This is a genomic window from Mesorhizobium delmotii (assembly GCF_900149755.1).
GTDB lineage: Bacteria > Pseudomonadota > Alphaproteobacteria > Rhizobiales > Rhizobiaceae > Mesorhizobium > Mesorhizobium delmotii.
In genome coordinates, this window is sequence record NZ_FUIG01000013.1 from 605,185 (window position 1) to 661,856 (window position 56,672).

General features: G+C 63.7%; 48 protein-coding genes and 1 pseudogene (2 of these 49 only partly in view). 24 read left to right on the top strand and 25 right to left on the bottom strand.

What is annotated here, in order from left to right; all coding sequences use genetic code 11:
- Positions 1 to 2,323, bottom strand: the 5' portion of a protein-coding gene (locus tag BQ8482_RS04410; RefSeq protein ID WP_123146416.1) for a [protein-PII] uridylyltransferase. The gene continues 479 nt to the left of window position 1, outside the view; the window shows 2,323 of its 2,802 coding nt (coding positions 1-2,323); its start codon is at positions 2,321 to 2,323; the stop codon falls past the left edge of the window.
- A gap of 447 nt (positions 2,324 to 2,770) precedes the next feature.
- Between BQ8482_RS04410 and BQ8482_RS04420 the strand changes: the two genes are divergently transcribed.
- From BQ8482_RS04420 to BQ8482_RS04430, 3 genes are all read left to right on the top strand, one after another.
- Complete coding sequence (locus BQ8482_RS04420) at positions 2,771 to 5,275, top strand: heavy metal translocating P-type ATPase (RefSeq protein ID WP_123146417.1); 2,505 nt, start codon at positions 2,771 to 2,773, stop codon at positions 5,273 to 5,275.
- Positions 5,276 to 5,318: 43 nt separating this feature from the next.
- On the top strand, positions 5,319 to 5,720 hold the full coding sequence (copM, locus tag BQ8482_RS04425) for a CopM family metallochaperone (RefSeq protein WP_123146418.1): 402 nt from the start codon (positions 5,319 to 5,321) through the stop codon (positions 5,718 to 5,720).
- Positions 5,721 to 5,814: 94 nt separating this feature from the next.
- Positions 5,815 to 6,660, top strand: coding sequence for an aldo/keto reductase (locus tag BQ8482_RS04430; protein ID WP_123146419.1), 846 nt, complete (start codon positions 5,815 to 5,817; stop codon positions 6,658 to 6,660).
- A gap of 227 nt (positions 6,661 to 6,887) precedes the next feature.
- On the opposite strand, the gene mutS is transcribed toward BQ8482_RS04430, so the two are convergent.
- A complete protein-coding gene (gene mutS, locus BQ8482_RS04440; protein WP_244602696.1) occupies positions 6,888 to 9,575 on the bottom strand; it encodes a DNA mismatch repair protein MutS in 2,688 nt (895 codons plus the stop codon).
- Between the two features lie 204 nt (positions 9,576 to 9,779).
- On the opposite strand from mutS, the gene BQ8482_RS04445 reads away from it, so the two are divergent.
- Positions 9,780 to 12,059, top strand: coding sequence for an NADP-dependent malic enzyme (locus tag BQ8482_RS04445; RefSeq protein ID WP_123146421.1), 2,280 nt, complete (start codon positions 9,780 to 9,782; stop codon positions 12,057 to 12,059).
- 9 nt (positions 12,060 to 12,068) lie between these two features.
- Here the strand turns inward: BQ8482_RS04445 and BQ8482_RS04450 are convergent, their stop codons facing one another.
- A complete protein-coding gene (locus BQ8482_RS04450) occupies positions 12,069 to 13,061 on the bottom strand; it encodes an adenosine kinase (protein WP_123147375.1) in 993 nt (330 codons plus the stop codon).
- A 194-nt stretch (positions 13,062 to 13,255) separates the two neighbouring features.
- Between BQ8482_RS04450 and BQ8482_RS04455 the strand changes: the two genes are divergently transcribed.
- Positions 13,256 to 13,951 (top strand): sulfate transporter family protein, encoded by a 696-nt coding sequence (locus BQ8482_RS04455; protein WP_123146422.1) that lies wholly within the window; start codon positions 13,256 to 13,258, stop codon positions 13,949 to 13,951.
- Between the two features lie 100 nt (positions 13,952 to 14,051).
- On the opposite strand, the gene BQ8482_RS04460 is transcribed toward BQ8482_RS04455, so the two are convergent.
- The 6 genes from BQ8482_RS04460 to BQ8482_RS04485 form a co-directional block, all read right to left on the bottom strand.
- Positions 14,052 to 15,047 carry a proline racemase family protein gene (locus tag BQ8482_RS04460; RefSeq protein ID WP_123146423.1) on the bottom strand — a complete coding sequence of 332 codons (996 nt, stop codon included), beginning with the start codon at positions 15,045 to 15,047 and terminating at the stop codon, positions 14,052 to 14,054.
- A complete protein-coding gene (locus tag BQ8482_RS04465; RefSeq protein WP_123146424.1) occupies positions 15,044 to 15,847 on the bottom strand; it encodes an isocitrate lyase/PEP mutase family protein in 804 nt (267 codons plus the stop codon). Before BQ8482_RS04465 ends, BQ8482_RS04460 begins: the two co-directional genes overlap by 4 nt.
- Before the next feature lie 69 nt (positions 15,848 to 15,916).
- Positions 15,917 to 16,765 (bottom strand): hypothetical protein, encoded by an 849-nt coding sequence (locus tag BQ8482_RS04470; RefSeq protein WP_123146425.1) that lies wholly within the window; start codon positions 16,763 to 16,765, stop codon positions 15,917 to 15,919.
- Positions 16,766 to 16,850: 85 nt separating this feature from the next.
- Positions 16,851 to 17,507, bottom strand: coding sequence for an HAD family hydrolase (locus BQ8482_RS04475; protein ID WP_165848416.1), 657 nt, complete (start codon positions 17,505 to 17,507; stop codon positions 16,851 to 16,853).
- Positions 17,507 to 17,992, bottom strand: a complete 486-nt coding sequence (gene dut, locus BQ8482_RS04480; protein ID WP_123146427.1) for a dUTP diphosphatase — start codon at positions 17,990 to 17,992, stop codon at positions 17,507 to 17,509. Before dut ends, BQ8482_RS04475 begins: the two co-directional genes overlap by 1 nt.
- A gap of 84 nt (positions 17,993 to 18,076) precedes the next feature.
- On the bottom strand, positions 18,077 to 18,547 hold the full coding sequence (locus tag BQ8482_RS04485; RefSeq protein ID WP_095493818.1) for an Lrp/AsnC family transcriptional regulator: 471 nt from the start codon (positions 18,545 to 18,547) through the stop codon (positions 18,077 to 18,079).
- Positions 18,548 to 18,662: 115 nt separating this feature from the next.
- Between BQ8482_RS04485 and BQ8482_RS04490 the strand changes: the two genes are divergently transcribed.
- The 3 genes from BQ8482_RS04490 to BQ8482_RS04500 all read left to right on the top strand — a co-directional run bounded on the left by BQ8482_RS04490 (position 18,663) and on the right by BQ8482_RS04500 (position 21,272).
- Entirely contained in the window at positions 18,663 to 18,917 is a 255-nt protein-coding gene (locus BQ8482_RS04490; protein ID WP_123146428.1) for a DUF6356 family protein, read from the top strand.
- 14 nt (positions 18,918 to 18,931) lie between these two features.
- Positions 18,932 to 19,732: a class II glutamine amidotransferase gene (locus BQ8482_RS04495; RefSeq protein ID WP_123146429.1), complete on the top strand. Its 801-nt coding sequence runs from the start codon at positions 18,932 to 18,934 to the stop codon at positions 19,730 to 19,732.
- A 169-nt stretch (positions 19,733 to 19,901) separates the two neighbouring features.
- The gene (locus BQ8482_RS04500; protein ID WP_123146430.1) at positions 19,902 to 21,272 is read left to right on the top strand and encodes an amidase; all 1,371 of its coding nucleotides are present in this window, start codon (positions 19,902 to 19,904) and stop codon (positions 21,270 to 21,272) included.
- Here the strand turns inward: BQ8482_RS04500 and BQ8482_RS04505 are convergent.
- Entirely contained in the window at positions 21,266 to 22,342 is a 1,077-nt protein-coding gene (locus BQ8482_RS04505) for an NAD(P)/FAD-dependent oxidoreductase (protein WP_123146431.1), read from the bottom strand. The two genes, BQ8482_RS04500 and BQ8482_RS04505, sit on opposite strands and share 7 nt — an antisense overlap.
- A 121-nt stretch (positions 22,343 to 22,463) precedes the next feature.
- Between BQ8482_RS04505 and BQ8482_RS04510 the strand changes: the two genes are divergently transcribed.
- Complete coding sequence (locus BQ8482_RS04510; RefSeq protein WP_123146432.1) at positions 22,464 to 24,071, top strand: peptide chain release factor 3; 1,608 nt, start codon at positions 22,464 to 22,466, stop codon at positions 24,069 to 24,071.
- 64 nt (positions 24,072 to 24,135) lie between these two features.
- On the opposite strand, the gene BQ8482_RS04515 is transcribed toward BQ8482_RS04510, so the two are convergent.
- Positions 24,136 to 24,609, bottom strand: a complete 474-nt coding sequence (locus BQ8482_RS04515) for a VOC family protein (protein ID WP_123147376.1) — start codon at positions 24,607 to 24,609, stop codon at positions 24,136 to 24,138.
- Positions 24,610 to 24,862: 253 nt separating this feature from the next.
- Here BQ8482_RS04515 and ilvD point away from each other — a divergent pair, with 253 nt between their 5' ends.
- The 4 genes from ilvD (at position 24,863) to BQ8482_RS04535 (ending at position 29,456) form a co-directional block, all read left to right on the top strand.
- Positions 24,863 to 26,707: a dihydroxy-acid dehydratase gene (ilvD, locus tag BQ8482_RS04520; RefSeq protein ID WP_123146433.1), complete on the top strand. Its 1,845-nt coding sequence runs from the start codon at positions 24,863 to 24,865 to the stop codon at positions 26,705 to 26,707.
- Positions 26,708 to 26,735: 28 nt separating this feature from the next.
- Positions 26,736 to 28,028, top strand: coding sequence for an amidohydrolase family protein (locus tag BQ8482_RS04525; protein ID WP_123146434.1), 1,293 nt, complete (start codon positions 26,736 to 26,738; stop codon positions 28,026 to 28,028).
- Positions 28,029 to 28,140: 112 nt separating this feature from the next.
- Positions 28,141 to 28,395, top strand: a complete 255-nt coding sequence (locus BQ8482_RS04530; protein ID WP_123146435.1) for a hypothetical protein — start codon at positions 28,141 to 28,143, stop codon at positions 28,393 to 28,395.
- A 140-nt stretch (positions 28,396 to 28,535) separates the two neighbouring features.
- Positions 28,536 to 29,456, top strand: coding sequence for a DMT family transporter (locus BQ8482_RS04535; protein WP_123146436.1), 921 nt, complete (start codon positions 28,536 to 28,538; stop codon positions 29,454 to 29,456).
- Positions 29,457 to 29,496: 40 nt separating this feature from the next.
- Here the strand turns inward: BQ8482_RS04535 and BQ8482_RS04540 are convergent, their stop codons facing one another.
- Positions 29,497 to 30,399, bottom strand: a complete 903-nt coding sequence (locus BQ8482_RS04540; protein WP_123147378.1) for a phosphotransferase family protein — start codon at positions 30,397 to 30,399, stop codon at positions 29,497 to 29,499.
- A 158-nt stretch (positions 30,400 to 30,557) separates the two neighbouring features.
- On the opposite strand from BQ8482_RS04540, the gene BQ8482_RS04545 reads away from it, so the two are divergent.
- Positions 30,558 to 31,190 carry a class I SAM-dependent DNA methyltransferase gene (locus tag BQ8482_RS04545; protein WP_123147377.1) on the top strand — a complete coding sequence of 211 codons (633 nt, stop codon included), beginning with the start codon at positions 30,558 to 30,560 and terminating at the stop codon, positions 31,188 to 31,190.
- A 262-nt stretch (positions 31,191 to 31,452) separates the two neighbouring features.
- On the opposite strand, the gene BQ8482_RS04550 is transcribed toward BQ8482_RS04545, so the two are convergent.
- A complete protein-coding gene (locus BQ8482_RS04550) occupies positions 31,453 to 32,448 on the bottom strand; it encodes a class I SAM-dependent methyltransferase (RefSeq protein ID WP_123146437.1) in 996 nt (331 codons plus the stop codon).
- 156 nt (positions 32,449 to 32,604) lie between these two features.
- Between BQ8482_RS04550 and BQ8482_RS40260 the strand changes: the two are divergent.
- Positions 32,605 to 32,738: pseudogene (locus BQ8482_RS40260) on the top strand (class I SAM-dependent DNA methyltransferase); the annotation flags it as partial.
- Position 32,739: 1 nt separating this feature from the next.
- Here BQ8482_RS40260 and BQ8482_RS04560 read toward each other — a convergent pair.
- Both BQ8482_RS04560 and BQ8482_RS04565 read right to left on the bottom strand, forming a co-directional pair.
- Entirely contained in the window at positions 32,740 to 35,193 is a 2,454-nt protein-coding gene (locus BQ8482_RS04560) for a GcvT family protein (protein ID WP_123146438.1), read from the bottom strand.
- Complete coding sequence (locus BQ8482_RS04565) at positions 35,190 to 36,074, bottom strand: phosphotransferase family protein (protein ID WP_123146439.1); 885 nt, start codon at positions 36,072 to 36,074, stop codon at positions 35,190 to 35,192. Before BQ8482_RS04565 ends, BQ8482_RS04560 begins: the two co-directional genes overlap by 4 nt.
- A 427-nt stretch (positions 36,075 to 36,501) precedes the next feature.
- On the opposite strand from BQ8482_RS04565, the gene BQ8482_RS04570 reads away from it, so the two are divergent.
- The 7 genes from BQ8482_RS04570 (at position 36,502) to BQ8482_RS04605 (ending at position 44,281) form a co-directional block, all read left to right on the top strand.
- Positions 36,502 to 37,278, top strand: coding sequence for a DeoR/GlpR family DNA-binding transcription regulator (locus tag BQ8482_RS04570; RefSeq protein ID WP_123146440.1), 777 nt, complete (start codon positions 36,502 to 36,504; stop codon positions 37,276 to 37,278).
- Between the two features lie 65 nt (positions 37,279 to 37,343).
- Positions 37,344 to 38,270, top strand: a complete 927-nt coding sequence (locus tag BQ8482_RS04575; RefSeq protein ID WP_123146441.1) for a LysR family transcriptional regulator — start codon at positions 37,344 to 37,346, stop codon at positions 38,268 to 38,270.
- 180 nt (positions 38,271 to 38,450) lie between these two features.
- Positions 38,451 to 39,605, top strand: coding sequence for an ABC transporter substrate-binding protein (locus BQ8482_RS04580; protein WP_123146442.1), 1,155 nt, complete (start codon positions 38,451 to 38,453; stop codon positions 39,603 to 39,605).
- Positions 39,606 to 39,819: 214 nt separating this feature from the next.
- Positions 39,820 to 40,818 (top strand): ABC transporter ATP-binding protein, encoded by a 999-nt coding sequence (locus BQ8482_RS04585; protein WP_123146443.1) that lies wholly within the window; start codon positions 39,820 to 39,822, stop codon positions 40,816 to 40,818.
- 235 nt (positions 40,819 to 41,053) lie between these two features.
- The gene (locus BQ8482_RS04595; protein ID WP_123146444.1) at positions 41,054 to 42,019 is read left to right on the top strand and encodes an ABC transporter permease; all 966 of its coding nucleotides are present in this window, start codon (positions 41,054 to 41,056) and stop codon (positions 42,017 to 42,019) included.
- On the top strand, positions 42,009 to 42,824 hold the full coding sequence (locus BQ8482_RS04600) for an ABC transporter permease (protein WP_123146445.1): 816 nt from the start codon (positions 42,009 to 42,011) through the stop codon (positions 42,822 to 42,824). Before BQ8482_RS04595 ends, BQ8482_RS04600 begins: the two co-directional genes overlap by 11 nt.
- Positions 42,825 to 42,853: 29 nt before the next feature.
- Positions 42,854 to 44,281 (top strand): gamma-aminobutyraldehyde dehydrogenase, encoded by a 1,428-nt coding sequence (locus BQ8482_RS04605; protein ID WP_123146446.1) that lies wholly within the window; start codon positions 42,854 to 42,856, stop codon positions 44,279 to 44,281.
- A 153-nt stretch (positions 44,282 to 44,434) separates the two neighbouring features.
- Here BQ8482_RS04605 and BQ8482_RS04610 read toward each other — a convergent pair whose 3' ends face one another.
- The 9 genes from BQ8482_RS04610 to BQ8482_RS04650 all read right to left on the bottom strand — a co-directional run bounded on the left by BQ8482_RS04610 (position 44,435) and on the right by BQ8482_RS04650 (position 52,800).
- Positions 44,435 to 44,797 carry a nuclear transport factor 2 family protein gene (locus tag BQ8482_RS04610; protein ID WP_123146447.1) on the bottom strand — a complete coding sequence of 121 codons (363 nt, stop codon included), beginning with the start codon at positions 44,795 to 44,797 and terminating at the stop codon, positions 44,435 to 44,437.
- Positions 44,798 to 44,840: 43 nt separating this feature from the next.
- Positions 44,841 to 45,077: an alpha/beta fold hydrolase gene (locus BQ8482_RS04615; RefSeq protein ID WP_244602614.1), complete on the bottom strand. Its 237-nt coding sequence runs from the start codon at positions 45,075 to 45,077 to the stop codon at positions 44,841 to 44,843.
- A 126-nt stretch (positions 45,078 to 45,203) separates the two neighbouring features.
- Positions 45,204 to 45,551, bottom strand: coding sequence for a formate dehydrogenase subunit delta (locus tag BQ8482_RS04620; protein ID WP_123146448.1), 348 nt, complete (start codon positions 45,549 to 45,551; stop codon positions 45,204 to 45,206).
- On the bottom strand, positions 45,541 to 46,371 hold the full coding sequence (gene fdhD / locus BQ8482_RS04625) for a formate dehydrogenase accessory sulfurtransferase FdhD (protein ID WP_123146449.1): 831 nt from the start codon (positions 46,369 to 46,371) through the stop codon (positions 45,541 to 45,543). Before fdhD ends, BQ8482_RS04620 begins: the two co-directional genes overlap by 11 nt.
- A 3-nt stretch (positions 46,372 to 46,374) precedes the next feature.
- A complete protein-coding gene (gene fdhF, locus BQ8482_RS04630; protein ID WP_123146450.1) occupies positions 46,375 to 49,251 on the bottom strand; it encodes a formate dehydrogenase subunit alpha in 2,877 nt (958 codons plus the stop codon).
- A 10-nt stretch (positions 49,252 to 49,261) separates the two neighbouring features.
- A complete protein-coding gene (locus tag BQ8482_RS04635; protein WP_123146451.1) occupies positions 49,262 to 50,818 on the bottom strand; it encodes a formate dehydrogenase beta subunit in 1,557 nt (518 codons plus the stop codon).
- Positions 50,815 to 51,294, bottom strand: coding sequence for a formate dehydrogenase subunit gamma (locus BQ8482_RS04640; protein WP_123146452.1), 480 nt, complete (start codon positions 51,292 to 51,294; stop codon positions 50,815 to 50,817). The genes BQ8482_RS04635 and BQ8482_RS04640 overlap by 4 nt, the downstream gene beginning before the upstream one ends.
- A 134-nt stretch (positions 51,295 to 51,428) precedes the next feature.
- The gene (locus BQ8482_RS04645) at positions 51,429 to 52,328 is read right to left on the bottom strand and encodes a LysR family transcriptional regulator (protein ID WP_123146453.1); all 900 of its coding nucleotides are present in this window, start codon (positions 52,326 to 52,328) and stop codon (positions 51,429 to 51,431) included.
- Between the two features lie 94 nt (positions 52,329 to 52,422).
- The gene (locus BQ8482_RS04650; RefSeq protein WP_123147380.1) at positions 52,423 to 52,800 is read right to left on the bottom strand and encodes a VOC family protein; all 378 of its coding nucleotides are present in this window, start codon (positions 52,798 to 52,800) and stop codon (positions 52,423 to 52,425) included.
- Positions 52,801 to 53,045: 245 nt separating this feature from the next.
- On the opposite strand from BQ8482_RS04650, the gene BQ8482_RS04655 reads away from it, so the two are divergent.
- Positions 53,046 to 54,221 carry an Mrp/NBP35 family ATP-binding protein gene (locus tag BQ8482_RS04655; protein WP_123146454.1) on the top strand — a complete coding sequence of 392 codons (1,176 nt, stop codon included), beginning with the start codon at positions 53,046 to 53,048 and terminating at the stop codon, positions 54,219 to 54,221.
- A 134-nt stretch (positions 54,222 to 54,355) separates the two neighbouring features.
- On the opposite strand, the gene BQ8482_RS04660 is transcribed toward BQ8482_RS04655, so the two are convergent.
- Positions 54,356 to 54,817, bottom strand: coding sequence for an SRPBCC family protein (locus tag BQ8482_RS04660; RefSeq protein WP_123146455.1), 462 nt, complete (start codon positions 54,815 to 54,817; stop codon positions 54,356 to 54,358).
- 158 nt (positions 54,818 to 54,975) lie between these two features.
- On the opposite strand from BQ8482_RS04660, the gene BQ8482_RS04665 reads away from it, so the two are divergent.
- Positions 54,976 to 56,672, top strand: partial view of an IlvD/Edd family dehydratase gene (locus BQ8482_RS04665; protein WP_123147381.1) — the 5' portion only. The gene runs 109 nt beyond the window's last position; the window shows 1,697 of its 1,806 coding nt (coding positions 1-1,697); it begins with the start codon at positions 54,976 to 54,978; the stop codon falls past the right edge of the window.

Here is a 56,672-nt window from a genome sequence, read left to right on the forward strand (position 1 = left end):
GGCCGTCGGAGGTGGTGAAGATCTGCGCGTCGACGATGTTGCCGCCGGCCGCCACACAGGCGCCGGCAATGACCGATAGCAGGCGCGGATGGTCCTGCGCCAGCACGGTAATCTCGGTCACCGCCTCGAACTGGTGGGTCTTGATCATGGTGGCGAGCTTCTTGCCCGCCCCATCCGCCTCGCGGATGAATTCGGCGTGGCGAAGCTGGTCGGCGAGATCGACCGTCAGCAGATAATTCTCGTAGTGCTTGGCGACATAGCGCTTGCGCGCCTTTTCCGGCCAATCGGCGAGCGCCTCGGCCAGCTTTTCGCGGGCAGCCGCGGTGCGCATCGCACGCGACACTTCCGAAAACCCACCGGTCAATAGCAATTCGGTCTCGTAGTAGAGCGTGCGCAGCAACTGACCCTTCCAGCCGTTCCAGACGCCGGGCCCGACGCCTCTGATATCGCAGACGGTTAGGACGAGCAGCAGCTTCAACCGTTCGACCGACTGCACGGTCGCGGCAAAATCCTCGATCGTCTTGCGGTCGTTGAGATCGCGAGTTTGCGCCGTCATCGACATGATCAGATGGTTCTCGACCAGCCAGGCGACTGTTTCGGTATCGGCCGCCGACAGCCCCATATGCGGGCAGGTGCGCCGCGCGATCCGGGCGCCCGCTTCGGAATGGTCCTCGGGCCGGCCCTTGGCGATATCGTGCAACAGCACCGCGACATAGAGCGCCTCGCGGCTTTTCTTCAGCCCCGGCATCAGCGAGTGGGCAAGCGGGTGGATCTTTTCACCGTCGCCGCGCTCGATCTCGGCCAGCACGCCGATGCAGCGGATCAGGTGCTCGTCCACCGTATAGTGGTGGTACATCGAGAACTGCATCATGGCGACGATCTTGCCGAAATCCGGGATCAGCTTTGCCAGCAGTCCCGCCTCGTTCATACGCCTGAGATTGAGTTCGGCATTGCGGTCCGACGTCAATATGTCGAGGAACAGCCGGTTGGCTTCCTCGTCGCGCCTGAGCGCCTTGCCGACGAGGCCGAGCGAACGGGTCAGCAGCTTCAGCGCATCGGGGTGAAATTCCAACCCGTGCTTGTCGGCAAACCAGAACAGCCTCAAGAGATTGACCGGATCGCGCTCGAACACCAGGTCGTCGGCGATGTTGATGCGATGGTTGTCGATAATGAAATCAGACGTGCCGGCAAGCTTGCGCTTGCGTCGCGAGAAGGTAAGAAAGATGCGGTTGAAGCCCGGCACTTGCTTGGCCTGCTCTTCCTCGAGCGCAGCGCAGAAGATGCGGGTGAGATCCCCGACATCCTTGGCGACGAGGAAATAGTGCTTCATGAAGCGTTCGACCGCCGACAGGCCCGGATGTGTGGTGTAGCCCAGCCGTTCGGCGATCTCGCGCTGGATGTCGAAATGCAGCCGTTCCTCGGCCTTGCCGGTGAGGAAATGCATGTGGCAGCGCACCGCCCACAGGAAGTCCTCGGCCTTCTGGAATTCCCGGTATTCGGTGCCGGTGAAGACGCCCTTGTCGACCAGTTCCTCGCCGGTGCGCACCCGGTAGAAATACTTGCCGATCCAGAACAGCGTCTGCAGGTCGCGCAGGCCGCCCTTGCCGTCCTTGACGTTGGGTTCGACCAGATAGCGGCTTTCGCCGGCTTTGGCGTGGCGTTCGTCGCGTTCGGCAAGCTTGGCCTGCACATATTCGGGACCGGTCGTGCGCACCACCTCGCGGTCGAAACGCTGCAGGAGTTCGTCGTAAAGCTTCTGCTCGCCCCACAGGAAACGCGCTTCCAGGATCGAGGTGCGGATGGTGATGTCGGTGCGCGACAGCCGCAGGCATTCGTCGATGTTGCGGGTGGCGTGACCGACCTTCAGCCCCAGATCCCACAGTATGTAGAGCATGTATTCGACGATCTGCTCGCCCCATGGCGTCTGCTTGTAGGGCAGCAGGAATAGGAGATCGATATCGGATCCCGGCGCCAGCGTGCCGCGGCCATAGCCGCCGACCGAGACGATGGCCATACGTTCGGCCGATGACGGGTTTTTGACGCGATAGACATGGGTGGCGGCGAAATCGTAGAGCGCGCGGATGATTTCGTCCATGAGATGCGACAGCCGGGCGGCGCAGGCGGTGCCGCTGCCATCGTCCATCAGCATGCGTTCGGCGACGGTGCGGCCGGCGGCCAGCCTGCCCTTGAGAAGCTGGAGAACACCGGCGCGCTCAGCCTTGCCGGAGCCGTCGCCTGCCGTGGCCGCGGTCAGCGCGGTCATCTCGCGGCGCAAGGCTTCGGCGTCGATCAGTTCGTCGAGCTTTAGAGAGATTCTTGCCATAAGTGCCGTTCGGCCTCGCCGTTTCGGCGGCGTCTATAGCGCGTTTTCGCGGCGCTGGGTATGGGGCGGACGGACACGCTCTCCACGGTAGTATAAGGCGATGATCGCCTCCTGCCGCCGCCGGCATCTTGTGTGTTTTGACCCATGCCGATTGCAACCCACCGGTCGCTCCGCTCCGAGTTGAGCAGGCTTGGCAATCCGATCGCCTTGTCGCCCAGGAACTGGTCCTGGACGCACAGCGCCGGAACAGGCTGATAGATGGTCTTGCTCGATGATGTTGCCAAGCCCAAAAGTGGCGGGCGTCGATGGCAGCAGTTGCGTGCGTTTTTTTCTCCCAGGCCGTCCGGCATGCATCGCGGCACCAAAGGGTCGAAATTGGCCCTTGACCTTCCAGTCACTGGAAGCACTACCTCCGTTTTCACGATCGAGACAGAGAGGCCTTTCCGCATGACGCATTCCGACCATAACCATCACGCCCATAGCGGCTGCTGCGCGGCAAAAGCTGTTCCGTCCGTCGCCGAAGCCGTCATTCGCGACCCGGTCTGCGGCATGACCGTCGATCCGGCCGCCGGCAAGCCGACAGCCGAGCATGGAGGCCATCGCTATCATTTCTGCAGCGAGCGCTGCCGTTCGAAATTCACGGCCGAGCCGGAAAACTACCTGACCGCCACCGACCCGGTCTGCGGCATGCGTGTCGACCGTGCCACCGCGAACCACTTTTCCCGGCATGAAGGCCAGGGCTTCTATTTCTGCTCGGCCGGTTGCAAGGTGAAATTCGAGGCGGAGCCGGCAAAGTATCTTGGCGACAAGCCAGAGCCGCAGCCGATGCCGAAAGGCACGCGATACACCTGCCCGATGCATCCGGAAATCGTCCGCGACAAGCCAGGCGCCTGCCCAATCTGCGGCATGGCCCTGGAACCGATGGGCGTGCCGACCGGCGAAGAGGGACCGAACCCGGAACTGGTCGACTTCACCAGGCGCTTCTGGGTGAGTGCCGTATTGTCCGTGCCATTGCTGATCTTCGCCATGGCGCCGATGCTCGGTGTGACGTTTAGCGCCTTCATCGAGGATTCGACGAAGATCTGGGTGGAATTGGCGCTGGCCAGCCCGGTTGTGCTGTGGGCGGCATTCCCCTTCTTCCATCGCGGCTGGGAGTCGGTTCTCAACCGCAGCCCCAACATGTGGACGCTGATTTCGCTCGGCGTTGGTGCGGCCTATCTCTACAGCGTCGTCGCCACGCTGTTCCCGGATATATTCCCGCACCAGTTCCGCGGTCATGAGGGCTCGGTGCCGGTCTATTTCGAGGCGGCCGCCGTCATCGTGGCGCTGGTTTTCCTCGGCCAGGTGCTGGAATTGCGCGCCCGTGAAAAAACCGGCTCGGCGATCCGCGCGCTGCTCGACCTTGCGCCGAAGACCGCGCGGCTGATCGGCGAGGACGGTTCCGAAAACGACGTGCCGCTCGACACGGTCAAGGCCGGCGATCGCCTGCGCATCCGCCCCGGCGACGCCGTGCCGGTCGACGGCATCGTGCTGGAAGGCCGCTCTTCCATCGACGAATCGATGCTGTCAGGCGAGCCTCTGCCGGTCGAAAAGACTGAAGGCGACCCGCTCACTGGCGGCACGCTCAACAAGAACGGTTCGCTGATCATGCGCGCCGAGAGGATCGGCGCCGAAACCACGCTGGCGCGGATCGTCGAGCTCGTCGCCAAGGCGCAGCGTTCGCGCGCACCGATCCAGGGCCTGGCCGACCGCGTTTCCTTCTATTTCGTTCCGGCCGTCGTCGTGGTTGCGATCGTTGCGTTCATCGCCTGGGCGATCTTCGGGCCGCAACCCAGCCTGATCTTTGCCATCGTCTCGGCGGTCTCGGTGCTGATCATCGCCTGTCCCTGCGCGCTGGGCCTTGCCACGCCGATGTCGATCATGACCGCCACAGGGCGCGGCGCGCATGCCGGCGTGCTGATCAAGGACGCCGAGGCGCTCGAACGCTTTGCCTCGGTCGACACGCTGATTGTCGACAAGACCGGCACCTTGACCGAAGGCCGGCCGAGAGTGACCGACGTCGTTGCAGCCGAGGGCATGACGCAAGATGATCTGCTGGCCCTTGCCGCCGGCCTCGAAAAAGGCTCGGAGCATCCGCTGGCCGAGGCGATCGTCGAAGGTGCCCGTGAACGCGGGGTAAAGATACCCGACGCCGGCGGTTTCGAGGCGGTCACCGGCAAGGGCGTTTCCGGCACGGTGTCGGGAAAGAAGGTCGCGCTCGGCAACGCTGCGATGATGGCCGATCTCGGCATCGATATCGCATCCATCTCCACCAGCGCCGAGACGCTGCAGGCCGAGGGCAAGACTGCGATGTTCGTCGCCGTCGGCAACAAACTGGCCGGCATCGTCGCCGTCGCCGACCCGATCAAGGCGACGACATCCGAGGCGATCAAGGCGCTGCACGACCGCGGCTTGAAGATCATCATGGCGACCGGTGATAACGAACGCACGGCGAAAGCCATCGCAAGCAAACTCGGCATCGACGAGGTGCGTGCCGGCCTGCTGCCGGAACAGAAGAGCGCGCTGGTCGAGGAGTTGCGCGCCAGGGGCGCCGGCGTCGCCATGGCCGGCGACGGCGTCAACGACGCGCCGGCGCTGGCCGCCGCCGATGTCGGCATCGCTATGGGCACCGGCGCCGATGTAGCGGTCGAAAGCGCTGGGATCACGCTGGTCAAGGGCGATCTCAACGGCATCGTCCGGGCCCGCACACTCGCCCAGGCAACGATCCGCAACATCCGCCAGAACCTGTTCTTCGCCTTCCTCTACAACGTGCTTGGCGTGCCGGTCGCCGCCGGCGTGCTCTATCCTCTCACCGGCACGCTGTTGTCGCCGATGCTGGCGGCGGCGGCGATGAGCCTGTCCTCGGTTTCTGTCATCTCCAACGCGTTGCGGCTCAGGACGTTGAAACTCTGAGCCAAGCCCCCAGATAGAAATTCGTTCAAAAAGGAGACACTGAATGACCTTGGCCAAGAAGATCGTGCTGCTGCTGATGGCGGCGGGAATGCTGCTTGCCGTTTTCCTCGAAAGCATTCCGTCGCAAGCCCAGGAGATGAAACACGACATGGGCGCGCCCGACATGGGGACTATGAGCGCGCAAGGCCCCTCGACCGACGGTTACAAGACGGCGATGGACAAGATGCACATCGCCATGATGGCGATAGAATATTCCGGCAATGCCGATGTCGATTTCGCCCGCGGCATGATCCCGCATCACCAGGCGGCCATCGACATGGCCAAGGTCGAGCTTGCAAATGGCAAGGATCCGGAAATGCGCAAATTGGCCGAAGAAGTGATCGCGGCGCAGGAAGCAGAGATCAAGCAGATGCAGGCCTGGCTCGCCACCCATCCGGTGAAGTAGACATCAGGCAGTTCGCGGGGAATCCAGGGAAGGACTTTTCATCTGGATTTCTCCGGAAGGGTGTGGTGCCATCCAGTCTCGACTGGAGCGCATCATGCCGTCAACGATAAGAACCACCACATTGCCCTCGGGCGAAGCCGTTCCCGTGCTCGGTCAGGGCACCTGGAAAATGGGCGAGGACGGCCGTCGCCATGCCGATGAGGTCAACGCGCTAAAGCTCGGGCTCGATCTCGGCATGGCGCTGATCGACACCGCCGAAATGTATGCCAGTGGCGGGGCCGAGGAGGTGGTGGCGGATGCCATTGCCGGGCGCCGCGACGAGGTGTTCCTGGTCTCCAAGGTGCTGCCGTCCAACGCCTCGCGCGCCGGCGTGCCGGCGGCCTGTGACAGAAGCCTCAGGCATCTGCGCACCGACCGGATCGATCTCTATCTGCTGCACTGGCCCGGCAGCGTGCCGCTGGCGGAAACGGTCGAGGCCTTCGAGGCGTTGAAAAAGGCCGGCAAGATCCGCCACTGGGGTGTCAGCAATTTCGACACCCATGAGATGCAGGAACTGGTCAGCCTGCCGGCCGGCGACAGCGTCCAGACCAACCAGATCCTCTACAATCTGTCCCAGCGCGGCCCCGAATTCGACCTTGCGCCCTGGAACCGGCAGCGCGGCATTCCGCTGATGGCCTATTCGCCGGTCGATCAGGGCGTATTGGCGCGCAATACCAGGCTCGATGCCATCGCCGCCCGCCACAATGCGACGGCGGCTCAGCTGGCGCTGGCCTGGGTGATGGCACAGGACGGCGTCATCGCCATTCCAAAGGCCGGCAAACAAGAGCATGTCCGCCAGAATGTCGCTGCGCTTGACATCGAGCTTACGCGTGAGGATTTCGCCGAAATCGACCGCGCCTTCCCGCCGCCGAGGCGGAAGCAGGGCCTGCAGATGATTTGAGGATAGTAGCGGGGAAATAAAACTAAGGCCGCGTTCCTTCGCGCCCCCCTCTGTCCTGCCGGACATCTCCCCCACTTGGGGGGAGATTGGCAGCTTCGCAGACGGCATCTTTTCTCCAGCGTTGGAGATTGGCGAAAGCGATGGTGATAGCCGATCTCCCCACCTGTGGGGGAGATGTCCGGCAGGACAGAGGGGGGCGCCGTAGAGCACTATCGGACGAGGCCCAGCTACTTCCCCGCCATCCCCTTCAGCCGATACAGCGCCTCCAGCGCCTCCCGTGGCGTCATCTCGTCGGGATTGATCTCCCCTAGCGCCGCGCTCAGTCCATCGCTCTTTGCCGGCTTTTGCGCTTCCCGTTTCACCGCCACCGAAAACAGCGGCAGATCGTCGACCAGCCGGTTTGCCTTGCCCGACACCTCGCCCGCTTCCAGCTGGTGCAGCACTTCCCTGGCCCGGCCGACCACCGCTCCCGGCAGGCCGGCCAGACGCGCCACCTGCACGCCATAGGAGCGGTCGGCGGCACCCTTGCCGACCTCGTGCAGGAAGACCACGTCGCCCTCCCATTCCTTGACCCGCATGGTGACATTGTGCAGTCGAGCGAGCTTGCCGGCCAGCGCCGTCATCTCGTGGAAATGGGTGGCGAAAATCGCCCGGCAGCGGTTCTTCTCGTGCAGATACTCGACCGCCGCCCAGGCGATCGACAGGCCGTCGAAAGTGGCGGTGCCGCGGCCGATCTCGTCGAGGATCACCAGCGCGCGTTCGCCGGCCTGGTTGAGGATCGCCGCCGTTTCGACCATCTCGACCATGAAGGTCGAGCGGCCGCGCGCCAGATCGTCGGAGGCACCGACACGCGAAAACAGCCGGTCGACGACGCCGATATGAGCTGATGCCGCGGGCACGAAGGAGCCGGTCTGGGCGAGGATGGCGATCAGCGCGTTCTGCCTGAGGAAGGTCGATTTGCCGCCCATATTAGGGCCGGTCAGCAGCCAGATCGCGCCGTTTTTGGCATCGCCCTCTGGTGATAGGTCGCAATCGTTGGCGACGAACGGTCCTTCGCCCGAACGCCGCAGTGACTGTTCGACCACCGGATGCCGCCCGCCCGAAATGGCGAAAGCGAGGCTCGCGTCCACGACGGGCCGGCACCAAGCCTCGCTTTCGGAAAGCAGCGCAAGTGCGGCCGACACGTCGAGCACGGCGAGCGCTTCAGCCCCGGCGCGGATCTTGTCCGCCTGGCCGACCGCTTCCGCCGTAAGCCTGTCGAAGGCGGCAAGCTCGATCGCCAGCGCCCGGTCGGCGGCATTGGCGATCTTCGATTCCAGCTCGGCCAGTTCCGTCGTGGTGAAGCGCATGGCGTTGGCCATGGTCTGGCGATGGATGAAGCGCGCCTTCGCCCCGTCGCTGCTCGTCATGATCGGATGGTGGTTGGCGGTGACTTCGATGTAGTAGCCAAGCACATTGTTGTGCCGGATTTTCAGCGAGCGGATGCCGGTTTCGTCGATCAGCGAGCGCTCCAGCCCGGCGATGACCTTGCGTGATTCGTCGCGCAGCGCTCGCATCTCATCGAGTTCAACATTGTAGCTGGAACGGACAAAGCCGCCGTCGCGTTTGAGCAGCGGCAGCTCGTCACCGAGCGCCTGCGTCAGGTGCTCGGCCAGCGGACGTGGCAGCGCCTCGATCGCCGCCAGCGCCGCCGCCAGTTCTTGCGGCAGGGCGGTCGCCCCAAACAGTTCGGCAATAGCGCCGGCCGCCTCGAATCCGGCACGCAGCGCGCCGAGATCGCGCGGGCCACCGCGGTTGAGCGCCAGCCGCGACAGGGCGCGGGGCATGTCGGCAACGCTCTTCAGGTTCGCCCGCACCGCCTGGCACAGTCGTGTCTCGGACCGGAAGAACGACACCGAATCCAGCCTTGCGACAATTGCCGCCGGGTCGGTCAGCGGCGCCATCAGCCGGTCGGCCAGCAGCCGCGCCCCACCGCCGGTCACCGTGCGGTCGATCGCCTTGAACAGCGAACCCTCGCGGCTGCCGGACAGGGTGCGCAGCAGTTCCAGATTGGCGCGTGTCGCCGGATCGATGAACAGCGTCGAACCCTGCTCCTCGCGCTCGGGCCGCGACAGCGGCGGCCGCTCGGCCTTCTGCGTTTTTTCGACATAGGCGATGGCGCCTGAGATCGCCGATAGTTCGGCGCGGGAAAACGTGCCGAAACTGTCCGGCGTCGCCACCTCGAAGAAACGGGCGATGCGGCCCGCGGCCGACGCCGAATCGAACAGGCTCGGTGGTTGCGGATTGGCGACCCGGCCGAGCACGTCGAATACCGGTTTCAGCTCCGGATCGTAAAACACCGGCTCGGCGACGATCAGCTCGCGCGGGTCGACGCGAAAGACATCGGCGAGCAGCCGGTCGGCGGTGGTCTCGGCAACACGGAAGGCGCCGGTCGAGATCTCGATCCAGGCCAATGCAAAATTTCCTTGGTTCCCTGTGGCGCTGCCGCGCTCCCCGCCTCTTGGTTCCGCTCCGCCCTTGACCCGGCCAAGCGCCATCAAAAAACTCGATTCCGACGGCGCCAGCAACTTGTCCTCGGTGATGGTGCCGGGCGTCACCAGCCGCACCACGTCGCGGCGCACCACCGACTTGCCGCCGCGTTTCTTCGCCTCGGCCGGATCCTCGATCTGCTCGCAGACGGCGACACGGAACCCTTGTCCGATCAGCTTCTGCAAATAGTCGTCGGCGGCATGCACCGGCACGCCGCACATCGGGATGTCGAGGCCCTGGTGCTTGCCGCGTTTGGTCAAGACGATGCCGAGCGCCCGGCTCGCCTTCTCGGCGTCGTCGAAGAACAGCTCGTAGAAATCGCCCATGCGGTAGAACAGCAGCGAGTCTCGGTTTGCCGCCTTGATCTCGATATACTGCTCCATCATCGGCGTCGCCGGCGCAAAGGCCGGCGTAGAGCTGTCGCTGCGAATGGGCGTTTCGTCGTTCAAGAAGCTGCTTCCAAAATATCCCGAGCCATCTGCTTGGCGGTTTACAGCGGCGAAGTGTAGCCTTAATCCCGAACGTTCCACAAAAGAAAGCATTGCACCCGTCTCAAGCGGTGCCGCACGGGTGAGGAAATCGAAAGCATCATGGCCAGGAAAACCGAAAACCCCGGACCCTCCGTCAGTGCGCAGGAGGCGCTGGAATTCCACGCCATGGGCCGCCCCGGCAAGCTGGAGATCGTCGCCACCAAGCCGATGGCCACCCAGCGCGACTTGAGCCTCGCCTATTCGCCGGGCGTCGCGGTTCCCGTCCTTGCCATCGCCGAGGATCCCAGCCGCGCCTTCGACTACACGGCGCGCGGCAACATGGTCGCCGTCATTTCCAACGGCACCGCCATCCTCGGCCTCGGCAATCTCGGCGCGCTGGCCGCCAAGCCGGTGATGGAAGGCAAGGCGGTGCTGTTCAAGCGCTTCGCCGATGTCGATTCCATCGATCTCGAGGTCGACACCGAGGATGCCGACGAGTTCATCAATTGCGTGCGTTTCCTTGGCCCTTCGTTCGGCGGCATCAACCTGGAAGACATCAAGGCGCCGGAATGCTTCATCATCGAGCAGCGGCTGCGCGAACTGATGGACATACCGGTCTTCCATGACGACCAGCACGGCACCGCCATCATCTCGGCCGCCGGCCTGATCAACGCGCTCGAAATCACAGGCCGCGACATGAAGACCACGAAAATGGTCTGCAATGGCGCGGGTGCGGCCGGCATCGCCTGCATCGAGCTGATGAAGGCGATGGGCTTTGCGCCTGAGAACATCATCCTGTGCGACACTAAGGGCGTCGTCTTCCAGGGCCGCACCGAAGGCATGAACCAGTGGAAGTCGGCGCATGCCGTCAAGACCGACGCGCGCTCGCTGGCCGAGGCGCTGGACGGTGCCGACGTGTTCCTCGGCCTGTCCGCCAAGGGCGCGCTGACCACCAAGATGGTGAAGTCGATGGCCGAGAAGCCGATCATCTTCGCCATGGCCAACCCAGATCCGGAGATCACGCCGGAGGAAGTCGCCGAAATCCGCACCGATGCCATAATGGCCACCGGGCGTTCGGACTATCCGAACCAGGTCAACAACGTGCTCGGCTTCCCCTACATCTTCCGCGGCGCGCTGGACGTGCGGGCCACCACCATCAACGACGACATGAAGATCGCCGCGGCGCGGGCTCTCGCCGAACTGGCGCGCCAGGACGTGCCCGACGACGTCGCCGCCGCCTACCAGGGCATGCGGCCGAAATTCGGCCCCAACTACATCATCCCGGTGCCGTTCGATCCGCGCCTGATCTCGGCCATTCCGATCGCGGTCGCCAAGGCAGCGATGGAGTCCGGCGTCGCGCGCAAGCCGATCCTCGACCTCGACCGCTACGCGCAGGAGCTTTCCGCCCGCCGCGATCCAATCGCCTCGACGCTGCAGCGCATCTACGACCGCGTGCGCCGCCAGCCCAAGCGCATCGTTTTCGCCGAGGGCGAGGAGGAGCAGGTGATGCGCGCCGCCGTCTCCTATGTGAACCAGCGGCTCGGCACCGCCATCCTGCTCGGCCGCGACGACATCATCAAGGAGAACGCCAGGAACGCCGGCATCGAGCTGAACAAGCAAGGCATCGAGATCATCAATGCGCGGCTGTCGCGCCGCAACGGCGTCTACACCGACTATCTCTACGAGCGCATGCAGCGCAAGGGCTTCCTGTTCCGCGATTGCCAGCGCCTGATCAACAACGACCGCAATCATTTCGCCGCCTGCATGGTGGCGCTGGGCGATGCCGACGGCATCGTCACCGGCGTCACCCGCAACTACTCCACGGCGCTCGACGACATCCGCCGCGTCATCGACGCCAAGCCCGGTCACCGCGTCATTGGCGCCTCGATCGTGCTGGCGCGGGGCCGAACAGTGATCGTCGCCGACACCGCCGTGCACGACATGCCCAATGCCGAACAGATCGCCGACATCGCGGAGGAAGCCGCCGGCTTTGCCCGCCGCATGGGTTATGAACCAAGGCTCGCCATGCTTGCCTATTCCACCTTCGGCCATCCGCAGGGTGAGCGCTCCGAACGCGTCCAGGAAGCGGTGCGCATCCTCGACAAGCGGCGCGTCGATTTCGAGTATGACGGCGAGATGGCCGCCGACGTGGCGCTCAACGCGCGCGCCATGGCGCAATACCCGTTCATTCGGCTCACCGGTCCGGCCAATGTGCTGATCATGCCGGCCTTCCACTCGGCCTCGATCTCGACCAAAATGCTGCAGGAACTCGGCGGCTCGACCGTCATCGGCCCGCTGCTGGTCGGCCTGGACAAGCCGGTTCAGATCGTCTCGCTCAACGCCAAGGACAGCGATATCGTCAACATGGCGGCCATCGCCGCGTACACGGCGGGGGCGTGAGGCGCCTCCCTACAGCAGGCCTGCTTGCTCAGCCTCGTGGCGCAAATTCTGCCTCGGCCTTGGCCCGATCTGCTGGATGACCAGCCCGGCCGCCAGCGAGCCGAGATCGCCGCAATCCTTCAGGCTGCGCCCTTGCGTGTAGCCGTAGAGGAAGCCGGCGGCATAGAGGTCGCCGGCGCCGGTGGTGTCGACCAGCTCCCGGATTTTGGTCGCGTCGACGGTGACGGTCTCGTCGCCGCGCACGATGACCGAGCCCATTTCCGAGCGTGTGACGGCCGCGATCTTGCAGTCCTTGCGGATCTGAGCCAGCGCCTCGTCGAACGAGGTGGTCTGGTAGAGCGCCTTGATCTCGTGGCTGTTGGCAAAGACGATGTCGACGGTGCCCGAGCGCATTAGGTCCAGAAACTCATCGCGGTAGCGGTCGACGCAGAACGAATCCGACAATGTCATCGACACTTCGCGCCCGGCGGCATGCGCGAGCTTGGCCGTCTGCCGGATCGCTTCCTTGGCGCGCGGCGGGTCCCACAGATACCCTTCAAAATAGGTGACCGCCGCACCGGACGCCTTGTCGGCCTCGACATCTTCCGGCCCGAGCTCGATGCAGGCGCCGAGATAGGTGTTCATCGAGCGCTCGCCGTCTGGGGTAACGAAGATCATCGAGCGCGCCGTCGGTGGCTCGCCATTGAGCGGCTTGGTGTCAAAGGCGACGCCCTGCGCATGGATGTCATGGGCGTAGATTTCGCCGAGCGCGTCGTTCGAGACCTTGCCGAAGAACGCGGCGCGTCCGCCGAAGCTGGCGACACCCGCCGCCGTGTTGCCGGCGCTGCCGCCGGAGGCTTCGATCGCCGGGCCCATGCGGCTGTAGAGCAACTCGGCGCGCCTCGTATCGATCAAATTCATCGCGCCCTTGATGATGCCGTTCGTCTCCAAAAATGCCTCGTCGCACTGGGCGATGATGTCGACAATGGCATTACCGATACAAAGCACGTCATAGGTCGGCATCAATGATGTCTCCGCGAAAAACCACCGGCTTTCTGGCACGTCGGCCGCGGGCGGGTCTAGCGATTTGATGCGGCTTTGCCTAGGGTCGGATCGATTAATCTGGTCGAGCGGCAGATGCACCGCATCGCGCTGCGCGCCTGTCCTTGCCCTGTCTCCGCCTACCTCGGAGATACCAGCCATGGATTGGAAACGCCGTGATCTCTAGCGCCGCCCGCGCCGCCGCCAGCCGGTTGTTCTCGTCCGAATTCCGCTCGGTGTTCGTGAAGACGCTGGGCCTGACCTTGCTGGCGCTCGCCGCGCTGTGGTTCGCAATCGAGGGCCTGTTCGAATGGCTGGCCTGGCCATGGATCGACGCATGGCTGCCCAGCCTGCCGTCCTGGGCCGGATGGCTGGGCGTCATCGTCGCCGGGATCGGTCTTGCGCTGGGTCTGGCGCTGCTGATCGCGCCGGTGACAGCGATCATCGCCGGCTTGTTTCTCGACGACGTCGCCGAAGCGGTCGAGCGCACCGACTATCCCAATGACCCGCCCGGCCGCGCCATGCCGGCACTGCGCTCTATGGTGCTGGCGATAAAATTCTTCGGCGTCGTCATCCTCGGCAACATCGTGGCCTTGCTGCTGCTGCTGGTGCCGGGCATCAACATCGCCGCCTTCTTCATCGTCAACGGCTATCTGCTGGGGCGCGAATTCTTCGAATTCGCCGCTATGCGCTTCCGCCCGGAGGCCGAGGCACGGGCGTTGCGCAAAAAACATGCCGTCACGGTGTTCCTCGCCGGGCTGGTTGTCGCTGGCTTCCTCGCCGTGCCGCTGCTCAACCTTTTGACGCCGCTGTTCGCCGCCGCCATGATGGTGCACCTGCACAAGGCGATCTCGGCGCGGGAAGCGGCTTAGGAGTGCCGATGCTCAGGTGATGCCGGGGTGCGAATGGCGGTGTCCGGTGCTTCCGGTACGCGCCCAAACGTTACGCTCCGTTCCGTTTGTGGGCCCGGCGCTAGCGTAAGAGAAAACCGCGTCCCAGTTCGTCGTTGGGTTCGACGATGAATTCGGCCCGGCCGCAGTAGAAGGCGCGGCCGCCGACACGGGCGATGATGGCGTCATGCGGCCCGGCTTTCGCGATCCTCGCCACGCTGCCGGAAAACCGCGAGCCGGCGATACTCTCGAACAGCCGCGTCTGGCCGGCGATTTCGCCCTTGGCATGCATTGCCGCCAGCCGCGCTGTGACGCCCGATCCGGTCGGCGAGCGGTCGACCTGAGCCTCGGCGAAGACGCAGATGTTCTTGGTCGGGCTATCGGAGAATACGTCCTGTCCGTCGGTCAGGATGGTGCCGTAGAGAAAGGCCAGGTCGGCATGGTCGGGATGCGACAGCGGGAGTTCCTTCTTCAGCTTCTCCGTCAGCGCCGTCGCCGCATCGACGAAATCACGCACGCGGTTCTGGCCGAATTCGAGGCCGAACTGGCGGCAATCGGCGAGCGCATAGAAGGCGCCGCCATAGGCGATGTCGAAGCCGATCGCCCCGAAGCCCGGCAATTCGACCTCCTGGTCGCGGGCGAACAGATAGGCCGGCACGCTTTCGAATGACACAGCACCTGCCTTGCCGTCTTGCACCTCGACCGAGGCAACGACCAGCCCGCACGGCGCTTCGATATTGACTGTCGTCACCGGCTCCTGCCGCACCACCAGCCCCTCGTCGACGGCATAGCGGCCGAGCGCGACGATGGCGTGGCCGCACATCGTCGAATAACCCTCATTGTGCATGAACAGCACGGCGAGGTCGGCGCCGGGCAGGTCGGGTTCCACCAGCAGCGCGCCATACATGTCGTAATGGCCGCGCGGCTCGAACATCAGGATCTTCCTGAGATGGTCGAGGTGGTCGCGCACATAGGCACGTTTTTCCAGGATCGTGCCTGCGGGGATCTTGGGATAACCGCCGGTGACGATCCGCAGCGGCTCGCCACCGGTGTGCATGTCGACGACGGTGAGCGTCATGCGTTGGGTTCGGCAAACAACGCCTGCAGCTTGCCGAACGGCATGGCGGTCCGGGTGAAGCCGAAGGTGCCGTCCTGCTGGATCTCGCGCGCCGCCGTTTCCAGCATGCCGAAGGCGTAATTGGTCAGCCAGGGCCCGAGCGAAATGCGCTTGACCCCTGCCAGGGCAAGATCGGCGATGGTGAAGCCGGGCCTCACCATGACGTTGACCGGCTTGGTCAGCGCCGAGCAGACGGTCCGCACCGTCTCGATGTCACTGATGCCCGGCGCGTAGAGCACGTCGGCGCCGGCCTTCTCGAAGGCTTGCAGTCGCTTGATGGTGTCGTCGATGTCGGGCCTGCCCCACAGAAAATTCTCGGCCCGCGCGGTGAAGACGAAATCGTGCTTCAGCGCCCGTGCCGCCTCCGCTGCAGCGGCGACGCGCTCGACTGCATGCGAAAAATCATAGATCGGCTTGTCGGGCTCGCCGGTGTAGTCCTCGATCGAGCAGCCGGCAAGGCCTGCCGCCTCGGCTGCAAAGACGGTCTCGGCGGCACTTGTCGCGCTGTCGCCCTTGCCCTTCTCGAGATCGGCCGAGACCGGCAGGCCGGTCGCCGCCGTCACGTCGCGGCAGTGGTGGATCATCGCCTCGAAAGTCACGGCGCCGTCGGGCAGGCCGCGCGAAAAGGCAAAGCCGGCGCTAGTCGTCGCCAGCGCCTTGAAACCGAAGGAGGCCAGCAGTTTCGTCGTGCCGACGTCCCAAGGGTTGGGCATGACGAAGATCGAGCTATGCAGGTCGCGAAAGATTTTGCCCTTGTCCATGGATGCTCCCCAGAGTGCGAAGCGCATTTTATCCCGCCACTGCCCGACGGGCAAACGAATGCGATTGGTTCAGAAGCGATTGGCGTTCTCTCCTGCCAATTTGTCCAGTGCGTCGGACCCCTTGACGTATGCGGTCCCGTCCCAATGGTAGGTGGCGGAGATGTCGCGCGAGGAAGCCTCGGGCGCCGGATCGTCGCAGCTTTCGCCATTCGGCACGGTGGCATCGGTCACCGTCGCCTTGATGGCCGCATAGGGCTGGCCGTCCGCAATGGTCTGAAAGGTCAATTCTTGCGTGCGCTTGTAGGCGCACAGCGACTCGTCGAACGTATAGATCATGTCGATCAACTCGAACCTGTCGTCGCGGACCACGATCAGCGGCGTGCTCGCATAACCCTGGCTCGAATTGAAATGCGTGCTCAGGGTGATGATGGCGTCATCGCTCGGCCCGATCGGCAGCTTGCCCGGATCGCGGAAAGAGTTGCTTCGGTCGACGGCGACATTGACAGCGTCGAGCAGTCTCGGCTTGCCGGCAAGATCGTAGAGCGCCAGCACCGCGAAACCCTCGGCGCTGTCGGAGGAGCTGCCGAGGTCGAACAGCATGGCCAGCCGATCCTTGCCGCCGGCCTTGATGTCGAGCGCGGCGGCGTTGGAAAGGCCCGACGTTTCGGGCGGCGAGCCACCGCTATCCGGACCCTCGATATGGCGCATCTCGATCGGCATAGAACCCCGGTAGAAGCCGTCCTTGTCCGCCGCCAGATCGGGAATGACCATCCTGGCGAGGTCGAAATAGGTCGTGTCCTGGTGGCCGGGAACGGCGCTGCCAAGGTCCGGGAAGCTGCCGTCTTGCGCGCCGGCCGTCGTCCACAGGCACGGCAGCAGCAAACAGGCGAGGACGAAGCGAAGCAGGATGGAATTCATACGCTGGCGCCTCCCACGGTCGAGCGTCCGCAAGCTAGCACGGACGACCGAGGCGTACAGCCGGACAACAAGCCTGAAGATTAGATCAGTGGATCGGCACCAGCCCGGCAAGTTCGCGCATGTCGTTGAACAAGATGCCGCCGGCCTCGGTCAGGCCGTCGCGGTCGGAATGCGGGTCGCCGTGATAGGAATAAACGCGCATGCCGGCGGCAATGCCGGCTGACGTCCCGGCGACACTGTCCTCGATGACGATGCAGTCGGCGGGCGCGAAGCCCATCGTGCTTGCCGCATGCAGGAACAGGTCGGGAAACGGCTTGCCGCGCGAGACCATGGTCGAGCTGAACAGCGCATGCTCGAACAGCGGCAGCAGCCCGGTCTGGCCGAGCGTGATGTGCATTTTAGACGCCCGTGCCGATGAAGCGACGCAAGTTGCGATGCCGGCCACGTGTACGGCTTCGATGAACTCCCTGACATAGGGGACGGCTTCGACGCCATGCGCGAACAGGTCCGGCAGGCCGGCGTTCCAGCGCTCGACGAAATCGGCACCGAGGCTGACGCCGGTTGCCTCGACTTCCTTCTGCACCGAGACCATGCTGCGGCCGGAGAAATTCTTGCGGCAATATTCGAAGCTCGCCGGATAGCCGGCAGCACTGAGCCATTCGGCGAGGCGCCGATTGGCCAGGTTCTCGGTGTCGACCAGAACCCCGTCGCAATCGAAGATGACGAGTTTGGGTAGGGACATCAGGCCGTGCCGGTCGATCCGAAGCCGCCCGAGCCGCGCGCCGTGCCGCCGGCCAATGTCCGCTCCTCGACCGTAGCCTGCGTCACCGGGACGAAGACGATCTGGGCGATCCGCATGCCACGCGTCACCGCGAAATCCTCGTCGCCGAGATTGATCAACAGCACCTTGACCTCGCCGCGATAGTCGCTGTCGATGGTGCCCGGTGTGTTGAGACAGGTGAGGCCGTGCTTGAAGGCAAGGCCTGAACGCGGCCGGACTTGGCCTTCCACGCCCTCCGGGATCTCCAGGATCAGCCCGGTCGGCACCAGCGCGCGTTTTCCCGGGAGGATCAGCAACGGCCGGTCGTCCGGCACCGCGGCGCGCAGATCCATGCCGGCGGCGCCCGTGCTTTCGTAGGCGGGAAGCGGCAGGCCTTCACCATGCGGCAACCTGACGAAGCCGACGGCCGGACCGATGACAGAGGAAGTGTAGAGTGCTGCGCGCATGAGGCTGATCCTATCGCTATCAACGCCGATTCGGTCAACTCGGCGGCTAGGCTATCAACGGCTTTCTTTCAGCGCAGTTCCACTTCAGCGCAGTTCGATGGGAACGACCGTCGTCTCCTTGATCTCCTCCATGACGAAGGAGGCCGAAACGTCCGACAGCGCCACCTTGGCGATCAGCCGCTGATAGAGCCGGTCATAAGCCTTCACGTCGGCGACGCGGGCACGCAAGACATAATCGAGGTCGCCGGACATGCGGTAGACGCCGGTGATCTCGGGAAAACCGGTCACTGCCGCCCGGAATTTTTGCAGCCAGTCCGGATCGTGGTTGGAGGTCCGGACCAGGATGAACACTGAGAGGCCGAGGCCAAGTTTGTCGGCATCGACCAGCGCCACCCGGCCGGTGATGACGCCGTCTTCTTCCAACCGCTTCACCCGGCGCCAGCAGGCGTTGCGCGACAGCGACACTCTTTCTGACAATTGGTCGACCGACAATGTGCCGTCGCGTTGCAACTCGGCCAGCAATCTTCGGTCGATCTCATCGATTTCCAGCGGCATGTGGGATGTTTGTCCCAATAATTGGCCAAACACAAGGATGATTTGGGACCAATGAACCAAAAGCTCGTGCCAGAATACTCAGCATCGGGGGCTTATCCCGGTAGGAGGCATTACCATGACGACACGGCTTGCAACGCTCTTTACCTCTCACCCGGCCAAGGTGGGCGAGACCTATTTCAGCCATATGGCCTTCGCGGCGTGGTTCTGCTCGCGTCTGTTCATGGCAGCGTTCGCCGCGCTCATTCACGCTTTCTTGCCGTTTCTGTTTGAGACTACGGCCAGCCGAATCGTTCGCGAGCTCTATGAGCGCACGCACAACAGAGGCACACACGCGATCAAGGAGCCTGCGGCTTTCATGGATCGCGCCTGAGGAAAGATTAAGCGATGTGCCGGTGGGCGGCCTATCTTGGCGAAGCGGTTTTCCTCGAAGACATCGTCACGGCGCCCTGCCATTCGCTGATCGCCCAGAGCCATTGCGCCCAGGAAGCCAAGTCGCCGACCAATGGCGATGGCTTTGATCTCGCCTGGTACTGTGATCGGCCCGAACCGGGTCTCTATCGCGACATCCTGCCGGCCTGGTCCGATCCCAATCTGAAGAGCCTGTGCCGGCAGATCAGGTCCAGCCTGTTCCTTGCCCATGTGCGCGCCTCGACCGGCGGCGCCACCAGCCGCATGAACTGTCATCCCTTCACTGCCGGCCGCTGGTCGTTCATGCACAACGGCCAGATCGGCGGCTTCGAAAAAATCCGCCGCGCGCTGGAAAATGCGCTCTCCGACGATGTCTTCGATCGGCGCGAAGGCACCACCGATTCCGAACTTTTCTTTCTCCTGATGATCGATGAGGGTCTGGCGGGCGATCCGCAAGGCGCGGTGTCGCGCGCTACGGCGCGGGTGATCGACGCCTCGCGGCGCGCCGGCTTCGAACCGGCGCTGAGACTTACCGCCGCCTTGTCGGACGGTGAATCGCTCCATGCGGTGCGCTATGCGACCGATGCCCACGCGCCGACGCTCTACACCTCCGTCTTCCGCAATGGCGGCGGGCGATGCCTTATGTCGGAGCCTTTGGATCGTGATGGCGGCGACTGGCAGCCGATCCCGCCCTCTAGCTTCGTCACCATCACCAGAGACGGCATGACCATTCGTCCGTTTGCGCCCGAGCCGGTAAGACTGGCGCTGGCCGTGTAGATTCCTCGCTATCGCGGCAACATCGCGGGACAGCGCCGACCTCAGCAGACCCTCGCAGCGCAATTCCGATCAAGCACCGCCTGTCCTCGAATGCTGAATTCGGCTTGAAGACGCGCCATAGCCCGCCATTTGGTGAGGCTGGCGCCGCTAGCAAGCCGGAGCATTGGTCATGGACGTCTTTTCCTCCACCAGAGAATTGGCCGCCGCGATTCGCGACCGCAAGATTTCCGCCGTGGAAGCGCTGGACGCGCATTTGGCTGAGATCGACAGGCAAAATGAGGCGGTCAACGCGGTCGTCACGCTCGACAGGGAAGGGGCTCGCGCTCGAGCGAAGAAAGCCGACGAAGCCCAGGCGCGCGGCGACGCTCTCGGGCCGCTGCACGGTGTGCCGTTCACGCTGAAGGACACGCACGAAACACTTGCGATGAAGACCACGGTCGGCTTCCCGCCCTTTGCCGACTATGTCGCACGGCAGGACAGCCCGGTCGTTCTCAGGTTGAAGGTGGCCGGCGGAGTGCTGGTCGGCAAGACAAATGTCGCAACGATGCTGGGCGACTGGCAATCGAACAATCCGCTGTTCGGCCGCACCAATAATCCATGGGATCTCTCGCGCACCGCCGGCGGTTCCAGCGGGGGAGCGGCGGCAGCACTTTGCGCGGGCATGACACCATTCGAGGTCGGCACCGACATGCAGGATTCGATCCGCCTGCCTGCCTCCTTCTGCGGCGTCTACGGCCTCAAGCCGACCGAGCATCGCGTCTCCCTGGCCGGCGCCTTTCCCGATCCCGCCGGTGCGCCGCGCAGCGTGCGGCTGATGTCCTGTATCGGTCCGCTGGCCCGCAACGTCGACGATCTGGCGCTGATCCTGGGGATCATAGCAGGGCCGGATGGCAGCGACACCGATCTTGCGCCGGTGCCTGTCGAGGGCACGCCGGAGGTTGATCCCAAGGCCCTGCGCATCGCTTTCGCGCCGGCCTTTCCGGGTTTTCCGGTAGCCGGTGAGATCAGGGCCGCGGTCGAAAGTCTGGCCGAGCAACTCAAATCTGCGGGCGCGGCCGTCGAGGAAGCAAGACTGCCGACGCTCGACCTGCATGACGATCTGACGCAAGGCAGCGCGCTGATCGGCATGATGCTGGAGGCTGTGCAGCCGGAGCCGTCAGAAGAACCGACACCGGTCTCGCGCTGGTTCGAGGCGCTCACCCGCCGCGACCAGTCAATCCTTGCCTGGGACCGGTTTTTCGAAGGTTGCGATGTCTTGCTTTGCCCCGTCGCCATGACCACGGCCTTTCCGCATTGCAAGCCGGGAACACCAATCAAGGTCGATGACAGGGAGCAGAGCTACTGGCTGCTGCCGGCCTATGGCGCGGTGTTCAACTATAGCGGCCACCCGGCACTGTCGCTGCCCTGCGGGCAGGACCGCGACGGCCTGCCCATCGGCCTGCAGCTGGTCGGCCGTCGCTGGTCCGAATCGCGGCTGCTTGGCATCGCCAAGGCGATGGCGCCGCTGACCGGCGGCTTTCGCCGGCCGCCAGGCTATTGAGCGAAGCGGCCAAGCCCATAGGGCGCAAGCAGCGGGTCGCGCGCGTCGTCGAGGATTTCCCGGGCGGCGAACAGGCCGACCGCAGGCGCCAGCGTGATGCCGGAATGCATGACCGCGACATAGAGGCCGCCCACGCCTTGAGCCCGCCCGATGATCGGAAAGCCGTCGATCGGCGTCGGCCGGTAGCCGACGGTGTGGAAATCCAGTTCCAGCCCGTCGGCACCGCGCAGCATGGTTTTCATCGACGCAAACAGCTCGCGGGCGGTGGCTGCGGCATCCATGCCCGGATCGGCGCCGCCGAAATCCGAACCGGCGATGATGCGGCCCTCGGCAGTCTGGCGCATATGCTGCCGGTCGCCGATCACCAGGCCGTTGAGCAGCCTTTCGTAGGGGCCTGAGTGGACGATCAGGCCGGGCGGCGTCTCGATCGGCAGTTTTATCCCGGCCGTCGCAGCGATTGCCGGAGAGCCGGCGCCGGCCGCGATCACCACCTCGTCGGCGGCAATCCGTCCGCCTGACGTATCCACGCCGGTAATCCTGCCATTGGTCAGTATCAGCGCGGTGACTGTCGTACCGGTCATCACCCGCGCGCCAAGCCGCTCGGCGTCGGCCAGCAGCGTCTGCGTGGCCGCGACCGGCTCGGCCACGCCCTCCTCAGCGACGTGAAGGGCGAAATCGGGAAGCTCGGTCAAATTGGGCTCTATACGTGCGGCTCCCACGCGGTCGACGCGCTCGATGCCGTAGCCCCAGGCAGAATGCTCGACGGCATAGGCCTCCAACTCGGCCGGCGGCAGGTCCCAGCACAGGCCGCCGCACCATTCCAACGGAATGCCGGGCACGTCATGCGCAAGCCGCGTCCATTCGGCCATCGAACGGGTGCGCAGCCGGAAATACGCTTCTGGATTGCCCCAGCTGGCATTGATCCAGGCAAAGGAATTCGGCGTCGCGACGCCGCCGGCGGCGCTCTCGGCGATGACCGTCGCCCGCGCTCCGGCCCTCGCCAGATGCCAGGCGATGGAAGCACCGACGATACCGGCGCCGACGACGATGACTTGCTTGGCTGCGATCATCGATGGTCCTTTGTCGAATCGGGTCTTCTGATGTCGTTGCGGCAACCCTATCTCAAGACCGGGCAACTGCCCAAAACTGTTCGACAGGCTACAAAAGCGCTGCTAGAAGCCCGCTCACCACATGGGATTCCATAAATTGGCTGAAGACATCACGAACGCGGTGGCGCGCCGCCGCACTTTCGCGATCATCGCGCATCCGGACGCCGGCAAGACGACCCTGACCGAAAAGCTGCTGCTGTTCGGCGGCGCTATCCAGCTTGCCGGCGAGGTCAAGGCCAAGAAGGATCGCATCCAGACCCGGTCGGACTGGATGAAGATCGAGCGCGAGCGCGGCATCTCGGTCGTCACCTCGGTGATGACCTTCGAGTATGAGGACAATGTCTTCAATTTGCTCGACACGCCCGGCCACGAGGATTTCGCCGACGATACCTATCGCACGCTGTCGGCGGTCGACGCGGCGGTCATGGTCATCGACGCCGCCAAGGGCATCGAGCCGCGCACGCTAAAACTGTTCGAGGTCTGCCGGCTGCGCGATATCCCGATCATCACCTTCGTCAACAAGATGGACCGCGAAAGCCGCGACCCGTTCGAGATCCTCGATGAGATCGAGCAGAAGCTGGCGCTGGACACCGCGCCGATCACCTGGCCGATCGGCCGCGGCAAAACCTTTTCAGGCACCTACCACCTGGCGCTGAACGCCGTGCGAAAGGGCGACGCGGAGAAGGAACGCACGCCGGTCAACGGTCCGGATTCCAACCGCGTTGCCGGTCTGTTGCCGGAGAACGAGCGCGAAGCCTTCATCGAGGAACTCGAGCTGGCGCGCGAGGCCTGCCGGCCGCTCGACGTCGACTCGTTTCGCGAGGGCCATCTGACGCCGGTCTATTTCGGTTCGGCGCTGCGCAATTACGGCGTGCGCGATCTGATCGAGGCGCTTGGCGCCTACGGGCCGCCGCCGCGCGCGCAGGACGCCGACACCCGCAAGGTCGAGGCGACCGAGGACAAGATGACCTCCTTCGTCTTCAAGATCCAGGCCAACATGGATCCCAACCACCGCGACCGTATCGCCTTCGTCCGCGTCTGCTCGGGCAAGCTCGAGCGCGGCATGAAAGCCAAACTGGTGCGCACGGGAAAGCCGATGAGCCTGTCGGCGCCGCAATTCTTCTTCGCCCGCACCCGCGTCACCGCCGACGAGGCCTTTGCCGGCGACGTCGTCGGCATCCCCAACCACGGCACGCTGCGCATCGGCGACACGCTGACCGAGGGCGAGGAGATCCTGTTCCGCGGCGTACCGAATTTCGCGCCGGAAATCCTGCGCCGCGTCCGCCTCGGCGACGCGATGAAGGCCAAGAAGCTGAAGGAAGCGCTGCAACAGATGGCCGAGGAAGGGGTCGTGCAATTGTTTTCGCCGGAGGACGGTTCACCGGCCATCGTCGGCGTCGTCGGCGCGCTGCAGCTCGACGTGCTGAAGGAGCGGCTAAGCATCGAGTACACGCTGCCCGTCGATTTCGAGATGTCGCGCTTTTCGGTCTGTCGCTGGATATCGGCTGACGACAAGGCCGACATGCATCGCTTCATCGAGGCGCATCGCGGCGACATCGCCCGCGACCTCGACCACGATCCGGTGTTCCTGGCCCAGCACGCCTTCTCGCTCAACTACGAGGCCGAGCGCTGGAAGGCGATCCGGTTCGCGGCGGTCAAGGATTATCAGGTCCGCGACAAGGCGGCTTGAGCTGCGGCCCTCCCTTCTCCCACAAGGGGCCCACAAGGGGAGAAGAGAAGATCGGACGGCTCACTCACCCCCTGGCTGCCTCTTCGATCTTGGCGATGTCGATCTTGGTCATTTGCATCATCGCCTGCATGACACGGCCGGCCTTTTCCGTGTCGGGATCCTGCAGCAGCCTCGGCAATTGCTCCGGCACGACCTGCCAGGAGACGCCGAATTTGTCTTTCAGCCAGCTGCACTGGCTGGGCTCGCCACCGCCCTCGATGAGCCTGTCCCAGAAATAGTCGACCTCCTCCTGCGTCTTGCAGTCGATGGAGAGCGAGATTGCCTCGGTGAACTTGAATTGCGGCCCGCCGTTGAGCGCCTGGAACTGCACGCCGTCGAGCTCGAAATAGGTCACCAGCACCTTGCCCTCATTATCGCCGCTGCCCTTGGGCCAGCGCATCACGCTCAGCACCTTCGAGTTCTTGAAGATGGAGATGTAGTGGTTCATGGCCTCCTCGGCCTGGTCGTCGAACCACAGGCAGGGGGTGATCTTTTGCATTTGCTTGCTCCTCGGGCTGTTTTCGGTTGCTATCACGGTGAAACGGCTGGCTCCGAGAATGCTGCCATCCTCTTGCCGTTTGCCAAAGGACGGCTGCTCGGCGCGCAATCCGACAGTGGCATCGAAATTTTCGAAAGAATCTGGCGCGGCGCAAAATTGTGGCCAGACCAGGCGTCGGCGTCTATAACGCCTGCGGTCGAATTCAGCGCCGCCGCGCTCCCATCGAGCGCCGCCGGCCAGTCAAGGAAAATTCATGCCTGCCTATCGTTCCCGCACCACCACCCATGGCCGCAACATGGCCGGCGCCCGCGGCCTGTGGCGCGCCACCGGCATGAAGGATTCGGACTTCGGCAAGCCGATCGTCGCTGTCGTCAATTCCTTCACCCAGTTCGTTCCGGGCCACGTCCATCTCAAGGATCTCGGCCAGCTGGTCGCCCGCGAGATCGAGAACGCCGGCGGCGTGGCCAAGGAGTTCAACACCATCGCTGTCGACGACGGCATCGCCATGGGTCATGACGGCATGCTCTATTCGCTGCCGTCGCGCGAACTGATCGCCGACTCGGTCGAGTATATGGTCAACGCCCACTGCGCCGACGCCATGGTCTGCATCTCCAATTGCGACAAGATCACGCCGGGCATGCTGATGGCGTCGCTGCGCCTCAACATCCCGACAGTCTTCGTCTCCGGCGGGCCGATGGAAGCCGGCAAGGTGGTGCTCGCCGGCAAGACGCAGGCGCTCGATCTCGTCGACGCCATGGTCGCTGCCGCCGACGACAAGATTTCCGACGAGGACGTCAAGACCATCGAGCGCTCGGCTTGCCCGACCTGCGGTTCCTGCTCGGGCATGTTCACCGCCAATTCGATGAACTGCCTGACCGAGGCACTCGGCCTTTCGCTGCCCGGCAACGGCTCGACGCTGGCGACGCACGCCGACCGCAAGCGGCTGTTCGTCGAGGCCGGCCATCTGATCGTCGATCTCGCCCAGCGCTACTACGAGCAGGACGACGACACGGCGCTGCCGCGCAGCATCGCCTCGAAGGGCGCCTTCGAGAATGCGATGACGCTCGACATCGCCATGGGTGGCTCGACCAACACCGTGCTCCACATCCTGGCTGCCGCGCATGAGGGCGAGGTCGATTTCACCATGGAGGACATCGACCGGCTGTCGCGGCGGGTTCCGGTGCTGTGCAAGGTTGCGCCGGCCAAGGCGGATGTGCACATGGAGGACGTCCACCGCGCCGGCGGCATCATGGCGATCCTCGGCCAGCTCGATAGCGCCGGGCTGATTAACCGCGACCTGCCGACCGTACATGCGCAAACGCTCGGCGAAGCGCTCGACCATTGGGATATATCGCGCACGTCAAGCCAGAACGTTCGCGATTTCTTCCTCGCCGCACCAGGCGGCGTGCCGACGCAAGTCGCCTTCAGCCAGGACCGGCGCTGGGACGATCTCGATCTCGATCGGGAGCAGGGTGTCATCCGCTCGGCCGAGCACCCGTTTTCCAGGGACGGCGGCCTTGCCGTGCTTAGGGGCAATCTGGCACTCGACGGCTGCATCGTAAAAACCGCGGGCGTCGATGAATCGATCTTGAAATTCACCGGCCCGGCCAGGGTGTTCGAAAGCCAGGACGCCAGCGTCAAGGCGATCCTGTCCAATGAGATCAAGGCCGGCGATGTCGTCGTCATCCGCTACGAAGGGCCGCGCGGCGGCCCCGGCATGCAGGAAATGCTCTATCCGACCAGCTACCTCAAGTCGAAGGGCCTCGGCAAAGCCTGCGCGCTGGTCACCGACGGCCGCTTTTCCGGCGGCACCTCCGGCCTGTCGATCGGCCATGCCTCTCCCGAGGCGGCGGAAGGCGGGCTGATCGGGTTGGTGCATGAAGGCGATACGATCGAGATCGATATCCCGAACCGCACCATCCGGCTTGCCGTCGACGATGCCGAACTGGCCGCCCGCCGCGCCGCGATGGAGGCAAAGGGAGCTGCCGCCTGGAAGCCAGAGGAAAAGCGCAAGCGCAAGGTGACGATGGCCTTGCGCGCCTACGCCTCGATGGCGACCAGTGCTGCAAAGGGTGCGGTAAGGTATGTGCCGGAATAGGTTCGCTTCTTCAAAGGGATGACGGTAGATGGATTTCGACCTTATCGTCCGCGGCGGCATACTGCCCGACGGCACGATCGCCGATATCGGCATCATCGGCGAGACGATCGCAGCCATCGAGCCGCAGCTGAACGTTAGCGCGGGCACGGCGATCGACGCCCATGGCAATCTGATCTCGCCGCCTTTCGTCGATCCGCATTTTCACATGGACGCCACGCTCTCCTTGGGCATCCCGCGCATCAACGCGTCGGGCACGCTGCTGGAAGGCATTTCGCTGTGGGGCGAGCTGAAGCCGCTGTTGACGCACGAAGCGGTGCGCGAGCGCGCGCTCGCCTATTGCGACTGGGCGGTGTCCATGGGCCTGCTCGCCATCCGCACCCATGTCGATGTCTGCGATACCAGGTTGCTGGCGGTCGAAGCCCTGCTCGATGTGAAGAAGACGGTCGCGCCCTATATCGACCTGCAACTGGTCGCCTTCCCGCAGGATGGGTTTTATCGCTCGCCGACGGCGCGCGATAACACCATCCGGGCGCTCGACATGGGTGTAGACATCGTCGGCGGCATTCCGCATTTCGAGCGCACCATGGCCGACGGCACGCGTTCGGTGACGGAACTGTGCGAAATCGCGGCAGAACGCGGCCTCATGGTCGACCTGCATTGCGACGAGACCGATGACCCGCTGTCGCGCCATATCGAACAACTAGCCTATGAGACGCAACGCCTCGGCTTGCAGGGCAGGGTCGCCGGCTCGCATCTCACTTCGATGCACTCGATGGACAATTACTATGTCTCGAAGCTGTTGCCGCTGATCGCCGAGGCAGGCGTCTCGGCGATTCCCAATCCGCTGATCAACATCATGCTGCAGGGCCGCCACGACACATACCTCAAACGCCGCGGCCTGACGCGGGTCAAGGAAATGCTTGCCCACGGCATCCGCGTCGGCTGGGGTCAGGATTGCGTGCTCGACCCCTGGTATTCGCTGGGCACCGCCGACATGCTCGACGTCGCCTTCATGGGCCTTCACGTCGCGCAGATGTCGAGCCCGGCCGACATGGCGCGCTGCTTCGACATGGTCACCAACGTCAACGCTGCCATCATGGGCCTCGACCATCTCGGCCTGGCGGTCGGCAAGCGCGCCAGTCTCGTCGTCCTCGATGCCGGCGATCCGGTCGAGGCCTTGCGTCTGCGTCCCGAGCGCCTCTGCGTCATCGCCAGGGGCAAGGTGGTGGCCGAGCGGGCCAGGCAGGAAACGCGGCTTTCGATCGCTGGGCGGCCGGGAACAGTGAACCGCAGACATCGCCTGCCACTTCATGACCAATAATTGGCAAGCACAATAGGACGTTGGACCTGCATCAGGCCGCGCGTCGATCAGATTGATAGGTCCTGACCGCAAGTCTACAATCAACCTCTAGTTTTATGTCGAGGAGGCCACCATGTGGTACAAGACGGCGACGGTGGTCGCGTTGGCGGCGACCTGTGCAGGCTGCATGACGGCCGAAGACCGTCGTGCCGCGGACGAGGCGAAATGCCGGTCCTACGGCTTCGTCAGAAAAAATGATGCCTTCGCCGAATGTCTGCAGCGCATCGACCTGGCGCGCCGCGCTGAGCTGAGAAGTGCGTCGGTTTTCGATCCCTGGGACCGGCCGGTGATCTATCGTCCGGTCATCATTCGGCCACGGCCAAAGTAAGCCGTTCCGATCTTCCGTACAGGCCCAGCCGATTTCCGGCCCCTGGTCTGGCCGGCTTCCCGTTTTCCGCTCGTCAAAGCGGCTGCTTGCGTCTACGACGCTGCTTACCGAGTTTGCATGCGGGAGGAAGCGACATCGGCATGGCACAGCCACCAGCCCAGAATTCGACGATCAGGAACGTGCTTTTGGCCGGCATTCTGCTGATGCTGGCCGGCGATTTCCTGTTTGCGTTGAACGATGCGATGGGCAAATGGCTGGTCACCAGCTTTTCCGTCGGCCAGGTCGTGCTGATCCGTTCCATGGGCGCCTTTTTCGTGCTCGGCCCGATGGTCGCGCGTCAAGGTGCGGCCAAACTGTTCCGCATGGAGCGCCTGGAACTGCAGGTCTTGCGCGTCGTCATGACCACCCTCGACACGGCGCTGTTCTATGCCGCCGTCGTCTACCTGCCGCTCGCCGACGTCATGAGCTTCTACATGGCCGGACCGATCTACGTGGCGGCGCTGTCCCACCTGTTGCTCGGCGAAAAGGTCGGCTGGCGTCGCTGGATGGCGATCCTGGTCGGCTTTTGCGGCGTGCTGATCATGCTCAAACCGTCCTCGGCCGCGTTTTCGCTGTCATCGACCTTCGCGCTGGCCGGCAGCATTTCATTCGCCTTCGCCATTATCCTCAACCGGCGGTTGCGTGGCACCAGCGACACCTCGTTGGTCACCTGGCAAACCATCGGCACATTGCTGGTCGGCGGGTTTCTCACCATCGGCAACTGGCAGACGCCGTCCTCGCTCGATTTCGGCGCCATGCTGCTTCTTGGCATCGTCTCCTGCGGCGCGCATCTGATGATCACCAGGGCGCTCAAGCTGGCGCCCGCCTCGACGCTGGCGCCGCTGCATTACAGCCTGCTGCTGTGGGCCGTCATCTTCGGGCTGGCCTTCTTCGGCGACATGCCCGGCCCGCGCATCCTGATCGGCTCGGGCATCATCGTGCTGGCCGGCCTGTTCATCTTCCATCGCCAGAAAGTGGTTGACACGGTGCCGCCCGAAAACGTGCCGAAAGGCGTCAACTAGAGTCCAGATTTCTGGTACCTTTAAAGTTCAGATTTTTGTGCTAACCTGCGCGCACCGCCGCCAGATGCCTTGTGAAGTCGGCCGTCTCCACTAGCGTCCTGCAGCGTGAAAAGCGACCGTCGGCATAGGCGCGGAAATCGTCGACCGGATTGCTGTTGGCAAGCTGGATCAGCCCCCACAGCGTCCACAAGAGATCGCACATCGCCTTGTAGATGACGATGCGGCCGCGCGCCGCCGGTGTCGGCTCGCCACCGAAATAAGCGCCCATCATCTCTTCCTCCTGCGCCGTATCAAACTGTCCTTCGACGCTGAGGTCGCCGAGATCCCAGAGCGGATCGTTCATGCCGGAATATTCCCAGTCGACGATCCACATCCTGTCGCCCGTATCGAGGAAGTTTTCGCACAGCGGATCGCAGTGGCAGGCGACGAGAGGCAGGGGATGCGCGGCAAGCGCCGAGCGCACGGTTTCCGCCTCGCGTACGACGTCGTGGTAGCCGGCGGGCAGGGCGACGTCCTTGGTCGACAACACCTTCAGATAATCGTCGATCATCGCAAAAAGCTCGAAGCGGAAGGGAAACACCGCGCCGGATGTATGCAGCCTGCGGAAGGCCTTGCCGGCGCGCGCCGGACTACCCGGCCGGGTCTTGAACTTTTCCGGCGACATCGTCTCGGCGCCGACGACGAAACGCGTCACCATCACGCCTGTCTCGCCGTCGACATGCAGCAGCTCGGGGCTGACGCCGGCCTTGGCGGCTTCCCGCGCCGCCACCGCCTCGTTGGCGCGATTGATATACTCCTCGGTGCCTTTGCCGGGAATCCGCAGGCAGACATCTCCAGCCCTGAAGACGAGGTTGGTGAGGCCGCCAAGCCGCTCCAAGGGTCCCTCGTAACCGGCCAGCCCCGGAATGGCTGCAAGCGCCGCACGTGCTTCCTCGTCCACCATCGCTTCCGCCCTCTTTGCGTCTTTATTTGTGGCCACGACGGTTCCACAAATTTCGCCGTTTGGCTATCATCGGCGGCATGCGATTCACTCCAGCGCCGCACGGTCCTGTCGGACGCGGAAGGACGCTGCTGCACTTTGATTTTGCGGACGGGACTGCGATGGCGGACAGGAAAAATGAAGGCGCGCTCGCCGCGGCCTATGCAGCGAAGCGGCCTGAAGAAGTGGCGGCGCTCTACGACCGCTGGTCCGACACCTACGACGCCGACATGTCGGCGGCCGGTTATCGCCATCCGACCATCTGCCTCGCCCTGCTTGCCCGCCACTTGCCGCTCGGCGCGGCACCGCTCCTCGATGCCGGTGCCGGCACCGGGCTCATCGGCGAGTGGCTGAAGATCGCGGGCTATCCGCAGGTCGAGGCACTCGACATCTCGGCGGGCATGCTGGCCAAAGCGGAGCGTAAGGGTGTCTATTCGGCGCTTCACTGCCTGGCGCTCGGCGGCCCGCTGCCTTTCGCCGATAATGCCTATGCCGGGATCATATCGGCCGGCGTCTTCACCTCGGGCCATGTCGGTGCCGAGGGGCTCGACGAACTGATCCGCATTTGCCGGCCGGGCGGGATAATCGTGCTGACGGTCAAGAACACGCTGTGGGACGCCGGTTTTGCCGCGCGGATCGCCGACCTCGAGGCGAAGGGCGTCGTCACACGTGCCGAGGAGACGTCGCCCTATGTCTCCATGCCGGGCGAGGCGGACACCGTGCCCAGCCGCGGCCTCGTTCTGCGCGTGAACTGATCATTCTTCCATTCCCCTCGTTAAGGTTCCCGTGCGCTCGATGTCACCAAAAGTGATACTGCTGGCGAAGCCAATTTGGCCGCGGCTAGACAATTGACAGCCCGAGTTTACAAGCAACATGTTGCCCCGAACTGGGCTTATTTCCGACTTCGCCAGCAGTATCAAAAGTGCCCAAGAGCCGACCTCCTTTACGCCTCCGGGGAAGTCAGGCGGCTTGCAGCCGTCGGTGAAGGTGCGTCAACGCCGCCGTCTGTCCGACATTTCATTGGATTATCCTCCTCAGCACTGCCTTCACAGGGCCGGGCAGGAACCTGCTCAATCGCGACCGCAGACCTCTCGACCTTCTGCGCGACACTCCGGGAATGCACGGGAGCTGCTCGATATACTCTGGCCTTTCGGGGCGATCGATCTCGGGCGATGCGTCCGTAATGGGCGAGGAGAGCAGTGGCTGACTCCGCCCTTTGATAGCAACCAGGGTGATGCGATCCCTCCAGACGACATGCCTGTCCCCTTCTGCAGCCAGCGGCCAGTTGGGATTATGATACTCGTAGGGGTTCAAGCACTCGTAGACGGACGTGAAGCCCACGTGTCGGAGTAGGTTGCAGAGCGATGCACGCGTGAAGAGGAAGGCCTTCGGGTTGTCGAGCGAGTTCCAGAGCTCTGCCAGCTTCTCCTCGGAGGTCGCATCAGTATCGTGTTCCTTGCCATACCTGCCCCAGTAGGTCTTCCCCTTCCAAGTGTACGACGCTTCGTCGCTGAGGCTGATATGGGTATCGATTATTGATATCTTTCCGCAAACCTTCGAGATTCTCTCCACGAAGTCCATGACATCCGGAGCATCCAAGTGATAAAGGATCCCCAAACATAGAACAACATCGAAACGACCATGGCGCTCCTCGTCGAGGTTGCGCACGTCATTTAGGGCGAGTTCGAGGTTGTCCAGGGAGAGTACCTCCTTAGCGAAGTGCACCTTCTCAAGGTTCGCCTCCCGACCCTCGATGGCGAGCACGTCGGCCCCATGGAGCGCGAACTCGATCCCGTATTGCCCCTCGAGACACGCCAGGTCCAGAACGCGAAGCTTCTCCAACGGCTTCCCCGCAAGATCTGCAGCGATCTGCACGAAGCGCCTCAATCGGGCGTCCCAGTGCGGCTCATCGAACGTGTCAATTTGATCGGCCAGATGGATGGAACCTGCCGTCCAGGGGCCGAACCTTTCGATAATCTTCTGCTTTTTCTCCTTGATTTCGTTTATTTGCATATTGTGCCCTCGTCATAGAAAAACAGTCTCGAACGTGTAGACTCCAGGGGAAACGCTAGACAAGTTTCAGGAAAAGTGAATAGGATGTTATCCTCAGTAACCCTAGAGCGGTTCTCGATCTGACGTACGGACTCAAGCTCAGTGCTTATAGGCGCCGGCTTTTCCGCACGGATCGCCACTTCGAGGCGAAGCGCGTCGTCACGCGTGCCGAGGAGACGTCGCCCTATGTCTCCATGCCGGGCGAGGCGGACACCGTGCCGAGCCGCGGCCTCGTTCTGCGCGTGAGCTGATCTAGGCTCTGATTCTTGCTCCCGCCGGGTCGTAAAGCGGCTCGAGATGGATTTTTGCCGGCGTCCGCTCCATCGCCACCACCAGCTCGTAGTCGCCGCAGGCAAGGAAATCGTCGCTGACGCCGTCGGCGTTGCGCACATAGCCGTAGCCGATGTTCTTGCCGACCGTGTAGCCATAGCCGCCGCTGGTCAGGTAGCCGACCGGCTCGCTGTTGCGCAGGATCGTTTCGCGCCCGAGCAGCACGATCTCGCAATCATCGACCGTGAAGCCGGCAAAGCGTTTTTTCAAGGCCGCGCCGCCGATCTCTTCCAGCGCCCGCCGCCCGAGAAAATCTGTATTCTTCCGAAGCTTCACCGCCCAGCCGAGGCCGGCCTCCTGCGGCGTGTCGTTGGGCGTGATGTCGGAGCCCCAAGCGCGGTAGCCTTTTTCCAGCCGCAGCGATTCCAGCGCCCGGTAGCCGACCGGGCGGATGCTGTGCTCCTCGCCCGCCGCCATCAGCGCGTCGAAGATTTCGCCCGCAGCCGCGATCGGCACATGCAGCTCCCAGCCGAGCTCGCCGACATAGGTGACGCGCAGCGCCCGAACTGTGTGGCCGGCGATGGAGATTTCCCGCACATGTCCGAACGGGAAAGCGGTGTTCGACACGTCCGCACCGGTCACCGCAGCCAGCACGTCGCGGGCGCGCGGCCCCATCAGCGACAGCGTGCCGAAATCCTCGGTGACATCGGTGAGCGTCACGTCGAGCTCCTTGCCGACATGGTCGCCGATCCACGAGAAGTCATGCGTCCTAAAACCGGTGCCGGTGACGACGTAGAATCGTTCTTCGCCGAGCCGAGCCACGGTCAGATCGGCCTCGATACCGCCGCGCGTGTTGAGAAGCTGCGTGTAGGTCAGCCGGCCGACCGGCTTGGCGACATCGTTGGCGCAGATCCAGTCAAGCGCCTTCAGCGCGTCGGCGCCGCTCAGTTCGAATTTGGCGAAGGACGACTGGTCGAAGATACCGACGTTCTCACGAACGTGCCGGTGCTCGTCGCCGACCGGAGCGAACCAGCTCTGCCGGCCCATCGAATAGATGTCCTTCGGCTCGACGCCTTCCGGCGCAAACCAGTTCGGCCGCTCCCAACCGAGTTTGGAGCCGAACACGGCGCGCTGCTTTTGCAGCCGTTCATAGAGCGGTGACACGATCCGTGGCCGGCCCGTGACATACTCCTCATTCGGGAAGCCGATCGTATAGTGCTTGCCATAGGCTTCCAGCGTGCGGTCGCGGACCCATGGCCGGTCGCGGTGCAGGTCGGAAAAGCGTCTGATATCGACCACCCACAGATCGAGTGGCGCCTCGCCGTCGACCGCCCACTGCGCCAGCACCCAGCCGGCACCGCCGCCCGCCGCGATGCCGAAGGCGTTGAAGCCGGCGCCGACGAACATGTTGGCGCATTCGGGTGCCACGCCGAGAATGAAATTGCCGTCCGGCGTGAAACTCTCCGGCCCGTTGATCATCTGCTTGACGCCGACGGTTTCGAGCGCCGGAACCCGCGCGATCGCCTGGTTCATATGCTGCTCGAAATGATCGTAATCGTCGTCGAACAGCCGGAACTCCCAGTCATCAGGGACATCACCGCCGGGAAGATCGGTCGTCCAGGCTTGCGGGTTCGGCTCATAGCCGCCCATCACCAGCCCGCCGACCTCCTCCTTGAAATAGATGCGCCGGTCGGGGTCGCGGATCGTCGGCGCATCGGTCCCCAACCCGTCTATTCTTTCGGTGATGATGTACTGGTGCTTGACCGGCTGCAGCGGCACATTGATGCCGGCTAGGGTGCCCACCTGGCGCGCCCATTGCCCGGCACAGTTCACCACCTTGTCGCAGGCGATATCGCCCTTGTTGGTCTTCACCGCGGTGATGCGGCCATCCTGCATGTCGAAGCCGGTGACGCGGATATCCTCGAACAGCCTGGCACCGTGCATGCGAGTGCCTTTGGCCAGCGACTGCGTGATGTCCGAAGGGCTTGCCTGGCCGTCGGTCGGCAGCCAACTGGCGCCAACGAGATCGCCGGTTTCCAGCAGCGGCCACATTGCCTTGACCTCGGCCGGTGACAGCAACTGCATATCCATGCCGAAGCTTTTCGCCGTCGTCGCCAGCCTCTTGTACTCGATCCAGCGGTCGGCATTGGTGGCGAGCCTGAGGCACCCGGTCATCTTCCAGCCGGTGGCCAGCCCGGTTTCGGCTTCCAGCCCCTTGTAGAGATCGACCGAATATTTGAGCACGCGGGTGATAGAGGCCGACGAGCGCAACTGCCCGACCAGCCCCGCCGCATGCCAGGTGGAGCCCGAAGTCAGCTTGCCCTGTTCCAAAAGTACGACATCGGCCTTGTGGTCACGCGCCAGATGATAGGCCGTTGAACAGCCGATGATGCCGCCGCCGATGACGACGATCTCGGCGTGGGCGGGCAATGTCATGATCTCTGTCCGTATTTCGTTCTGTAGTTTTCCAGCGCGGCATCGAGCCGCTTCAGGTTTTCGTCGGTATAGGCGACGTAGTCGATGCCGGGCGCGTCGAGATAAAGTTCGGAAACCATGCTCCACATCGCCTCGCGCAGCAGCGATGCGCATTGCATGGCCGCATGTGAGCGGCGGATCGCCTCATCCGGCTCCTTCATGAAATAGGCGGTCAGGAAGGCGAATGACTCCTCGTCGTTCATGCTGGCGTTCGAGGCGACACCGGCAAGGTCGAACATCGCCGTGTTGAAGCCGGCATACTCAAAATCGATCAGCCACAGCCTGTGGCCGTCGTCGAGGATATTAGCCGGCAAAAGGTCATTGTGACCGAAGACGATCGGCAGCAGTTTTTGCGCCCGTTCGAGTTCGTCCGCAAGCGTCAGCAGCCGCGGCAACTCGCTTCGCATGCGGCTGCCGGCTTCCTCCAGCGTGCGCGCATAGTCGCGGATGACATGGAACACCCAGAACATGAAGCCGGCGCCGGAGACATGATTCGGCATCTCGCGATGGAAGCCGCGCATCAGGGCGGCGACGCGGCCGATATTAGCGCGTACGTCTTCCGCGACATAGGTCTTGGCGCCGAGAAATTCCGTCACCAAAATGCCGGGCTCGGAATAATGGACCGCTGGCGCGAAGCCGGCGGCGTGCGCCGCGCGCGCGGTCATCACTTCGCGCTCGCGAAAGACGTGATGGAACGGAAAGTCCTGGCCAAAGCGCACGACATGCCGCCCGGCGGCGTCCTCGACCAGATAGTTGGCGTTGCTCAAGCCGCCCGGCAGCGGCGCGATCTCGATGCTGCCGGTCCAGCAGGGCAAGGCGCGGATGCGGTCCTCTGCGGTCACAGGTTCATCCCTCGTTGCGCGGGGGGTCAAGGTGCCGCGGGCGACACAATGATGGCGGCCGGCAGGAGGGAGCAATGCGAAGATCTCGTCGGTGCGGGATCCCGGGATCGGTATCCCGCACCGCACCGACGAGCCCCTGTGCCGGGTTCTTCGACTCCGGCATCCGCCCCCGCGGATTCGAAAAATTCCTTTTCCCTTGCGCCAGACGACTTTCCAGCCGTTCGGGCAGGCGAATTTTGGTGCGGCCCTGCCATCGTTCTCCCGTGGCAGTTCCGAGCCTGTCACCAAGCCAGTGTCACGCCATGTGATCCGGCTTGTCAACGAAAACTTGTGGCTTTTTGCCCGAAACCACAAGGAATTCTTGTAAGCTGTGGCCGATTTGCCTTAGAAGCGGTCAGCAGCGCAACAATCCGATTGGGCGAACCCGATGATCCATTCGAAGCGGCATGGCGAAATTCTGCGTCTCTTGCAGGAAGAGGGCACTGTCACCATCGCCAGTCTGGCCGACCGGCTGGGCGTCTCGCTGGAGACCGTGCGCCGCGACGTCAAGCCGCTGACCAGTGACGGTTCGATCCTGAAGATGCATGGCGCAGTCGGCCTGCCGTCGATGGCCGGCGAGGCGCCGTTCGAGCGGCGCATGCGCGAGAATGCCGATGCCAAGCGCGCCATCGCCCGCATGGTTGCCGCGACCATCCGCGACGGCGAATCGATCATGCTCGACACCGGCACCACCACCTCTTTCCTGGCCCGCGAGCTGCTCGGCCACCGGCGGTTGACGGTGGTTACCAATTCCTCCGACATCGCCCGCACGCTGGCCACCGTCAACGGCAACAAGGTCTACATGGCCGGTGGCGAATTGCGCAGCGATTCGGGCGCCGCCTTCGGCGTCTCGGCGATCGAATTCGTCAGCCGCTTTTCCGTTAGCCATGCGGTGATCTCCACCGGCGCGGTCGATGCCGTCACCGGCGTCATGGACTATGATCTGGAAGAGGCGGAATTCGCCCGCATGGTGCTGTCGCGCGGCCAGCGCTCGCTTGTCGTCACCGACCACACCAAGTTCGGCCGCCAAGGCCTGGTCCAGGTCTGCGGCTTCGACGGTTTTTCCGAACTTGCCACCGACCGTTCGCCGCCGCGCGCCATCGCCGCCGCCCTAGCCCAGGCGGGCGCACGGCTCAGCATTGTCGGCGACGAAAGCGGGATCTGATCTGACCAGAGCAGTAAAGCGGTGGGCGGCTTTTCTTCCTTACCGTCCCGGTGTTTAGTCCGGTCATGGCCTTCACAATCCGTCAATTGCAGTTCTTCATCGCCGTCGCCGAGCAAGGCACGGTGTCTGGCGCCGCCCAGAACCTGTCCATCTCGCAATCGTCGGTCACCGAGGCGATCAAGGAGCTCGAAGGCGATCTCGGCGTCGAACTGTTCGAGCGCCATCCGCGCGGCCTCAACATCACCCACAAGGGCCATCAGTTCCTGCGCCACGCGACAAAGATCCTTGCCGACGTTTCCGATGCGCGCCGCGCCTTCTTCGGCGAGCAAGCGGCGGCGGGCGGCCGGCTGCAGCTCGGTGTCACCTCGCTGGTCGCCGGCTATGTGCTGTCCGACCTTCTCGCCCGCTATCGTCGCGCCTATCCGGGCGTCGAGATCTCGGCCATCGAGGACAATGGCGATTACCTCGAACATCTCCTGATCGGCGGCAAGCTCGACATCGCCGTTATGGTCACCTCGAACCTGCGCGACCGCACCGCCTTGCAGTCCGAAATTCTCGAAGTCTCGGCCTACCGGCTATGGCTGCCGCTCGGCCACCCGCTGGCCGGCGCCGACATCATCGGCATTGGCGACATCGCCTCGGAGCCGCTGATCATGCTGACCGTCGACGAGATCGAAGAGAATACCGGAAAACTGCTGGCGGCGATCGGCGCCAAGCCGCATGTCGCCTTCCGCACCCGCTCTGTCGAAGCGGTGCGCAGCCTCGTCGCCACCGGCGCCGGTGTGGCGTTGCTGCCCGACCTCGTCTACCGGCCATGGTCGCTCGAAGGCGACCGCATCGAATCGCGCGATATTTCGGGCTCCTTGCCGGTGGTCCAGGTCGGCATGGTCTGGCGGCGCGGCTCCGGCCTGCCGCAGGCCGCACGCGACTTCATCGGGCTTGCCCAGTCCCAGCGCATGGTCCGTCAGCGGCCGGAGAAGATTGGACGTTAATCTATCGGAAAAACCGATATCGCCTTTCTGATAAATGAATTTGCGAAACCGGAAATTTCACAGCACCTTCATGATCGGGACCAAGCCGCCACGACAGTGCGGCGCCCTTAGAGTCGCGCATGTTCCTTCCGAAAACCGGAACCGGTTTTCGGGGTCATCCGCCAAAATGGGAGATCGACGATGAATTCAATCCTGAAGTCATGCACTGCATTGACGGTCGCGCTGACCTTCTCCGGCCAGGCGATCGCTCAGGTGACGGAACTCGGCAAGGGCGAAGGCCAGGTCAACATCGTCGCCTGGCCCGGCTACATCGAGCGCGGCGAAACCGACAAGGGCTACGACTGGGTCACGTCCTTCGAGAAGGACACAGGCTGCAAGGTCAACATCAAAACCGCCAACACATCCGACGAGATGGTCGCGCTGATGAACGAGGGCGGCTTCGACCTCGTTACCGCCTCGGGCGACGCTTCGCTGCGCCTCGTCGCCGGCAAGCGGGTCCAGCCGATCAACACCGGTCTCATCCCGAGCTGGAACACGGTCGACGACCGGCTGAAGGATGCGCCGTGGTTCACTGTTGGCGGCGTCCACTACGGCGTCCCCTACCAGTGGGGACCGAATGTGCTGATGTACAACACCGAGGTGTTCAAGGAAGCGCCGAAGAGCTGGAACGTGGTCTTCGAGGAGATGACCTTGCCCGACGGCAAGTCGAATAAAGGCCGCGTCCAAGCTTATGACGGGCCGATCCACATCGCCGATGCGGCCAACTATCTGATGTTTCACAAGCCGGAGCTTGGTATCAAGGATCCCTACGAGCTGACCGAGGATCAGTACAAGGCCGCTCTCGATCTCTTGCGCGTCCAGCGCACGCTGGTCGGACGCTACTGGCATGACGCCGCCATCCAGGTCGACGATTTCCAGAACGAAGGCGTCATTGCTTCCGGTTCATGGCCCTACCAGGTCAACACGCTGGCTGCCGCCAAGAAGCCGGTCGCTTCGACCGTTCCCCAGGAAGGCGTCACCGGCTGGGCCGACACCACCATGCTGGCGGCCGAGGCGGCCAACCCGAACTGCGCCTATATGTGGCTGGAGCATTCGCTGTCGCCGAAAGTGCAGGGCGATGTCTCCGCCTGGTTCGGCTCGCTGCCGGTGGTGCCGGCTGCCTGCAAGGGCAACGAACTGCTCGGTGACGAAGGCTGCAAGACCAACGGCTACGACAATTTCGAAAAGATCAAGTTCTGGAAGACGCCGGTGTCGAAGTGCGCCACCCAGAACGATCAGTGCGTGCCTTACTATCGCTGGGTGTCGGACTATATCGGCGTCATTGGCGGACGGTGAGTTCCCTTACCCTCCCCCTTGTGGGGAGGGTCGACGCGCAGCGTCGGGGTGGGGGTCCGCTCGGCAGTTCTTGCCAAATAACCCCACCCGCGGCTTCGCCGCGACCTCCCCACAAGGGGGAGGTAGGGCGTCGCGCAAGTTCGCTGGCCCCGCCCGCTATCCGTGGCGGCGCCGGCGATGTCAACACATCAAACCGGCAACAGACTGACAGCCCATGACAGCAGCCGTTTCCTTCCAAAAAGTCTCGCGCCATTTCGGCAGCGTGCGCGCCGTCGATATGGTCGATCTCGACATCGTGCCGGGCGAGTTCTTTGCCATGCTTGGACCTTCGGGCTCCGGCAAGACAACCTGCCTACGTCTGATCGCCGGCTTCGAGCAGCCGACATCGGGCTCGATCTCCATCTTCGGCGAACGTGCCGAAGGCGTTCCGCCCTATCGCCGCAACGTCAACACCGTCTTCCAGGACTACGCGCTGTTTCCGCATCTGAACGTGCTCGACAATGTCGCCTACGGGCTGATGGTCAAGGGCGTCGGCAAGCTCGAGCGGCAGAAGGCGGCCGAGGAGGCATTGTCTCTGGTGCGGCTTCCTGGCTACGGTGCCCGCCGTCCCGGCCAGCTTTCCGGCGGCCAGCGCCAGCGCGTCGCGCTCGCCCGCGCCCTGGTCAACCAGCCCAAGGTGCTTTTGCTCGACGAGCCGCTTGGCGCGCTCGACCTCAAGCTGCGCGAGAACATGCAGGAGGAGCTGAAGTCGCTGCAGAAGGCGCTCGGCATCACCTTCGTCTTCGTCACCCACGACCAGGGCGAGGCCCTTTCGATGGCCGATCGCGTCGCCGTCTTCAACGACGGTAAGATCATGCAGATCGGCACGCCGGAGGACATCTACCAGCGCCCGAAGACGCGCTTCGTCGCCGATTTCGTCGGCTCGTCCAATGTGCTGCCGCCAGACTTCGTCCAGCGTTATTCCGGCCAGCATCGCTGGGGCAGCCTGCGGCCTGAATCCATTCGCATCGGCCGGGCGGCCAAGGGCGACGGCGTTGCCGCTCGTCTCGTCTCGACCAATTATCTCGGCGCCACGACAAGACTGGCGCTCGACGCCGACGGGCTGAGGCTGCATGCGATCGTGCCGGCCGGTGCGACATTGCCGAAGGAAGGTGAGACGGTCGTGCTCACCTTCAACCGCGAGCACCTGCATTTGATGGACGAGCCGGCATGATGGCGCTGAGGAAAGTCTTGGCTGACAGGCCAAGTGCGGCGCTTCACGGCGCCCCCCTCTGTCCTGCCGGACATCTCCCCCACGAGGGGGGAGATCGGCTGTCGCGACCACTTTCGCCAATCCTCAACGTTGCAGAAGAGGTGCTGCAGGCGAAGCTGCCGATCTCCCCCCAAGTGGGGGAGACGTCCGGCAGGACAGAGGGGGGCGCGAAGGAACGCGACCTGTCGAAGAAACCATGACTCTGACCGCGACCCAGGCAAAACCTGCCCCAGCCCTCCTTCCTCGCGCCGGCGGCCTGCACGGCGCGCTGTCGGACCTGTTCTGGCGCAAGCCGAAGCTGTTGCTGCTCTTGATGCTGCTGCCGCCGGTGCTGTGGCTCGGCATCGTCTATATTGGCTCGCTGTTCGCGCTGCTCTTGCAGAGTTTTTTCTCCATCGACGAATTCTCCGGCCTCATCAACCGGCAGTTCACGCTGAAGACCTATGGCGACCTGCTGCAGGCCGCCAATCTCGACATCATCCTGCGCACGGTGACGATGGCGGCCCTGGTCACGCTCGCCTCGGCGGTCATCGCCTTCCCCATCGCCTATTACGCGGCGCGCTATGCGCGCGGCCGCTGGAAGGCGCTGTTTTATCTCGGCATCATGCTGCCGCTATGGTCGAGCTATCTGGTCAAGATCTACGCCTGGAAGCTCATCCTCGCCAAGGAAGGCATCCTGACCTGGCTGCTCGCCAAGCTGCATTTCCTATGGCTGCTCGATGGCTGGCTGTCGCTGCCGATCGTCGGCGGCAATTCTCTGTCGGTGTCGTCCACCGGCACCTTCATCGTCTTCGTCTATGTCTGGCTGCCCTTCATGATCCTGCCGGTGCAGGCGGCACTTGAGCGCGTGCCCGGCAATCTGGTCGAGGCCTCATCGGACCTTGGCGCCTCGCCCGGCCAGACCTTCCGCAACGTGCTGTTCCCGCTGGCGCTGCCGGGCATCGTCGCCGGCTCGATCTTCACCTTCTCGCTGACGCTGGGCGATTACATCATCCCGCAGATCATCGGCACCTCGCGGCTTTTCATCGGCCAGGCCGTCTATTCGCAGCAGGGCACCGCCGGCAATATTCCGCTCGCCGCCGCCTTCACCGTGGTGCCCATCGTCATCATGGGTTTCTACCTCTGGGGCGCCAAGCGCATGGGGGCCTTCGATGCGCTCTGATGGCTCACAATCCGCCCCTCTTGGCCTGAAGATCGCCGCCGCCTGGGCCCTGCTGTTCCTGCATCTGCCGATCCTCCTGATCTTTATCTATGCCTTCACGACTGAGGAAAAGAGCTTCGTCTGGCCGCCGCCGGGGCTGACGACGCAGTGGTTCGCCGTCACCTGGAACCGCCCCGACGTGTGGGAAGCGCTGTCGCTGTCGGTCCGTGTCGCCGCCATCTCGACCGCCGTCGCCCTGGTCCTTGGCACGCTCTGCGCGGCGGCCGTGTCGCGAACACGGTTCTTTGGCCGCGAAACCATCTCGCTGCTGGTCATCCTGCCCATCGCGCTGCCCGGCATCATCACCGGCATCGCGCTGCGTTCGGCCTTTTCGCTGGCCGAGATTCCGTTCTCGTTCTGGACGATCGTGCTCGGCCACGCCACCTTCTGCGTCGTCGTTGTCTACAACAACGCAGTCGCCCGCTTTCGCCGCACCTCCGGTTCGATGATCGAGGCATCGATGGATCTGGGCGCTGACGGCTTCCAGACCTTCCGCCATGTCGTGCTGCCCAATATCGCCACCGCGCTGCTCGCCGGCGGCATGCTCGCCTTCGCGCTGTCGTTCGACGAGGTCATCGTCACCACCTTCACCGCCGGCCAGCAGCAGACGCTGCCGATCTGGATGCTGGAGGAACTGATCCGTCCGCGCCAGCGCCCAGTCACCAATGTCGTGGCCATGGTCGTCGTGCTGGTGACGCTGCTGCCCATCCTCCTTGCCTACTACCTGACCCGCGACGGCGACCAGATCGCCGGTTCGGGCAAATGACGTCAAGAATCCATAAGGGAGAGACTTCCATGGACACAAAGATGCTGATCGGCTCGAAATTCGAGAAGGGCACCGAAACCGAGGAGCCGATCCTCAATCCGAAGACCGGAGCGACTATCCTCAACCTGCCTGAAGCCAGCCAGGCGCAGATCGAGGCAGCAGTGCTTGCCGCCCAAAAGGCCTTCGTCACCTGGTCGCGCACCACGCCGGCGCAGCGCTCGGGTTATCTCCTGAAGATCGCCGATCGCATCGAGGCCGACGCAAAGGATTTCGCGGCACTCGAGGCGCTCAATTGCGGCAAGCCGATCAATGCCGTGCTCAACGACGAAATCCCGGCGATCGTCGACTGCTACCGCTTCTTTGCCGGCGCTGTCCGCTCGATGCCCGGCCAGGTCGCCGGCGAATACATTCCTGGTCACACTTCGATGGTCCGCCGCGATGCCATCGGTGTCGTCGCCTCGATCGCGCCATGGAACTATCCGCTGATGATGATGGCCTGGAAGCTGGCGCCGGCGATTGCCGGCGGCAACACCGTCGTCTTCAAGCCGTCGGAGCAGACGCCGCTGACCTCGCTGAAGCTGGCGAAGATCCTCGCTGGAATCCTGCCGGACGGTGTCGTCAATGTCGTGCTCGGCCGCGGCGACAGCGTCGGCAACACGCTGATCAACCACCCGAAAGTCAACATGATTTCGATCACCGGCGACGTCGCCACCGGCAAGAAGGTGCTGCAGGCCGCAGCCAAATCGGTCAAGCGCACGCATCTCGAACTCGGCGGCAAGGCGCCGGTCATCGTCTTCGACGATGCCGACCTCGGCGCGGTGATCAATGGCCTGCGCGCCTTCGGCTACTACAATGCCGGGCAGGACTGCACTGCCGCCTGCCGCATCTATGCCGGCAAGAAGATCTACGAAAAGCTCGTCGCCGACCTTTCCTCGGCCGTCTCGACCATCAAATACAACCGCCCCGACGACACCGAGAACGAGATCGGGCCGCTCATCTCACGCCGCCAGCGCGACCGCGTTTCGAGCTTCGTCGAACGCGCCTCGGAGCTGAAGCACATCGAGATCACCACCGGCGGCAAGCCGGGCGAAGGCTCCGGCTTCTTCTACCAGCCGACCGTCGTCGCCGGCGCGCTGCAGGAAGACGAGATCGTGCGCCGCGAAGTGTTCGGCCCGGTTGTCTCCGTCACTCGCTTTTCCGAGGTCGACGAGGCGGTGAACTGGGCGAATGACAGCGACTACGGCTTGGCATCGTCAGTATGGACGAAGGACGTTTCGCGCGCCATGGCGACGGCTGCCCGGCTGCAATATGGCTGCACCTGGATCAACACCCACTTCATGCTGACCAATGAGATGCCGCATGGCGGGCTGAAACAGTCCGGCTACGGCAAGGACATGTCGCTTTATGCACTGGAGGATTATACCGCTGTCCGCCATGTGATGGTGGCGCACGGGTAGCGCCTTCCCTTCTCCCCGTTGACGGCCCGTTGACGGTGAGAAGGTTGCCCGAAGGGCCGGATGAAGGGGCAGCACAGGTCTTGCTCAGCTGGTTCCGCCCCTCATCTGCCTGCCGGCATCGATCTGCCACCTGGCGCTGACATCGCTACCGCCTCACTCGTCCCATGCCTGCACGACGGTCTGCCGCGCAATCTGGCCGTCCTTCAGCTCCAGCATCGCCGCGCAGAACACTTTCGTGCCGTCCGGATAGGCGCATGCCTGGGTGAAGGCGAGGTTGTTGCCGTCGGCGATGGTGGTGTCGACCTTGTGGGTCATCGCCCGGCTGCAGATGTCGTCCCAGAATGTGCTGATCGCCGCGCGTCCGCGAATTTCGCGGGGCTTGCTTGGCGGATTGTTGCGGTCGATCACCCGCACCAGCGCGTCATCGGCATAGAAGCTCGCGAGCATTTTTCCGTCACGGCCTTCGATCGCATTCTTGATCGCCGCGCCATTCACTGGCTGTGTCTTGGTCGGCATTTTATCCTCCACGTGCCCGTCTTCACGATCGGGCGGTTGATGATCAGAAGCGGGTATCGATGCGGTCCGACAGGCCGGTGCCGCGCTTGTCGAACAGGATCAGCCGCGAGAAGGCTGAAAGCCGCTTCAGCAGCCGGCTGTAGCCTTCGTCTTCCCAGTGCAGGTCGAGATTGGAAATGAAGCCCGGCACGAAAACGAGATCGAACGATCCCTGGCCGACCACCTGATAGGCGATCCGCACGTCGCCACTTCGGGCGTATCGCGTTTCGATAGGCCTCACGAGATTTGTCCGCCCGGCCCGACGATTTCTGGTCGCTCAACATAGCAGAGGCGCGACGCCTACGGCAGATCAAACTTTAGAAGATGGGAATGCAAGCGTATGGGCCATGAAAGGCACGTTTGCTGACTACTTCTGCGAAGCGGCGATCCCGGCATTCGACTCACCGGCCCCAGGGCCTTTGCCGCCTGGAACGATGCCCCCGGCATCGGCGCGGAAGCCCACTGCTTCCGGTGCAGCCGGCCGCTTGATCCTTGCCGAGGCGGCCACGACAAGATCGTTGAAGCCTTCGCAACCGCCGTCCAGCATTTCGAACAACTGCCGCCGCATCCTCGGTTCCCAGAACTTGTTGATATGCTCGGCGACGCCGGCAATGCCTTCCTCGCGCGGCTTGGAGTGAAAAAAGGCGGCGATCTGATTGGCCATGCGGACCAGCTTCTCGCTGGTGCTCATGATGTGGCCTTCGTCATGCGACATGCTTGGCAACTCCGGAAACCACCCGTTCGGGGTGGGTGAAGATATCGAAATCATTGCCGCGCACCAAAGCCACCAGCGTCATGCCGGCGTCCTCGGCGGTGCGGATGGCAAGTGCCGTCGGCGCCGAAACGGCGATGATGAACGCAGCGCCGATCGCCGCCGTCTTCTGCACCATCTCGACCGAAACGCGCGATGTCACCACGACGGCACCCAAGGTGCCATCGATGCCGGCTTTGGCTAGCGCGCCGGCCAGCTTGTCGAGCGCGTTATGACGGCCGACATCCTCGCGCGCCATGACGATGCCCTTGCCGGAGATATAAAAACCGGCGGCGTGGACGGCGCCGGTCTCGGCATGCAGCGGCTGCACTCTCGACAAAAGCTTGACCGAACGGACGATGTCGTTCGCCGCAAGCGTAAGTTTTGACGAACCGACCGTCTCGACCGAGCGCATCGCCTCCTCGATCGACTCGATGCCGCACAGCCCGCAGCCGACCGGTCCGGCCAGCCGCCGGCGCCGCGCCTCGAACCGCGTATTGGCCTGGTCTTTGAGCCTGATCTGGATGTCGATGCCGGCGCCGTGATCTTCGACTTCGATCGCCTCAATTTCTTGCCGGTCGGCGATAATGCCCTCGGTCAGCGAGAAGCCGAGCGCGAAATCCTCGAAATCGGCTGGACTTGCCATCATCACCGCATGGGTGGTGCCGGCAAAGGAGAACGCCACCGGCGTCTCTTCCGGCACCATCCGGTTGGCGGCCACAGTGCCGCCGGCGCGGTGTGCCAGCCGCGAGATCTGCGTCGTGGCTTTGCGGCGCGCGCTCAAAGATTACTCCGCTGCTTCCAAGGTCGCGATGCGACGGCTGTTGCGGGCCTGCTCGTCATAGTCGAGCTGCCATTCCGACGGTCCGTTGGACGCGCCGACCTGCACCGCCGTCACCTTGTATTCCGGGCAGTTGGTCGCCCAGTCGGAGAAGTCGGTGGTGATGACGTTGGCCTGCGTGTCCGGATGGTGGAACGTTGTATAGACCACGCCCGGCGACACCTTGTCGGTGATCAGCGCGCGCAGCGTCGTCTCGCCGGAGCGGCTGGTCAGTCGGACCCAGTCACCGTCGCGCAGGCCGCGGTTTTCGGCGTCATGCGGGTGGATCTCGAGCCGGTCCTCGCTATGCCACATGATATTGTCGGTACGCCTGGTCTGCGCGCCGACATTGTACTGCGACAGGATGCGGCCGGTGGTCAGCAGCAGCGGGAAGCGCGGTCCCGTCCTCTCGTCGGTCGCGACATATTCGGTGCGGATGAACTTGCCCTTGCCGCGCACGAAGCCGCTGATATGCATGATCGGCGTACCTTCCGGCGCCTGCTCGTTGCACGGCCACTGCACCGAGCCCATCTTGTCCAGATAGTCAAAGGAAACCTTGGCGAAGCTCGGAGTCGTCTTGGCGATCTCGTCCATGATTTCCGACGGATGCTGGTAATTCCAGTCAAGCCCCATCGTCTGTGCGAGCTTCTGCGTCACTTCCCAGTCGGCCAGCCCGTTCTTCGGCGCCATCACCTTGCGCACGCGATTGATGCGGCGCTCGGCATTGGTGAAGGTGCCGTCCTTCTCGAGGAAAGTCGAGCCGGGCAGGAAGACATGCGCATAGTTGGCGGTCTCATTGAGGAAGAGATCGTGCACGACGACACATTCCATCGCGGCAAGGCCCGCGGCGACATGCTTGGTATCGGGATCGGACTGCAAAATGTCCTCGCCTTGCACATAGAGGCCCTTGAACGAGCCGTCGACGGCGGCGTCCAGCATATTGGGGATGCGCAGACCGGGCTCGTCGTCGAGCTTGACGCCCCACAGGCTCTCATAGATGTCGCGCACCGCATCGCCGGAGACGTGACGATAGCCGGGCAGCTCATGCGGGAACGAGCCCATGTCGCAGGAGCCCTGCACATTGTTCTGGCCGCGCAGTGGGTTCACGCCGACGCCCGGCCGGCCGATATTGCCGGTCGCCATGGCGAGGTTGGCGATGGCGATGACGGTGGTCGAACCCTGGCTGTGCTCGGTCACGCCGAGGCCGTAATAGATCGCGCCATTGCCGCCGGTGGCAAACAGCCGTGCGGCGCCGCGGATCTCTTCGGGATCGACATTGGCAAGCTGTCCGACGACTTCCGGGCTGTTTTCCGGTAGCGCCACGAACGATGCCCAGTCCTGGAACTCGTCCCAGTCGCAGCGCTCGCGGATGAAAGCTTCGTCGAACAGGCCTTCGGTGACGATCACATGCGCAAGCGCGGTGACCACGGCGACATTGGTGCCGGGCTTCAGCGGCAGATGATGCTGCGCCTCGATATGGGCCGAGCGCACGATGTCGGTGCGGCGCGGGTCGAGCACGATCAGCTTGGCGCCCTTGCGCAACCGCTTCTTCATGCGCGACGCAAATACCGGATGCGCGTCGGTCGGATTGGCACCGATGATCATTACCACGTCGGTTTGCTCGATCGAATCGAAATCCTGCGTGCCTGCCGAAGTGCCGAAGGTCTGGCCAAGGCCATAGCCGGTCGGCGAATGGCAGACGCGGGCGCAGGTATCGACATTGTTGTTGCGGAAACCTTGGCGGATCAGCTTCTGCACCAGATAGGTTTCCTCGTTCGTGCAGCGCGACGAGGTGATGCCGCCGATCGAGGTGCGGCCATACTGGTACTGGATGCGGCGGAATTCGTTGGCAGTATGGGCGAGCGCTTCTTCCCACGACACTTCGCGCCATGGATCGGTGACCTTTTCACGGATCATCGGATTGAGGATGCGCTCCTTGTGGGTCGAGTAGCCGTAGGCAAAACGTCCCTTGACGCAGCTATGGCCGCGGTTGGCCTTGCCGTCCTTGTAGGGCACCATGCGCACCAGCTCGTCGCCGCGCATTTCGGCCTTGAACGAGCAGCCGACGCCGCAATAGGCGCAGGTGGTGACCACCGAATGCTCCGGCTGGCCGATCTTGATCACCGATTTCTCGGAAAGCGTCGCTGTCGGACAGGCCTGCACGCAGGCGCCGCAGGACACGCATTCGCTGTCGATGAACAGCTGATGCATGCCGGGCGACACTCGGCTTTCGAAGCCGCGGCCCTCGATGGTCAGCGCGAAGGTGCCTTGCACTTCCTCGCAGGCGCGCACGCAGCGCGAGCAGACGATGCATTTCGACGGATCATAGGTGAAGTACGGGTTGGACTCGTCCTTCGCCATCCATTTGAAGTTTTCTGCGCCGTCGTTCTTCTTGAAAACGTGGTTGTCGCCCTCATAGCCGTAGCGCACGTCGCGCAGGCCGACGACGCCGGCCTGCGTCTGCAATTCGCAGTCGCCATTGGCAGCACAGGTCAGGCAGTCGAGCGGATGATCGGAGATGTAGAGCTCCATCACGCCGCGGCGGATGTCCTTCAGCCTTCCGGTCTGGGTGTGCACGACCATACCCGACGCCACCGGCGTCGTGCAGGAGGAGGGCGTGCCGTTGCGGCCGTCGATCTCGACCAGGCAGAGCCGACAGGAACCGAAGGCGTCGACCATGTCAGTGGCGCAGAGTTTTGGAATGGCGATGCCTGCTTCCATCGAGGCGCGCATGATCGAGGTGCCTTCCGGCACGGTGACGGTGAAGCCGTCGACGGTCAGCGTCACCTGCTTCTCGGCGGTCGAAGCCGGTGTGCCGTAGTCGATTTCCTGAACGAGACCCATGGCGAGGCTCCTATTCTGCTGCTTCGGCGACCGGCGCCGGCTTGAAATCATCGCGGAAGTGGTTGATTGCGCTCATCACCGGGTAGGGCGTGAAGCCACCCAGCGCGCAGAGCGAACCGAACTTCATCGTGTTGCAGAGGTCGGTCACCAGCTCGATCTGCTTTTCCGGCTCTATACCCCTGGCGATCTTGTCGATCGTCTCGACGCCGCGCGTCGAGCCGATGCGGCACGGCGTGCACTTGCCGCAGCTTTCGATGGCGCAGAACTCCATGGCGAAGCGCGCCTGCTTCAGCATGTCGGCTGTGTCGTCGAAGACGGTGATGCCGGCATGGCCGATCAGCCCGTCCTTGGCGGCGAATGCCTCGTAGTCGAAAGGCGTGTCGAACAGGGAGCGGGGAAAATAAGCTCCCAATGGACCCCCGACCTGCACCGCCTTGACCGGCCGTCCAGTCGCCGTGCCACCGCCGATGTCGTCGACGATCTCGCCAAGCGTCATGCCGAACGCCGCCTCGAACAGGCCGCCATATCTGACGTTACCGGCGATCTGGATCGGAATGGTGCCGCGCGAGCGACCCATGCCGAAATCCTTGTAGAAGGCAGCACCCTTGTCCATGATCACAGGCACCGAGGCCAGCGAGATGACGTTGTTAATCACCGTCGGCTTGCCAAACAGGCCCTGGATGGCCGGCAGTGGCGGCTTGGCGCGAACGACGCCGCGCTTGCCTTCGAGGCTGTTGAGCAGCGAGGTTTCCTCGCCGCAGACATAGGCGCCGGCGCCGACGCGAATTTCCATGTCGAAGGCGTTGGGCGAGCCCAGAACATTGACGCCGAGCAGGCCGGCCTTGCGGGCGACCTCGACCGCCTTCTGCATCATCGCCACCGCATGCGGATATTCCGAGCGGATATAGACAAAGCCCTTGCTCGCGCCGGTGGCGATGCCGGCGATCGCCATGCCTTCGATCAGCACGAAGGGGTCGCCCTCCATGATCATGCGGTCGGCGAAGGTTGCGCTGTCGCCCTCGTCGGCATTGCAGACGATGTACTTTTTGTCGGCCGTCGTATCGAGCACCGTCTTCCATTTGATCCCGGTCGGGAAGCCGGCGCCGCCGCGGCCACGCAGGCCCGACTCTGTCACCTGCTTGACGATGTCGGCCGGCGCTAGTCCCACGGCATTCTGCAGGCCCTTCAGCCCGCCATGCGCCTTGTAGTGATCGAGCGACAGCGGATTGATGACGCCGCAGCGCGCGAAGGTCAGCCGCGTCTGCCTAGCCAGGAACGGGATCTTGTCGGGTGCACCCAACCAGCGCTTGTGGTAGCCGCCGGTGAGAAAGCCACAGTCGAAAAGGCTTTTGACGTCGGACGGCTTTACCGGCCCATAGGCGACGCGGCCATTGGCTGTCGCCACCTCGACCATCGGCTCGAGGAAATAGGCGCCGCGCGAACCATTGCGCACGATCTTGGCCTCGATACCGCGATCGGCCAATTCCTTTTCGATCGCCTTGGCGACCTTTTCAGCACCGAGCGCCAGCGCGCCGGAATCGCCGGGAACGTAGATGCGCGGGATCATGAGCGCACCCCGGCAGCGATCTCGTCGAGCTTTTCGTCATCGAGCCGGCCGATCACCTCGCCGTCCAGCATCGCCGATGGCGCGCAAGCGCAAAGTCCGAGGCAATAAACCGGTTCCAGCGTCACCGAACCGTCGCGAGCCGTCTCGTGGAAGCCGATGCCCAGCAATTGCTTGAGCTTGGCGGCAATGGCATCCGAGCCCATCGATTGACAGGCTTCCGCCTGGCAGAGCTTCAGCACATGCCGCCCAGCCGGATGGCTGCGGTAGTCATGATAGAAGGTGACGACGCCGTGCACCTCTGCCTTGGAGATGTTCAGCGCCTCGGCGATCACCGGCAACGCGTCCTGCGGCACATGGCCGAACTCTTCCTGGATGCCGTGGAGGATCGGCAACAGCGGGCCTTCGAGGCCCTTCAACTCCTGGACGATCGCCGCCGTGCGCGACGCGATCTCGGTACCTGCAGGCTGCATTGTCATGCAGCGCCCTCCCTGGTCGTAGTAATCTTCCGCTAAGTGCTTAGGAAATCAGAGGAAACCCACCAAATCAATAAAGCTGATCCGTTGCTCGATAGAAATCTTCTATCGACACCGTCCAGCCTGCAATCTCTAGCTCAGTGGCGGGCGCGGAAATCGTCTGCCAGCGCCATCGCCTCGTCCAGCAGCGCCGAGACCAGCGGAGTGTGCGGCTCGCGCGGTGTCGCCACCAGCCCGACGGTGTGGCTGGCATCCGGCTCGACGATCGGAATGGCCCGGATCGGCTCGGAAAAGCCGAACGTTTCCGAGAGGTTGAGCGGCATGATCGACGACCATTTGCCGGTGCGGATATGGGAGAACAGCACGATCATCGAATTGGATTCGAGTGTCGGCCGCACCTGCACGCCGGCCTCGGCAAGGTGCTGGTCGATGATGCGGCGGTTCTGCATGTCCGGCGTCAACAGGCAAAGCGGCAGCTGGCTAAGCTCCGCCCATGTCACTTTGTCGCGGTCGGAATAGGGGGTTCCGACCGCGGTGATCAGCTGATAGCGCTCGTCATAGAGCGGCACGCTGGTCACCCGCCCCAGCGGCTCGTTGTCGAGATAGGTAATGCCGGCGTCGATATCGAAATTGCCGAGCAGCGACAGCACCTCGATCGAGGTGCGCGACAGCACCGAGAAGGTGACGCCGGGATGCTTGGCGCGAAAAGGTGTCGTCAGCCGAGCCACCATGGCCAGCGCTGTCGGGACGGCCGCGATGCGGATGCGCCCCGAGAGGCCGTGGCGCGCCGCCCGCATCTCCTCGCGCATGGTGCGGGTATCGCCGACGATGCGGCGCGCCCACACCAGCACCTGTTCTCCCTCCGGCGTCAGCCCCTGAAAGCGCGATCCGCGCAATACCAGCATCACGCCGAGCTGGCCCTCCAGCTGCTTGATGCCGGCCGAAAGCGTCGGCTGGGTGACGCCGCACACCTCCGCCGCCCGGCCGAAATGCTCTTCCCTGGCCAGCGCGATGAAGAATTCCAGCTTGTCGATCATGAGCGGACGCTACCCGGCCAAGTGCGGTTACGCCAGATGCATGCTGTTTTTGCTGGCGAATCCTCATGCGGCCGAAGCTTCGCCGCCGTCCAAGCTAACGGTCGACCAGGTTCAGAATGTTGCCGTCAGGATCCTTGAACCAGGCGACCTTCATGCCGTAGCCGACATGGATGTCGCCTTCCAGCGTCAGGCCCGGCATATCGTAATGTTCGAAGACGACGCCCTTCGACCTTAACGCGCTGACAATTTTTTCGATCTCGTCGCCGACCATCCAGGTTACCGCCGTCGCCTTGTTGGTTCCGGCGAACGTCGAGCGATACACATTGATGCTGGTGTCGCCGCTTTTGTAGACGATCAGTTCGTCCCCCTCGTCATGAACCTCCGTCAGACCCAGAACGTCTTCATAGAAGGCCTTGGCCTTGGCCAGATCCTTCACCGCGAGATTGGCCGTTGCGTTGCTGTTTGCGAGCATGATTGGTCTCCTTTCCTTGCTGGCGAGCACGTCCTCCGAAGCCCTGCAACAAAATAGGGCTGCTTCGTTTTCTGGCGACCGCAGCCTGTGCGATCGGCGTGCCTCTTCCCTAAAGACGTTTTGTCTCCCGCAAATCCCGACAAGCAGACGCGAATTTTGAAGCCATGCCACTGTGCGTGTCGTTCCGCCGCTTGGTTCTGTTCGGGAACTGCCTTATCTGAAGCGGAAAGCAGAGGAAAAAGCTCATGTCCGTCACCAAGGAAATCGTCATCGAGCGCCTGAAGACGGTCAACGGACCGGACTTCACCGGCAACATCGTCGACCTCGGCATGGTTTCCGAGATTTTCATTGCCGATGCCAAGGTGTTCTTTTCGATCACCGTGCCGGCTGCCCGTGCCCAGGAGATGGAGCCACTGCGCGCCGCCGCCGAACGCGTCGTCAAGGCGATCCCCGGTGTCGCCGGCGCCGTGGTTGCGCTGACGGCGGAAAGGAAAGGCGGCGGCATGGAGGCTCCGGTTCCGCAAAGGCCCGCTCCCAGGCCCGCGCCGGCCGCACCCGCTGCCGCGCCACGACCGGCCCCGCATGCTCCAGCCTCGCACAGCCAGGGCAAGCGCGGTGTGCCCGGCATCGAGGCGATCATCGCTGTTGCTTCCGGCAAGGGCGGCGTCGGCAAGTCGACCACCGCCGTCAACATCGCGCTAGGCCTCGCCGCCAACGGCTTGAGGGTAGGTGTGCTCGACGCCGATATCTACGGCCCGTCGATGCCGCGGCTGCTCAACATCCATGGCCGGCCGCAGACCGTCGACGGCAAGGTCCTGAAGCCGATGGAGAATTACGGCCTGAAGGTCATGTCGATGGGCTTCCTCGTCGATGAGGAGACGCCGATGATCTGGCGCGGGCCGATGGTGATGTCGGCATTGACGCAAATGCTGCGCGAGGTCGAGTGGGGGCCGCTCGATGTGCTTGTCGTCGACATGCCGCCCGGCACCGGCGACGCGCAGCTGACCATGGCCCAGCAGGTGCCGTTGGCCGGCGCCGTCATCGTCTCGACGCCGCAGGATCTGGCCCTGATCGATGCCCGAAAAGGCCTCAACATGTTCAGGAAGGTCGACGTGCCGGTGTTGGGCATCGTCGAAAATATGAGCTATTTCCTCGCCCCCGACACCGGCAAGCGCTACGACATCTTCGGCCATGGCGGCGCGCGCCGCGAGGCCGAGCGTCTCGGCGTCACCTTCCTCGGCGAAGTGCCGCTCGAAATGGGCATCCGCGAAAGCTCCGATGCCGGCACGCCGGTGGTGGTCTCGAAGCCCGACGGCGCCGAGGCGAAGATCTACCGCGACATCGCCTCGAACGTCTGGGGCAGGGTCAACGAAGAACGCGGCGCGGCCGAAGCCGCCGTGCCGAGCATCGTGTTCGAGTGATCCCTCCCCCTTGAGGGGAGGGTGCCGCGCGAAGCGCGGCGGGAGGGGTCATCTCAACCGCCTCGACCTCTTACGAAAGAAATGTCGGAGCGCGTCGCCACCGACCCCACCCGGCCCTTCGGGCCACCCTCCCCTCAAGGGGGAGGGGCTGCGCCCACCTTCTCGCCAAAACTCGAAAAAAACTGCCCGGCCAGTTTCTTCGACGTCGATTCGATCAGCCGGCTGCCGAGCTGGGCGATCTTGCCGCCGACATCGGCCTTGGCCGCATATCTGAGGATCGTCGCCTCCGGCCCGTCGGCGGTCAGCGTCACATCGGCGCCACCCTTGGCAAAGCCGGCGATGCCGCCCTTGCCCTCGCCCTGGATGGTGTAGGAATGCGGCGGGTTGAGATTCCTGAGCGTCACCTCGCCGTTGAACGTCGCCTTGATCGGGCCGATCTTGAGCACCACGGTCGCCCCCATCTCGGTGTCCGACTTCTTTTCGAGGCTCTGGCAGCCCGGAATGGTCTGCCTCAGAACGGCCGGGTCGTTCAGTGCTTCCCACACCTTTTGCAGGGGTGCGGCGATGCGTTCCTCGCCTTCGATCACCAAAGCCATCAAAATCTCCCGGATACAAAATTGACAAACCCCGGCCCCGTCTAGCGTGGGGCCCGATGTATGTCTATCGCACCAAAGTCCGGATTCGGATGGCGCGTGCCTCTTGCCTGCTCTCGCGCGTTGTCATATCGATTTGTCATACAAATACGGAGACCATGATGGCCGGCGCCCCCACAACGAAGAAGAAATTTCGCTCGCAGGAGTGGTTCGACAATCCCGACAATCCGGGGATGACGGCGCTTTACCTCGAGCGCTACCTGAATTACGGGCTGACGCGTGCCGAACTGATGTCGGGCAAGCCGCTGATCGGCATCGCCCAGACCGGCTCGGATCTGTCGCCCTGCAACCGCCATCATCTCGAACTGGCCAAGCGCGTGCGCGAGGGCATCGTCTCGATGGGCGGCATCCCTTTCGAGTTCCCATGCCACCCGATCCAGGAGACGGGCAAACGCCCGACCGCGGCACTCGACCGCAACCTTGCCTATCTCGGCCTGGTCGAGGTGCTCTACGGCTATCCGCTCGACGGCGTCGTGCTCACCATCGGCTGCGACAAGACGACGCCGGCCCTGCTGATGGCCGCCGCCACCGTCAATATTCCGGCTATCGCGCTGTCGGTCGGCCCGATGCTCAACGGCTGGCACAAGGGCAAGCGCACCGGCTCCGGCACCATCGTCTGGGAATCGCGCCAGCGCCTGTCGGCGGGCGAAATCGGCTATGACGAGTTCATGGACATCGTCGCCTCCTCGGCGCCGTCCACCGGCTATTGCAACACCATGGGAACCGCCACCACCATGAACTCCTTGGCCGAGGCGCTCGGCATGCAGCTGCCGGGCTCGGCCGCGATCCCCGCGCCCTATCGCGAGCGCGGCCAGATCGCCTATGAGACCGGAAAACGCATCGTCGACATGGTGCATGAGGATCTGAAGCCCTCCGACATCATGACCCGGCAGGCCTTCGAGAATGCCATCGTCGTCAACTCGGCCATCGGCGGCTCGACCAACGCGCCGATCCATCTCAACGCCATCGCCCGCCATCTCGGCGTGCCGCTCGACAATGACGACTGGCAGAAGGTCGGCCTCAAGATACCGCTTATCGTCAACCTGCAGCCGTCGGGCGAATATCTCGGCGAGGATTATCATCATGCCGGTGGCGTGCCGGCGGTGGTGGCCGAACTGATGAAGGCCGGGCTGTTGCCCCATCCCGACGCCATGACCGTCAACGGCAAGACGATGGGCGACAATTGCAGTGGGGCCGTCAACGAGAATCTCGACGTCATCCGCACCGTCGCCGAGCCGCTGAAGGCCAATGCCGGCTTCATCAATCTCAGCGGTAATCTGTTCGATTCGGCGATCATGAAGACCAGCGGCATCTCGCCCGAATTCCGCGAGCGCTATCTGTCGAACCCGAACGATCCTGAGGCCTTTGAGGGCAACGCCATGGTCTTCGACGGGCCAGAGGACTACCACGCCCGCATCGACGATCCGGCGCAAGGCATCGACGAGCACACCATCCTGTTCATGCGCGGCGCCGGCCCGATCGGTTATCCGGGCGGCGCCGAAGTCGTCAACATGCAGCCGCCGGCCCATCTCATCAAGAAGGGCATCCACGCGCTGGCCTGCATCGGCGACGGCCGCCAGTCGGGCACGTCCGGCTCGCCGTCGATCCTCAACGCCTCGCCCGAAGCCGCCATAGGCGGCGGGCTGGCGCTGTTGAAGACCGGCGACCGCGTCCGCATCGACCTGCGCAAGGGCACCGCCGACATTCTCGTCACCGACGACGAGATCACGCGCCGGCGCGCCGAGCTGCAGAACAGCGGCGGCTATCACTACCCCAAGCACCAGACGCCATGGCAGGA

What these genes read in the sequence shown, in the direction of transcription:
- BQ8482_RS04430 (WP_123146419.1), top strand. Translation starts at nt 5,815, where the DNA reads ATGCCGTCAACGATAAGAACCACCACATTGCCCTCGGGCGAAGCCGTT.
- BQ8482_RS04660 (WP_123146455.1), bottom strand. Translation starts at nt 54,817, where the DNA reads ATGGCTTTGGTGATCGAAGGCGAGGAACGCATCGCCGCACCCCTGCAA.
- BQ8482_RS04550 (WP_123146437.1), bottom strand. Translation starts at nt 32,448, where the DNA reads ATGCAAATAAACGAAATCAAGGAGAAAAAGCAGAAGATTATCGAAAGG.
- BQ8482_RS04500 (WP_123146430.1), top strand. Translation starts at nt 19,902, where the DNA reads ATGGACGTCTTTTCCTCCACCAGAGAATTGGCCGCCGCGATTCGCGAC.
- BQ8482_RS04510 (WP_123146432.1), top strand. Translation starts at nt 22,464, where the DNA reads ATGGGATTCCATAAATTGGCTGAAGACATCACGAACGCGGTGGCGCGC.
- BQ8482_RS04545 (WP_123147377.1), top strand. Translation starts at nt 30,558, where the DNA reads ATGGCGGACAGGAAAAATGAAGGCGCGCTCGCCGCGGCCTATGCAGCG.
- BQ8482_RS04475 (WP_165848416.1), bottom strand. Translation starts at nt 17,507, where the DNA reads ATGTCCCTACCCAAACTCGTCATCTTCGATTGCGACGGGGTTCTGGTC.
- BQ8482_RS04570 (WP_123146440.1), top strand. Translation starts at nt 36,502, where the DNA reads ATGATCCATTCGAAGCGGCATGGCGAAATTCTGCGTCTCTTGCAGGAA.
- BQ8482_RS04645 (WP_123146453.1), bottom strand. Translation starts at nt 52,328, where the DNA reads ATGATCGACAAGCTGGAATTCTTCATCGCGCTGGCCAGGGAAGAGCAT.
- fdhF (WP_123146450.1), bottom strand. Translation starts at nt 49,251, where the DNA reads ATGGGTCTCGTTCAGGAAATCGACTACGGCACACCGGCTTCGACCGCC.
- BQ8482_RS04560 (WP_123146438.1), bottom strand. Translation starts at nt 35,193, where the DNA reads ATGACATTGCCCGCCCACGCCGAGATCGTCGTCATCGGCGGCGGCATC.
- BQ8482_RS04640 (WP_123146452.1), bottom strand. Translation starts at nt 51,294, where the DNA reads ATGACAATGCAGCCTGCAGGTACCGAGATCGCGTCGCGCACGGCGGCG.
- BQ8482_RS04585 (WP_123146443.1), top strand. Translation starts at nt 39,820, where the DNA reads ATGACAGCAGCCGTTTCCTTCCAAAAAGTCTCGCGCCATTTCGGCAGC.
- BQ8482_RS04575 (WP_123146441.1), top strand. Translation starts at nt 37,344, where the DNA reads ATGGCCTTCACAATCCGTCAATTGCAGTTCTTCATCGCCGTCGCCGAG.
- BQ8482_RS04515 (WP_123147376.1), bottom strand. Translation starts at nt 24,609, where the DNA reads ATGCAAAAGATCACCCCCTGCCTGTGGTTCGACGACCAGGCCGAGGAG.
- BQ8482_RS04540 (WP_123147378.1), bottom strand. Translation starts at nt 30,399, where the DNA reads ATGGTGGACGAGGAAGCACGTGCGGCGCTTGCAGCCATTCCGGGGCTG.
- BQ8482_RS04450 (WP_123147375.1), bottom strand. Translation starts at nt 13,061, where the DNA reads ATGCCGACCTATGACGTGCTTTGTATCGGTAATGCCATTGTCGACATC.
- BQ8482_RS04650 (WP_123147380.1), bottom strand. Translation starts at nt 52,800, where the DNA reads ATGCTCGCAAACAGCAACGCAACGGCCAATCTCGCGGTGAAGGATCTG.
- BQ8482_RS04595 (WP_123146444.1), top strand. Translation starts at nt 41,054, where the DNA reads ATGACTCTGACCGCGACCCAGGCAAAACCTGCCCCAGCCCTCCTTCCT.
- BQ8482_RS04445 (WP_123146421.1), top strand. Translation starts at nt 9,780, where the DNA reads ATGGCCAGGAAAACCGAAAACCCCGGACCCTCCGTCAGTGCGCAGGAG.
- BQ8482_RS04655 (WP_123146454.1), top strand. Translation starts at nt 53,046, where the DNA reads ATGTCCGTCACCAAGGAAATCGTCATCGAGCGCCTGAAGACGGTCAAC.
- copM (WP_123146418.1), top strand. Translation starts at nt 5,319, where the DNA reads ATGACCTTGGCCAAGAAGATCGTGCTGCTGCTGATGGCGGCGGGAATG.
- BQ8482_RS04525 (WP_123146434.1), top strand. Translation starts at nt 26,736, where the DNA reads ATGGATTTCGACCTTATCGTCCGCGGCGGCATACTGCCCGACGGCACG.
- BQ8482_RS04460 (WP_123146423.1), bottom strand. Translation starts at nt 15,047, where the DNA reads ATGACGCTCACCGTCGTCGACATGCACACCGGTGGCGAGCCGCTGCGG.
- BQ8482_RS04505 (WP_123146431.1), bottom strand. Translation starts at nt 22,342, where the DNA reads ATGATCGCAGCCAAGCAAGTCATCGTCGTCGGCGCCGGTATCGTCGGT.
- BQ8482_RS04490 (WP_123146428.1), top strand. Translation starts at nt 18,663, where the DNA reads ATGACGACACGGCTTGCAACGCTCTTTACCTCTCACCCGGCCAAGGTG.
- BQ8482_RS04620 (WP_123146448.1), bottom strand. Translation starts at nt 45,551, where the DNA reads ATGTCGCATGACGAAGGCCACATCATGAGCACCAGCGAGAAGCTGGTC.
- BQ8482_RS04635 (WP_123146451.1), bottom strand. Translation starts at nt 50,818, where the DNA reads ATGATCCCGCGCATCTACGTTCCCGGCGATTCCGGCGCGCTGGCGCTC.
- BQ8482_RS04605 (WP_123146446.1), top strand. Translation starts at nt 42,854, where the DNA reads ATGGACACAAAGATGCTGATCGGCTCGAAATTCGAGAAGGGCACCGAA.
- BQ8482_RS04580 (WP_123146442.1), top strand. Translation starts at nt 38,451, where the DNA reads ATGAATTCAATCCTGAAGTCATGCACTGCATTGACGGTCGCGCTGACC.
- BQ8482_RS04465 (WP_123146424.1), bottom strand. Translation starts at nt 15,847, where the DNA reads ATGGACAAGGGCAAAATCTTTCGCGACCTGCATAGCTCGATCTTCGTC.
- BQ8482_RS04600 (WP_123146445.1), top strand. Translation starts at nt 42,009, where the DNA reads ATGCGCTCTGATGGCTCACAATCCGCCCCTCTTGGCCTGAAGATCGCC.
- BQ8482_RS04530 (WP_123146435.1), top strand. Translation starts at nt 28,141, where the DNA reads ATGTGGTACAAGACGGCGACGGTGGTCGCGTTGGCGGCGACCTGTGCA.
- BQ8482_RS04485 (WP_095493818.1), bottom strand. Translation starts at nt 18,547, where the DNA reads ATGCCGCTGGAAATCGATGAGATCGACCGAAGATTGCTGGCCGAGTTG.
- ilvD (WP_123146433.1), top strand. Translation starts at nt 24,863, where the DNA reads ATGCCTGCCTATCGTTCCCGCACCACCACCCATGGCCGCAACATGGCC.
- BQ8482_RS04610 (WP_123146447.1), bottom strand. Translation starts at nt 44,797, where the DNA reads ATGCCGACCAAGACACAGCCAGTGAATGGCGCGGCGATCAAGAATGCG.
- BQ8482_RS04535 (WP_123146436.1), top strand. Translation starts at nt 28,536, where the DNA reads ATGGCACAGCCACCAGCCCAGAATTCGACGATCAGGAACGTGCTTTTG.
- BQ8482_RS04495 (WP_123146429.1), top strand. Translation starts at nt 18,932, where the DNA reads ATGTGCCGGTGGGCGGCCTATCTTGGCGAAGCGGTTTTCCTCGAAGAC.
- BQ8482_RS04420 (WP_123146417.1), top strand. Translation starts at nt 2,771, where the DNA reads ATGACGCATTCCGACCATAACCATCACGCCCATAGCGGCTGCTGCGCG.
- BQ8482_RS04470 (WP_123146425.1), bottom strand. Translation starts at nt 16,765, where the DNA reads ATGAATTCCATCCTGCTTCGCTTCGTCCTCGCCTGTTTGCTGCTGCCG.
- mutS (WP_244602696.1), bottom strand. Translation starts at nt 9,575, where the DNA reads ATGATGGAGCAGTATATCGAGATCAAGGCGGCAAACCGAGACTCGCTG.
- dut (WP_123146427.1), bottom strand. Translation starts at nt 17,992, where the DNA reads ATGCGCGCAGCACTCTACACTTCCTCTGTCATCGGTCCGGCCGTCGGC.